Origin of the sequence: Sphingomonas sp. ABOLH (assembly GCF_003951715.1) — a bacterium.
GTDB lineage: Bacteria > Pseudomonadota > Alphaproteobacteria > Sphingomonadales > Sphingomonadaceae > Sphingomonas > Sphingomonas hankookensis_A.
Genome location: NZ_QQWV01000005.1, coordinates 1 through 57,027 on the forward strand (window position 1 = coordinate 1; position 57,027 = coordinate 57,027).

The window sequence follows — 57,027 nt, forward strand, 5'->3', positions numbered from 1 at the left end:
GGTCTGATCCGTCCAGACCCAGCAGTCTGCGCGACCGCAGGTGCCGCTTGCGGCAGAAAATCCTTGTCTAGCGCTCGGATACAGGCGATCTTCACCTCAAACGACACGCCACTTGGGGAATGCAGGACGAGACGATGCCGTAGTTGGCGGACATGCCGATCCGCTCCTCTGCCATACGGACGAAGCGGATGTAGAGATCGTCGAGCAGCTGCTTGCGGACGCCATAATCGCGGTAGAGCAGGCTGTCGCCGCGCTGCTTCATCTTCGGCCGGCCGAAAGCGTCGTGCTTCGGTTCGCCCTTCTTGTTCTTGTCGGGGACGAGCTCGATGCCCTTGTAGTGGGCCACCAGCTCTGCCTCCTCCGCCTGGGCCGCGCCGGTGAAGCGGTCGTATGGCGGGTTGCCGATCACCACGATGATGCGCGCGTCCCGCTTGATGCGCTGTGATGCGTCGAACTCCTCGCGCATCTCGGGAAAATTGAGCTTCACGTCGCCCTCGTCTCGCCAACCCGACAGCGCGTTGGTCAGAAAAACCGCGAGGCGTCGGTCCTCGGCCGGGCGCGCGCCGAGCTGGTCGAGAAGCAGATAGAGCTGGAGCTGCGCGATCGCGAAGGGCGCGGTCAGAATCTCGAACCCGATCACCCGTTCTTCGAAGGCTTTCGCCAGTTCGAGACCGATGGTGTCATCGTCCCCTTCGGATCGCAACTGATCGGCGATGCAGCGCGCCACCTCGAGAAGATAGGCGCCGGTTCCGCAGCAGGGATCGAGAACCACCACCTCGGGATCGGCCAGACCGCGCGCTCGCCCGAGTTCCGTCTTGAGCAGATGGTGAACGCGGCGGACCTGGTAGCGGACGATCTCAGGCGGCGTGTACCAGACGCCCAGCTCCTCCCGCAGCTTGGGGTCGAAGGCTTCGAGGAAGGGTTCGTAGAAGTAGGTTATGGCCGCAAGCGCGTCGCCATCATCATCGATCGTCGGGAACACCATTCGGGATCGGAATTGATCCCGGTCAATTCGGCCGAAGGTGATGATCGCGCGCTGCAAATGCGTTTCCAGTCCGAGATGCCGCATGCGCTTCGGATGCCGGATGTCGTGGAGTAGCGAGGCTAGAAACGGGATCGGCAGGTTGGCTTCGGCCGCTGCGATGTCGAACGTGCTATCCGCGTCCGCTTCCCGGTCCCATAGCACCCAAGCGGCGAACAGCGAGTAGAAGATCGCCTGCACGAGGGAGGATCGGAAGAACCGCGATCCCTTGTCATCGTCGATGTCGAACGCGAGACCGAGGGCCTGACGGTAGTCGTCCAGCAACGGCCTGATCGGCTGCAGATTGTCCGGGATCGCGTCCTTGGCGTCGCGTGCCTGACGAGCGAGAATTTTGGCGAGATCGGCAGGCGCGGCGATCGCGGCGTGGTCGGTCACCGCGACCGTGACGATATCGATCAGTCGCGCGACGGCCAATTCGTCGACGGCGGCCTTGCCTCCCGGAGCTGCATTCCACAGGTCGACCCGCATCTCGAGGTGGCGCTGCGCAGCGGGCACCGGCTTCGTCGGGTCACGATGGTATCCGGGCTTGCAGGTCAGCAGTCCGAATCCGCGCACGTTGCTGATGAGCACCACGCCGGTCTGAGCGAGGTAGCGGCCGATCTGATCGTTCTGCTCGGTGGAGATGGTCAGATCGTCGAGGGCCACGCCCGGCTTCTTGACCTCGCCGTAGACGCCCACGAACAGCGTCGAGTCGCCGAGGATGAAGTCGGGCATATCGCGACCGGCCTGTCTTGCCTCGGATGTGCCGGTCCGAACGTCGAACGGCAGACCCTCGCTTCGCAGAAGCGCGGCGAGCAGAACCTTGATATCGGGATAGAAGGTGGTTTCCGTGGTCGTCGGGAGCGACTGGAGTTTGCGGGTCTCGTCGCAGTAAGTCGCGACCGCCGTCAGCAGTTCGGGCTTCACGACCGCTTCCCCTTCGCGAGCGTCTGCGCGGCGTGTTCACCGCCGAGCTCGGTGCGGATCTGCTCCGCCGTGGGTATCTGCAGGCGGTCGACGCCGATCGCCACCATGCACTGGGCGAAGAACGGGGCCGTGAAGCGTCCCCGGGCGACCTTGTTGCGCAGGTTGGGGACGTTCTCGATCATCCCGAGCGACGCCAGCCTGACGACGAGCTGCTCGTAGGATATGCCGCGCAGCATCATCTCGGCGCGCAGCATGTTCTTCACCAGCCGTTCCCAGGCCGCTTCGTCGATGTGGGCGTCGTCTTCCATCCTGCGGTTCTAGGATGGTGGAGGCCACGTCCGCAAGCGAACCGAACAGCCGCGCTGATAGCGTCGAGGCTCGTGAACAGGACGTTGACCTCTTGCACGACGAAAGGCGCGATCAAACTTTCTGCGCCGTTGGCCTATGCGCAGGCTCGACAAAAATCATATACCTAAAACCCCGCACTTCGTCGAGATCCGAAGCGCCGCTTGTTCAGGACTAGTGGAAAAAGCTCAGCAGGGTGGAAATCAATGCAAATACTGTTAGAGCGCCGATCATCGTCGCCTCTAAATAGAAACGTGATCGACCCTTCGGCTTCACTGGCGTGTTCCGTCACTCAGGGCATCGACGCGCTTGGCCATGTCCATGAAGCGAGCGACTCCTGCTTCGTCTCCGGCCAATGCTAGCGCGCCGATCCGTTCTGCGATCCAAACGGGCGCGGCGGCGCCGTGGATGCGCAGCGCCAAGATCGCTTCGCTCCATCTTTCTTCTTCAGCCCTCATCTCGCGCCCACGGTGATCGGCGTGCAGTAGGGCGGCTGGATGGTGCAGCTGCATATCGTGCAGCCGCCTGTTCGATCGTGAGTTCTTCGAGCGGCACGTGCTGCCGGGTGGCGTAGAGGTTCCGAAGGATCAGGGCCAAATCGCTCTCGGTCAGCCCGGAGGCGTCGTCGACAATCACGTCGGCCGGTAAAGCTTCGCAGAATGCCGCAAGGCGATTGCAGGCCGCTCCAAGAGCGGGATCGGTCGAATCGTCGAAAGCTGCCATGCGAAGGTATCTATCTCCTGATCGGCTCGCAGGCGATCCCATCCCCGTCCCCGTCCATGTGAGCGCCGTATCCCGGTTGTCCCCGACGCAAGGGTGCTGCGCCCGCACGACGCGCTTCGCCGCAGTTGCGATAGCTCCAGCCGCTCGCCTGGTTCGGCACTGGAGGCTGGCGATTGCCGGGCCGGGTAATGACGCGACCGGCCGGCTTCCTGACCGCGGCAGTGGCGCTAGGACAATCTGTTGCAATGAACGCGAACTGATCCCAGTCGGCGCGATAGATCGCGTGCCCAGCTCGGATCTGCGCGCAAGATAGGTCGATCCCGTTAACCCGGACGCGAGCAAGCGTGCGATCATAAAGATCTCTGCCAATGCGCTCGATCGTCGCTGGCCCTCTGGCACGTTCCGCCAACGCGTTTTTAGAAGCGACTGGATCGCCCGGTGCGCAGTTGCGCCCCTCTTGGCAATGGCCTGGCATTTCTGGAGCGTCGATACCGAGCAGTCGGATACGCTCAGCGCCGCAACGAAGAGTATCGCCGTCGATGGCGATCAGGGCACATGTAAGGGCAACGATGGACATGCCGGTTTCGTTTCAGGCGGCGATGAAGAAACGCTTAACGGTTGCCCGTATACTTCAGGGCAAGCGGCTGGTTGAAGGAAAGGATCGCGAGAGCGTATGGTTCAGCGCCCATATGGGCTGTGGAGGGATACCATGCTGAAAACCGTATTGTTCGCGTTCTCGCTCGCCTCAATCGCTGCCGTTCCTGCATCCGCAGCGCCGTGCAAAGACGCCAAGGGGCGTTTCACGAAGTGCCCGCCGGCCGCCCCTACCAAGCCGGTGAAGTGTAAGGACGCCAAGGGCAAGTTCGCGAAGTGCGGCACGCCGGGCGCCAAGCCGATCAAGTGAGTTCAGAACGGTGCCGTCAGCGTGGCGGCACCGGACTGTCGGCTGCAAGCCTTCAGTGAGTAACGATGCAGCTCTCTTGGAATACCGCCGAATTGGATCAGGACCATACTAAGGCATAGTTGCGCTCCGTTCGCGCGATAACGACGTAGCGACAATGAGTACTGGGGAAGTTTCGGACATCGTATTTCGCCTGCGCGGCGAGTTGGACCGACTGGATGCGCTGGGTGAAAGCATGGCTGCAGCTCAGTTATCGCTCGCCATCGAAACGCTAGCGCAGAATGAGAACCGGGTCAGAGACGCATCAAGCCCAAGGTACGCAAACTGGATTGTCCCTGACGAGTGACAATTATGTGGTCATACACGTCGATGTTCAGTTCCTTCGCCAAGGCCATGATCCGCCGGGTCATTCGAACATCGGCGATGCTCGGCTCAGCGTTCCCGCTTGGATGGTTGTGGGCAAGAACGATCGCAGCGGCTCCGCACAGCAAGGCCTTCGATAAAACCTCACGGGGAAAGACCTCGACGGAATCATATGTGCCGGTGGTCAGCGTTTCGTCTGCGATCAGCTTGTTACCAGAGTCCATGTACAGAACCCGAAAATGCTCCACCGTTGAATGGCCGATCACGCAGCGCAGATAGTCGGCCAAAGTTTTCCAGTCGTGGATGGACTGACGGTCGGACACTCGCTCCTTCAATGCGGCAGTCATGAGAGCAGCGTGCGCCGCAATGGCCTTTGCCACCGGCGCGCCGATGAATACCGCTAAGCGCCAGGACGGCATGGAAAAAACGCCACCAAGACTTCCGTAAGTTTCAATCAGACGGGTTGCCGTGGGATGGCAGCCGACGACCGCTGCGAGCGCTGCAACCGCGTCCGCGTCTGGTGGCGATAGGTTGCCAGAAGTAGCACCAAGTGAATTGGATACGCCCACACTGCCGTCGCGAACCAGTAGAGCCAGCCGGTGATCGAGTGGTCGACCAGCGGCAGAACATGCCCTGCAACTTGCGTCAGGTGCAGCCCAGCCAGCCACATCGGCCAATACCGGCGGCTGTGAACCGCAATCCACAGCAGCACAAAAAGCAGAGCCGAATCGATTGCGAAGAGTGGCCAGGAAATGTCGGTGCCAGCCGATCCCGGAGCCTTCGCCGCAAACGCCGACGCCAAACCTGCGACCAGCAATGCGCCACCCGCCAGTCGAAGGTTTCGGTCGCCTCGGAGCAGCGCGTAAATGCATGATCCGAAGAACAGCGTTACGAAGACAGCGAACCTGACCATTCTCCATCGCAAACACTACCCAGCCAGACTGTCAAGAAAGCGCTATGCGGCCTGCGGGACGGGCTGGATCGGCGTGACGACCCGATCGACATGAGCGCTCGGACAGGGCCACCAGTCGCCATGGGCTTGGGGCGAAAAACCTTCGCGCTCTGCGAGCTTGCCCATCGCACCATGGAAACGCAGCAGTTCGGCGCGCTGGTCGCTGATGCCGCCGAGCATCTGCAGCAACCTGTCGATGTGCGGCTGGATGTCTGCCGCCGCCATGGTCTGTGGCCGAGTATCGAGAACGGACGCCATGGTCGAAGCAGCTCGCGCAAGGGCATTATCGATCGCGCGCTCCGTTGCGAGGATGTTACCTGCCACGGTGGTGATTGCGTCGCGGAAGTCGGACATAGCTTCTCCTTCGCAGGAAGATGCCCTGCGTTACGGTCTTGGTGGTGGTTGAATCAGGCCCTCAGAGAGACTGCCAAAGCGTCTTGGAGGCCCGGAGGGCGAACGCGAGGTTCGCGAGGATCATTGGGGCGGCAATCGCAATTGCGACGATCCAGAACAGCCGCATGGGTTTACTCAGGTCATTATCGGCGCCTCCTTCCAGATCGATGGGCCATCGCTGCTGCCGGGCTGAGTGCCAGTGACGCGAGAACGAGTCTCGCATCGGCTCTTGGGTCGGCAACGGATCGCCCGTCGTTGGAAGGGGCATTGGCTGGAAAAGGTCGGAGGTTGCTACCCCCTGCGATTGGCCCCACGCGCTGGGGGGTATCTGCCGGTCATACGCATCCAATATGGCAGCGCCCACCGGACGGCGGTTGGTGCCCAACCGAGCCAGTGCGTCCTTAATCCGGCTTGCCACGGCGTGATCGCTGACGCCTAACCGATCAGCAATCTCCTTGGTCGTCAGGCGCTGCTGCACGAGCCGCATAGTTTCAAGCTGCACTGGCGTCAGCCGGGCAACCTTCGCAGCGACTATCGATTCGGGGCTTTCGTCCATTTCGGTTGGTTCAAACAGGTTTGGTTAACGGGCAAGGGATTCGGAGAATGACACTTCAATCTGTGCGCAACGCGGCACGGGCAGGCGACTATCGCCTAGGAAGCGCGACAGCGCTGGCCAGCGTTTGGTGCCATAGGCGAGGGCCTTCGCCATATCGGACCTGGGCGACAGATGGCGAAGGGCGGCGTCGAGCACCTTGGGCAGGGCCTCGACCAAGCGGTCGGCTTTTCTCCTGACGGGTTGTGCATGGCACATCGGGCAGTTGGCCACGCACCTCGGCCTTGATGGCATAGAGTGCTCCGATCCGCTCGAGGATGTCGGTGTGCAGCGGTGTGGGCGACCGCTCGAAGGTCGAAGACCTTACGCCGGAAATGTGCCCAGCAGGCGACCTCGGTGACGCCGTTGCGGTAGGGCGACGGCGTGGCGGTGACCGCTTAGTCCGCCGGTCTACGGGCAGCAAAGTGCGCTTGACGCGGAGGTCGACGGAGGGGGAGGGGCACATTTGCTGGGCAGGGCGCGCGCGGACGGCGAGACCGTCGCCTAACGAGCGCGCTGGCTAGGGATCGCGCGGCTGTGACCCGGCGGTCAGGCGGTCGAACAGGCGCCTGCCCACGAAGCCGACGAGGCGGCCGAGGCGCTCGGCACCCGCCGCGAGCACGTCCTCGCTCGATGCGATGCCGTCGCGCAACAGCGCGAGTACGGCCCCGCGGTCGAGTGCGACCGGGAGCTCGGCTAGCGGCAGCGCATCGGTGGGAAGTCCCAACTCGAGCCTCGCCATCAGGCGATCCACCTCCTCGGCATTGGGACCCGACCCCATCACGATGGCGGCGATGCGGAAGACGGCGTCCAAGAGGTAGCGCGTCCCGTCCGCGAAGCCGCGCACATCCCCCGGACGGACCGCGACGAAGCCGTTGGCCGAATATCCCTCCTCGATCTCAGCAATCCCGACGCCGGCGATCCAGTCCGCGACGATCAGCGCCCGCTTGCAGCGAGCATAATAGGCTTTGTCGCTCTCCGCCCTCGTGCGGAGCAGATAAGACACGTCGCTGCCGAACCGATAGGACGCGGTGGACTGCCACTGCTGCTCGCCGTTCCTCAGCTGCGGGGTGTAGGCCTGGTCACGCTCGGGCAGAGCTTCGACCAGCGCGAGCATCTCCTCGGGCGACGGCGCCTGGTCCAGGCGGCGCAGCATCTCGACGAGCCGTATCGCGGACTGGAGCGACAGCGGCGATTCCCCGCACGCGCGGCCCAGCATCGACAGCCTGAGATCGCCGTCCTCCTCGTCGATCAGCCCGTCGCGGACCATACGCTCGACCAGGTCCTCGACGCGCATGGCCATGCCGGCGCGCCAGCCCGGATCGCGCAGCGACGCGAGGAACCCGCCGTAGGTGTTGGCGACGAGGTCGACGACCGCGCCGCGCGGGACCGTCCCCACCTGCGTCAGTAGCCGGAGCACCCACGTGCCGGGCCTGCGCTCGTCGAACGACGAGCGCATCGGCTCAGGGCTCCCCTCGACGTAGCGCCGGAAGAGCGCGTCCCGCTCGCCACCCGTCTCGGCGAGCGCGATCGCCTTGCCCTCGGCCTCGAAGCCCAGGCGCCCCGCGCGGCCGGCCATGTTGCGGAACTGCGCGACCGGATACGGCTTCGCCTTGGGCCCGGCGAACGCCGTCTCGCAGATCACGACCGTGGAGGCGGGCGTGTTGATGCCGGCGGCGACCCCGCTCGTCGCCACGAGGACGGACACGCCGCCCTCGCGCGAGCGGAACCCGCGCTCCACCGCGACGCGCTCGTCCCTTGTCAGGTCGGTGGTATGGAAGGCCACACCGCCCTCAAGCGTCTCGCGCAGCCGGGACGATGCGGACGACCCGTCCCCCTCGGGGAGCTCGGCGAGGACGGACGTCGCCGGCGGCAGGCCGAGTTCCGCCGCGAGATACTGCGCGCAGCCGGCCGAGGGGCCGCGGGCGCTGCGAAAGACGATCACCTTCTCGCCCTTGGCCACCAGCGACCGCAAGAGCGGTACGATGACGTCCTGCGACGACGGCTTCTGCCGACGCTGGACCACGGCGCCCCAGGGCAGGAGGGCTTCCACGCCCTCCGTGCCGTCCTCCCTGCAGAAGCGCCAGTCGCCAGAGCGACCGAGAACGCCCTGCGTGAGCGGGACGGGACGCTCCTCCGTCGCCAGCAGGCCGCAGTCCAGCCAGCACTCGAGCCGGTTGGTGTCCCCGATCACGGCACTCAGCGCGACCAGCTGAGGCGAGACGCCGCGCCGCCGCATCGCGAGCAGCTGGGTCAGCAGCAGCTCGACCGACATGCCCCGTCCCTCGTCGGTGAGGAACTGGGTCTCGTCGAGGACCACCAGACCAATTTGGTGGAGCAGGTGTGGGAAGCCCACGGACAGAGCCAGGAACTTCTCGTAGGTGAAGAAGGCAATGTCATACTTGCCGCGCAGGACGTCGCCGACCTGGTCCTGCCAGTCGCCGCTGCAGCGGACGACGCGGAGCCCGGCATCACCGCCGTAGACCGCCGAGAAGTCCTCGAACTTCTCGTTCACGAGCGCCTTGTAGGGCAGGAGGAACACCGCACGGCGGCCTTCCCCGACGGCGCGCATGGCGGCCAGCTCGCCGATGAAGGTCTTGCCCGCGCTGGTCGGCGCGACGACGAGCAGCGACGCGCCCGCGAGTACGCCGTGGTCGTTGACCGCCGACACTTGGAGCCGGTTCAACCCACCGGGGTAGCGCGCCCTCCACGCCCCGACGACCGCAGCCGGGATCCCGAACGCCTCCAGTCCGGTGATATCGCCGTCGGTCTTAATCGGCGCAAGTTCGGGGAAGAAGCTGTAGTAGTTCGCGCCACGCCGTCCCGGCGGGAGCGTCAGGCCGCCCTCGACCTGCCCGAACATCGTCGGCGTCTGGACGTAGCCGAGGCGGTCGGCTGCGGCCCGGACGGAGGCGGTCACGTCGGAAACCAGGGTCAGCACGTCGACCTCGCTTCCACTGTGGGCAAGAGCCTCGATCACGGCTCCGGTAAGAAGGCCGTGCCGACCGCGTGGATCCTCGAGGGCCGGCTCGTCCGGGGCCGACGCGGCGAGCAGCACGCGCCCACGTCCCGCCACAGTGCCCAGCGGCACGCCGACGTCCCGCATGCGGAGGCCGCCCTCGACCACCCGAGCCGGCGCGCCGCCGCTGAAGCAGCAGTCCAGTAGCAGAAACACCGCGCGGGCGCGGGAAGCCTGGAAGCGCTTCGCCAGCTCGGCCATGTCGAGCGTCGTCGCGGGAAGGTCGTCGATCCGGCTGTCGGCCAGCACGAGACGGTGGTCGGGCGTGCCATGGCCCGCAAAGCCGAGCAGGACGACGTCCTCCTCGGTCGCGGCACCAAGCGTGCGGTCCAGCGCATCGCGCACGGCTTCCAGCGTCGCGTCGCCGTCGACGAGAAGGTCCGCGTCCAGGCCCTCGACGGAGTCCGAGAACAGAGCCCACAGGCCCCGCGCGTCGCGGGCGGCACCGCTTAGGTCCCGGATCTCCGGATCGGCATACCTGTCTATGCCGAAGAAAGCCCCCCGTATCACGTCAGCCCCGGATGACCCGGACCGAGGCGATCCCGGGACGCTGCGCCTTCTCCAGAACTGTCTCGGCGAAGGTCTCGCGCGACGCGACCTGCTTCGAGCCCACCTTCTCGAACCAGACGCACCAGACCGCCGTGCCCTCGTGCGTGTAATGCTCGCCGGTGCTCTCAACCGTCATGACCGGACCGCCCGACTTAAGCTGAACCAGATCCCCCTTCTCAAATGGCATGTCCTTCTCCCTTCTCTCCGCCGTCTGTGCAGCGTGGCCGATATGGGAACGAAGCGCCTTGGTTGCGAGTCAGCTCGTCCCCCCAGTCCCAATGAGGGCAAGCGCCTCGCACAGGCACGCCTTCATGATTGCGAAACGCAGCATTAGACAGCCGGTAGTGTCGGTCAAAAGGCCGCTGACGGCCGCGAGTGGCCCGCCGGTGGCGACCACTGCAAGGGAACTGCATCTTGAACGATATCTTAAGCTATCTCGCCGCCCTGTTCTCCATCGTGATCGGGCTCGAGGACGCCAAAATCCTCCAGTGACTCAGGCGCCCCATCCTCGCGCTGTCCCGCGTCGTCGCCTACTGGCCGGCGCTGCTGTGACTGTTGACGCTCCTCGCGGTGCTCGCGCAAATCTGGTAGGCGACCATCGCAAATCGGGTGCGGGTGACGGCCTTTGTCATGCCCGTCCTATGGGGAGGCGCCCCGGTCCCGAAGAACCGGTTCGGGCGGTGCCAACCGAAGGAGAACGACGATGGTCAAGGGTGTAGGTACAGGAGCGCCTGCATCGGCCACTACGTCAGCGGCAGCCAAGGGTGCGCGAATCCGTCGACGGCCGTACGCGAGGCGCCAGGAACGAGCGGGACATCCGGCGCCCGCTACCGCAGCGCGATCAGCGGCTGCTACGTGACGACGAAACACGGCAAGGCCAGCCCCGGCACAACGGTGTGCGAGAAGTGAACGGGGTCGGGCCACCCGCCGAAGTGACCCGGCCACCGTCACGGCGCCGCGTCACGGACCGTTCCGATCCGCCGCTACGTGCACGCGCCAGGATTGGCCGTCGAGGGCAGGTCGGCGGAGATTGAAACCAGCGCGCCGTAGGGCTGCGCGACGCCCGCCCTGATCGCCGCCACGTTGGCCTTGAGTTGCGCATTGCGGGCGGCGGTGGACTTCGCGATCCGGTCCTGCCGCCCTGCGGCGTCCAGCGCCGCGCTGGACGCGCTGCAGTAGCCGATCAAGGCCGACTGCGCCACGCCTTCGGTGGTCGCCACGTCGACCTGCAGGCTGAGGTCGCCGGTCTCCTCGGCCACATCGGCCGCGCGGCGCGCATCGGAGTCGATGAGCGGCTTCACCGCCGCCTCGATCTTGGGCTGCATCCCGTTGAAGACCGTCGCGACGAAGGCCAGGCCCTCGTTGGTCGGCCGCGTCTCGACAACGGTGACGGTCAACGTCACGGGGACCGCGTCCGCGGCGCGCGACTGCATCGTCGGCGTTGTCGATCCCCCGGGCCCCGCCGGCGGGCCGGCGATCGCGCCGCCCGCGCCGGCGCCGCCTCCCCCGACCGGCCCGTCGGCGGGAGCGGCTGGGCCGGCCCCCTGACCCGCCGCCGCACCTGCCGCCTGACCGCCACCCGTCGGCGCGGGGGGAGCGTGGAACGTGCCGAACCAGGGGGCCTCGATCCCGTAACGTCCATCCGCGTCGGGCGCCCACTTGCTAGACACGCCGATGTGGCGATCGGCGACCACGACCGCGCTGCCCACCGGATCCGCGCCCGCGCGGTTGAACTTCACGGCGATGGAGAGGTCGCGCTCGCCGCTCGCGGCGCCATCAATGGACCTGGCGACGCGGACGAATAGCGGCGCGAAGGTGAGCGCCTTGCCGTTGCCGGACGCGCCGATCCGGAGCTCGACGTAGTGGTCGATCCGGTAGACCGGAGGCAGCCGCAGGTCGGCGAGGCGCCGACGCTGGTCGGCGGCGTTGCCCGGCAGACCGAGGAAGGAAGCCAGGTCGATCGGATCGACCGCCTTGCCGCCTGGTTGGAACGACCCGCGCACGACCACCACGCACTTCGGCGATTTCCCGGGGTCGAGCTGCAGGTTGCGCGTCGCGGTGCTGCTCGGCAGCGCACCGCCCTTGGCACCCTCGGTCAGCGCGGTCCCGAAGTTCTTCAGGAGCGTCGAGGCGACCCCGGTCAGTGCGGCCGCGACCAGGCCGCCGAACTCTTTGTCGGCCGGCTCGTGTACGCACTTGTCGCCGGTCGCGAAGACCATCGCCTGTCCGGGTGTCGCGTAGGTCAGGGGACGGAGGCCCGGCAGTCCCGATGCACACCCCGCGAGCGCCACGCACCCCGCAACCGCAAGACCGATCAACCTGATCATCGCCTACCCCCCTACGTGGGCCCGGGCCCACTCTATCAATGTGGCCACGTCGGCCACAACCTGCGCCGTCAGCCGGACACCCGTGTTGGCGCTCGGGTCGCCCTTCGCCGCCTCGGCGTGAACGGCGACCGCCCGCGGCGCGCCGCCCTCGACCGTGAAGACGGGCGCGCCGCTGTCGCCCTCGCGCGTGCTGACCGCGTATCCCAGCGAGGTCCCGGCCTCCGCCCGCACAGCCCCCACGCCGAAGCTGCAGCGCGCCGCGCCGTCGGAATAGGGCATGGAGTAGCCGGCCAGCGTGACGCCCGCATGGGCCGGCGGGAGCGCGCCGCCGATGGTGAAGACCCCAGGCATCGCCTTCCAGAGGACGAGCACACCGATGTCGAGCTCGCGGTGGTAGGCGAACGCCTTGATCCCGGTGGGCTGGACAGCCCCGTTTGTCCTCGCGTCGTAGCCAAGCCAGACCCCGCCCGCGTCGTAGGGGACGGAGGTCAGGTTGTGCCGGGCGGTCAGGATGACGTCTGGCTCGCAGAGGAAGCCGGTGCCGACCAGGACGAGGCTGCCGCCGCGGAAGAAGTTCAAGAGCGCCACGCCCCGCCACGGCGTGTCCGCCGGATCCGGCACGGTCGCCCGTTCCGGCGCTCCTGGCAGGATGGAGCGGGTGCCCACACGGCCCCGCCGCCGGCCGGGCACGGACGCATCGGGCGTTGTCCACGCACCCCCGTCCTGCACGACCGAATCGTCTGCCGCCACCGACTGCCCCCAATGGTGGTAATCGCAATGCGGGCAGTAGGCGCCGCACCGACCACGATGTCAATCACGGCGCCGGCGTGCGCGGAGGCCGATCTATTACCAGACCTACGCCACCATTGCGGATCGTAGGTTGGGCAACGGGATTAGCGGCCCCATATCGCACGTAACAAGCGACCAGGTCCGAGACGGAGGAATAGAATGGCGATCATCGGTGAGGTTCTCTTCATGCGCAGGGACGGCGGCAGCGTCAGCGACGTCGTTCGGCACGTGGAGGGTCAGATGCAGCAGCAGGTGGATGCATACGACGAGCGCAAGTTCGACGCCCAATCGGACGCGGAGGTGGTCGACGTGCTCGCGCGCGACCTGAGCGTCGAGCCGCTGTTGGTCGACTTCGAGAAGGGCGAGAAGAACGTCGAGGAGACGACCATCAGCGTCAGGGACGTGTTCGGCGACACGGGCTCCGTCCCGGGGCTGATCCTCACGAAGAAGTTCAGCTTCACGGGCGACGCCGACCTGTGGAATTTCGGCACCGGGCAGTGGGGCAGCATGATGCCCCGGGGCGAGATCTACGGCCGGACGCTCACCGTTGGCATGGAGGTCCGGGCGACCGACAGTGACGCGGCCGTGCAGCACATCACATCGACGGTTGAGCAGATCAAGCACTACCTCGAGCTGCAGAAGGCCGCGCTGGACCCGTTCAACGCGTCCCTGCCGTCGCAGCTGCTGCCGCTCATCGAGGCACGCCGCGCCCGCCGAGGCTCGGCGCAGAGCCTGCTCGACAAATTCTAGTGCCGCAGCGACGCCAATCCGTGGGGATTTACGCATGAGCCCGTTCCCAGAAACGCGGATTCGCCCGCTGTCCGAGGAGACGCTCGACGCCGTGATTGAGGCGGCGGGGGGCGTCAGGGCGCATCCCGACCAGGACACGAGGCACGAGCGGGGTGCCGACTACCTGCTCGGAAGAACCGTGATCGAGCTCAAGATCCTCGAGGACGAGGGCCTCGAGAAGCGCGAGCGTCAGCGCAGGCTGGCGGACCTCTTCGTCGCGCTCGATCCCGGACGACCCGTCGTGGTGCTCGACCGCGGATTGCTCGACGCGGCCGGACAGCGGCTATACGACCGCGCGCTTGAAGGTCCGATCCGCAAGGCGGTCGGCAAGGCGCGCCGGCAGCTCAAGTCTTCCCGGGCCGTCCACGCCGACGCGGACCGATCCGTCCTGCTGATTGTGAACAACGGCAACACCGCCCTCGACCAGGACGAGATCAAGCGCCTGGCGCAGCGGCGCGCGGGAAGCGACACAGCGGAGATCGACGGCGTGGTGGTCGCGGGATGCTACCAGCACGGCGACGGGTTCGAGAGCGTCTTCCTCTGGCCGATCGAATACGTCCCCATCCACGCGGATCGCCCCTTCCGCGAGTTCGACGCGCTGCGCGACGCGTTCCACGCCCACGCGGAACGCGAGATGACCGACCTCACGACGAGCGGCCCCGCACCGGACGCATCGAAGGGCGCGGTCCTCGACACCGGGTTCGAACTGGATGGCCGCCGCTTCGTGAAGCCCGCCCCGCCGATGGGTCGGGCCTCCGAATTCTACCCCGGCGGAAGGCCACGCGCCAATTCGACGGGCATCGACGTCTGCCCAACGGTCGCGCTCGTCATCCCGGACATCACCAGGTCCGACTGGGCACGCTTCCGCGCCGCGTTTCCAGCCGACCCCGGCCTCTTCGACACCTACGAGGGCTGGCTCCGCCACCGCGCACGGGCGGAAGCGGACGGCTCCCCCCTCAAGCCGATGGTCGCGATGCAGGTCCGATACGACGAATGGCTCGCCGACGGAGGCGGTAGCGTGCCTGTTGAGGGTATGGCGTCGGTGCGCCGTCACGCGACCTCTCTCTTCCATAAGGTGGTCATCGAGATCATCCACGGCGCCCGTGACGCCGACCGGACCAGCGTGTCCCCATCGCGCTACATCCTCGCGGTCACCGAGCTGATCGGCCAGGACATGGCGAACGACGTGTCGCACATCGTGCTCGTGACGACCCCGCCCGAAGGCCGACCCGACATTCAGCCCATCGTGGAGAACCTGCGCGTCTTCCACGAACACGCTGTGGCGCTCGCGGCCGCCTACGCGGTCAGGATGGGCATCGGCACGCTGCTCTGGCGCCAGGACAAGACATACGGGTGGACCTGAGCCCGATCCGGGCCGCCGATCCACTCAAGCGCGGCCTCGCGGCCCGAGGCAGTCACGCCGAGATGGGAAGCCGCGCTGGAGCTTCCCTCGACCTCACTCGCGGTCAGGTAGCCCCTGGCCCGCAGGCGGCGCACGATTGGATAGATCGTCCCCGTGCTGCTGGATAGGGACGCGGCGGGCGACCGGGCGAGGATCCTCATCATGTCGTGGGTCGTGACGGGCTGATGCTCCACGACCAGCGCCAGGACGTGCGACTCCAGGTCCGTCAGCCCCGATGTCCGTCACGACGCCGTGGAGGCCTTGGCGGCCGGATCGGATCCGCTGCGCCTGCGCTTTGTCGCACCGACCATCCGCGCAACTTGTGCAAACAGGGAGTGCATTCCGCAAGCACGACTTTGGCGACCCGGGCCGGCGAGCGGCTCGAGGGCCTCAGCGCTCGACGAGCCCGCTCTGGGTCGCCAAGCTCACGGCCGTCCGCAGCCTGTCGGGAGTGGGACGCGGCATGCGGTTGGAGCCGCCGCCCCTCGTCACGCGCCATCCGCCCGGTTCCAGCACGAGCCGCAGCCTCAGAATCCGCTTCGCGCCGGCGCGCGCGTCGGCCAGCCCACGCCCAACGGACCAGTAGGTATGCTGGGCGATGATCCACTGCTCGAAGATGTGATGAAGGAAGGCGAGCGGCGTCCTAGAGGCCAGCCTGTCGAGGTCGTCGCGCGCGCGTCGGAGCGGAAGCCGCTCCTGGCGGTGCGACCCGTCCTGCAGTTCCTCGGGCAGCGTCAACGCGACGGCGAGTGCGGAGATCGCCGCCCGCTCCAGGCCCGCGCGCGTGGCGAAGGTCGCCTCCAGACCCTCCATCGCTCCCACCGCCGACAGCTCTTCAGGCACGAGCGACATCAGCCACTCCATGGCCGTCCCGTCGGTCTTCCCCCCTGCGGCCCCCAGCATACGCGTCGCAAGGGCACCCGTATCCAGGATCCCGCCGCCAATCTCGCCAGTCATCCATTCGAAGAGCGACTCCAGCGCGAGCCGGAACGCCTGCCGGACCTGAACGCGGTGCCAGCACTGCGCTGCGGCCGCATCGCCCCCATCGCACATCGCCGCACGGGTGACCGACTCCTCCTGCTCCTCGTCGAACACCCCGGACAGCAGCTCGAACCCGCTCCTCCGCTGCGGGGACGCCAGACCGCCCATGAGCCGCTTGCGGAAGGCCGTCCTTTCCTCGTCGAGCACGTCGTCTATGTCCCAGTGCTCCGCCCACTCCTCGGCAGTGCCGCGCTTCAGCGTGCACTCCCCGCGGACGTTGAAGAGCCTGTGACCGAGCAACGGCGCGATGCGCGCCTCGAAGGCGTCGAGCATGCCGTCGGTCTTGGGACCTGGCACCCGGACGCCCGGCTGGTTGGCGTCGTCCACCAGCAGCCTCAGGGCCCTCAGGCCCGGGCCGTAGTTGATGGCGGCGGTGAGGGCGGTGGAGTTACGCCGCGCCTTCACGAACTCCTTCCAATCGTTGTCGCCGAAGGTGATGCGCGTAGCCTCGCCCCAGCGCGTCGCCACGACCTGCTTCCCCGGCAGCTCGAGGTCGCCCTGATCGTAGATCTGCAGCATGGACCAGGCGAACGCCACCTCTACCCGCGCGACGAAGTCCTCGTGCGCCGACACCGGCAGCTTCTCGCGTCGCTCCCGCGCCAGGTCGATGGTCCTACGCCACGCCCAGGTCACCAGCGTGAAGGGGCGGATGTGCCGGGCCACGTTGTTCAATCCCGGGAAGACCTCGTTCATCAAGTCGAAGTTTATCTGCCGCAGCCCCAAGGGGTCGACGCCGCCCACCCCGGTCCTTGCCGGTTCGACGACGAAGCAGTCCCGCGACTTCCGACCGAGTCGCTGCAGTTCGGCAAGTGCGTCCGCGCTCATGGGTTCCTCGCCAGGATGAAGCCGTGGCACCTGGTTTCGCACACGCCCTTCCGGGCGAGCTCGGACTTCAGATACGGCAGGAGGGTGATGTTGCAGGCGGGGCAGGCGGCCACCGGCCGGTCGACGAAGTGCACCCTGCGGCGGCCCGGCGCGGCGCACTGCCGCCGCAGCTCCTCCCATCCCTCGTGCAGCGGCAGCGCCGACAGGCCATCGAGCTTCCGACCCTCGAGCAGCGCCGCCTCCAGCGTGCGGACGTCGTCGTGAACCGTGCGCGTCGCGCGTATCGCGGCCAGGACGAACGCCATGTCCGCCTCCGGTGCCATCAACTCGGCGAAGCCCGGCAGGGCGAACTCGGGGTCGGGTTCCCGGTCGGGATCGATGCCCGCCGTCATCATGCGGGCCCGGGCCTCAGCGGCGTCGAGGAGGCTCCCAGCCGCAAGGTATGCCAGGCACCACGCGACCGTGTCCCGGGCCGTCTCGCCCAGGTTCATCCCACCCGCGACCGTCACCAGCCGCGCCACCAGGGCGTCGGTCGAAGGGTGGGACGTCGTCACGCAGACAAAGTGGGTCATCCGGATCACGTTGACGAGCTCGAAGTCGGTCTGGATCCGATCGACGAACTGGTTGAAGAACTGGGGGAACCTGACCCCGATCTTGTCCATCGCGCGGGCCGCCCTTATCCGGCGCGCCTTCTCGATCCGATCGCCCTCGTCCTCCTCGTCCTCGGTCACGCCGCCCGCGCGCGCGAAAGCCTGCAGGAGGCGCGCGACGAACTTCTGCCACGCTTGCTCGCTCGACACCTTGCCGCCGGTGCTCGCCTCGCCGTCGCCGCACGGCTCGCCGGCGTCGCCGCCGCGTCCCACCAGGTCGGGATCGACCAGAGGGTCGGGGCGCTCGTGCTGCGTCCCGTCCGTCTTGGCACGGAACCCGGTCGGGGTCCTCAGCGCCTCGGGGTTCTTCCTGAAGAACTCCATCACCGCGAGCACATCCTCCGGCGTCTGCATGTTCTTCATGATCGCGAGCATCGACGCCAGCGACTTGCCGGCCCGGCCCTTGACCGCCCCGAAGTCCGGCGCGGCGACGAACCCCTCGGCCACCTCGCCGTCGCCCACGAGCAGCAGTTGGACCCGCCCCTCCAGATCGAGATCCTCGTGATCGACCAGCTCGACCGGAATGAAGAAGCGGCCGGCTTCAATCCGCACCGGCCCGAGGTCGACCGGCCGCCGGTTGACTTCCATGGTCGCGGCGGCGGACGCGGACCGCCAGCGGGTGATAATCCTGCCAAGTATGCCGCCATCGGCATGCTCGGCCGTGAGCACGCCCCGGTCGGCGTCGCCCTCCTCGTCCTCGAGGAACGCCACCGGTTGCGGCGGGGCCTTTGCCGGCACAGACTTCCAACGCCCGCCCTTCGCCAGGTCGACGCGCAGCGCGCAGACCTCGACGTTCCGCATGGCCTCCCCACCACGGCTAAGGCCGGCCGCCGTTGCGTTCGCGCTCCCCGAAACCACGATCCGTCCCGCCACGCAGCCCACCTCGAACACCTTCGCGTGCAGCCCGCGCCGCGACACCCCGTCCGCCGCGAGCGCCTCGACCTCGACCGGGCGAACGGCCGGGGACCCCCGCGGCCAGTCCATCCCCCTGGGGGCGGGCACGCGGCACGGCGGGACATGCGCCGCGACCGCCTCGAGTCCTAGGTCCCGAGCCAAAGCCTCGACCGCACCCCGCTCCCAGTAGGGCGAGGCCATCGTCAAAGACCGGGCGCCTCCCAGGACCGAGGCGGCCGCCACGATCCGTCCGGCGATCGGCCCGTCTAGCGTGCTGAGGATCCGCAGCCCCCCTTCGTCCGTCCCTCCGGACGCCGCCGTCGCCAGCCGGCCTCCAAGCGACCGGCAGTGGTCGCGCGCGTAGTGTTCGCACGCCGAGCTGTCCGCCAGCGCCGTGAAGAAGCGCCCGAGGTCGGACAAGGCCGCTGCCCGCCCTTCTGCGTAGACGTGCTCGATGCACTCCAGGTTCGCCGACCAGCCCCCGAAGGTCATGTTGCCCGAACCGACCGTCGCATGAACGGCGTCGGCAGCCTCCAGCACCATGACTTTGGGATGGAAGCAGCCGTCGCGGACCGCGACGGGATGCACGATGTATTCGCGGCCGACCCTGACGGCACCGCGCTCGCGCAAGGCCATCCGGTAGCCCAGGGGGTCGGTCAGCACCGTAATCTCGGAGACGCCCTGGCGCATGAGGGCCTCGACCAGAACCGCTTCCGCGAACGACGCGCTGAGGGAATAGGTCGTGAACGTCGCCCGGCGCCACTCATGTGCCCCGATCAGGTCGAGCGCGGAGAAGCTCCTCATAGTCGTCAGCTTCCGCCCACGCGGACGCCACGGTGCCGGACACCTAACCGAAGAACCAGTATGCCGCGCCGGCGAGTGGTATTCACCGTCGAGCAGACCACGTTCGACCCGAAGCGCCGCTTGGCCTCCTCCGCGATGGAGCGGTTGAACGCCAGATACAGCCCGCGGCGGTCCGTCGACCGGGCGAGCAGCTGGGGCGTGGTAATCTTGCCCGTGCCAGCGCAGGCGTTGACCTTGAGGGCGCCTCCCTGGTCGAAAAGGCGCACCGCCTCCATCTGCTCCGACGTCGGTTCCATTGCGTGATCCTAGCGGCGGCCCGCCCATTTGGAAGGGTGCTGACGAGGTATTGCGGCGGAGCAGTACCGGATGGCCGCACCATCGGCTGAAAAAGGCGCCAGCGACCCACGCAATCAGCCTGCGTCCCCGGATTTCGCGACGGCCACTTCGCGCGCCATCATGTCCCAGAAGCTACGGAAGGTCGTCGCGCCGGGCTTCCAGCTGCTGAAGAACCGCGAGTCCAGTTTGCCGTTCCTCACGCGGGTGGGGTTCAGCATGAGGAACGCCGCATCGTCCTATGCGTCTGGCAGGTTGATGACCGGCGAAAGCTCGACGTCGTCAACCGTGCCACCGGGTCGTGGGCGCAAGCGGAAGCTTGACGGGCTACGGGGGAGGAGTTTCAGAAAGGACTGGCTCCCGCAGCACCAAGGCGTCCGCCCCGGCGCCCCACCAGAGCTGGGTCCTCCCGCCGCACCGAGGGGATAGGCTCAGGCAGTCGAGACGGCCTGCCAGACGAGCGCGCCGACCGGGGCGTTCGCCACGTCGTTGTGATCCTTCACGATCGCGTCCGACAGGACGTTGTTGACCTTGCTGCGGACGAGCGCGACCGGCGCGCCCCCGGCGACGTGCGCCACCGCTTCCCCGGGCTTCATGTGCTGGGCGCCGTTTGCGCCCATGCCGCCATGCAGGTCGTCCGGCCCGCCCATGAGCCGCTCCGCGCCGAAGGAACTGGCGATCGTGCCGCTCACGGTCGAGGCTAGCGCGTAGAAGAAGCCGACTGCGGAGTCACGATGCGTATGCGTAACCAGAACTGGCCCCGCGACAAGCCGATCCTCGATCACCTTGCGGAACGCGCCCGCCGTCCGGTTGCCGGCACCGAACCCCGTGCCTAGTCCGTTGTGCGAGTAGGCGGCCTGAAGGAGCGAAAGGGATTCAATCGGGAGATCACCGTCCCCGGCGGCGGCCGCCGTCACGAGCCGTCCCCCGAAACTGTGTCCGACGAGGTGGAGCCGGACGCCGCCGGGCAGCCGGGCGGCCAGCTCTCGCGACAACGCCGCGCCGACACTGCCTGCCCGTGCCTTCATCTCATAGTATGTCGCCTGGTTGAGCAGCCGTGCGACCGCCGCGGCGCCGCCTGAGCGGAGCCGGGCGAGCCGCTCTCGCACGCTATGGAACGAGGCCGCGCCCCCGGCCGACTCCGCAGGCTCCTCCGCACCCGCCTCGGCGGCGGAGAAGGACCCGCCGTCCCTCATATCCGCGACAAGCTCGCGGCCGGGATCTTCGAGCAATGCGGCGTGGTCGACCCGCACCTCGTCGCCATCGGCCTCGAGCAAAGCCGCACGCAGCCGCTCGACGAAGGCGTCGGCCTTGCCGCCGCCGCCGCGGGCGTCGACCGCAAGCGCCGCGAACGGCTGCGGATCGTCGATCCCGAACTCGTCGGCCAATGCGGCCGCGTATGCGCGAAGCTCGTCCGTCGGGAGGTCGACGTCGCCAATCGCGCTAGCGCCACCCTCTGCGCCCGCCCCGTCCCCGGGCAGCAGCGTGAGGTCGGGCCGGAAGCGGAACGCGGGCCAGTAGACCCCGACCGCGGCCCACTGCCGGCCGCCTGCAACGAGGTCGCCGCTGGCCGCGACGCGCACGTTGCGCAGGATGCCCTCGTATAGCGCATCGGCGTCAGCCTCGTCGTTCTTCCAACCGTGCGACAGGACGATCACGTCCGTCGTGCCGGCCGGCACGAGCTCAGTCGGACCGACCGTGAGCCGTCCGTCGGCCGCGAACCTGAGCGCAGTGAACGGGAAACCCGCCTTCTCGGCCATGATATGCTCCTTAGATCGACTGGATCGCGCGAAGGATGTCGAGCAACCCTGCACCCTGGAAATCGGCCTTGCGCCGCAGGTCGGTGCACGAAGACATCAGCACCTCCTTCACGGCAGCCGGCCGACCGATAAACTCACGCCGCACGGACAGGAGCGCTGCGACCGCGCCAGCCACATGGGGCGCGGCCATGCTGGTCCCGCTCTCCTCACGGAAGTAGGCGAACCCCGGCCGCACCTCTGCGCCGGCTTCGGCCAGCGCTTTGTTGAACTTCGCCGACAACAGCGCGGCGCAGGACAGGATGCGCTCACCGGGCGCGACCAGGTCCGGCTTGACCCGCCCATCGGCGGTCGGGCCCCGCGACGAGAAGTAGGAAATGCCATAGGTGTGCGGCGACTCCGCGTGCGTCGCGCCGACCGTGATGGCCTCGTCCGCGTTGCCGGGATCGTTGATCGACTGATCCATCCCAACCCGCTGGCGGTTCGTCCGTCCCTCCGTCTGCATGAGAACCGACCCGTCGTTCCAGGCGGCGGCGACAACGACGACGCCGCTGCGGGAGAGCCTGTTCACCACCTCGCACAGCGGACTGTGGCCTGCAGCCGACCACTCCGCTTCGAAGGGATACCCCAGGCTCAAGTTGACGCAGTGAATCCGCAGCGTGCGACCCGCCTCGTTGAGGTCGTAGACGTATTCCAGCGCCTCGATCAGGGCGCTGGAGTAGCCCTTCCCGGCATCGTCCAGGACCTTAAGGCTCACGATCTTGGCCTTTGGAGCCACCCCGCGCAGGTCGCTCTCCATCGGCATGTCGGACACGATGGTCGTCACCGAACCCGTCCCGTCCTTGACCTCGCCGACGCGGATCTTCGGCACGTCGGGCCCGGTGCGCCCCGCGACGATCCCGGCCACGTGCGTCCCGTGCCCGTAGCCATCGGTAAGCGCGCCAGATCCATTGCGGGTGAAGTCCCGGTGTTCGACCCCCGCCGGCAGGTCCTCCAGGTTGCGGCTGGCGGCGAAGTGGGGATGCGTCCTCTCGATACCGCTGTCGGCGACCGCCACGGCGATCCCAGCCCCGTCCGCACCGAAGAGAGACATGCACGCATCCGCCTTCACCGTGCGGACCGACCGGTCGAGGAACGGCGTCAGCGGCTGGTCGCGCCACATCCGCAGGACCGGAGAGACCACGCCTGCGACGGGCTCCTGGTAGAACTCGCGGATCTCTGATTCCGTAAGGTCGGCGAAGACGTAGCGACGGCCACCACGTCCCGGATCGAGACGATCGCCCATCTCGAGGCGCTCCAGCCTGGCGACGATCTCGGCGCGCGCCGCGTCGGCGCCCTGCGGATAATCCGGATTCACCTCGATGATGACTGGAGTTGTGGGTTCGACGTCGAGGTCATCCGACGCGGACCCGAAGGTCTCCATCCCCGGCGCGCCACGCCGCGGGGCCCTGCGGACAGGTGCCACCGGGCCCGGAGCGGTTGCCCGTCGCTCTTCCCGTTGCAGCCTGATCCGCTCGCGCTGCTCCTCGAGGTCGCGCAGGATCGCCGGATCGACGAGCGAGCGCGCCATTTCGTTCCTCAGCCTCTCCGGATCCCGATGGTCGCTCAAACCCGCCCCCTGCATCAACCGCTCCGGCACAATGGCCCTGCAGGACCTCCCCGGCAAGCGCGGGAATCAGCCAATTCCTAGCCAACCAACACCAAGATGGCGCCAAGAGGAACTGCGCGGAAGGATTGCATTGTGGCGGCGGCCGCCTGCGCCTAGTCTTGCCGCACAGGGAGGGACGAGGGGTGGCCTATCGGGACTTCGAGATCGAGATTGCGGCGCGTGACGGCCGTCACTTCGAGGTCGAGGTCACCTTCGAGGGCATGGACGAGACGATCCAGCGGCGCTTCGAAGTGGAGTTGCCGCCCTCATACCTAGACCTGCTGCCGCCGGAAGGGGAGGCGGGCCGGCAGGAGCTGCGCAACTGGCGGCGTGCCCCCACCGCGGACCAGCCCGACGAGCTCCCGTTCCTCATCGCCCGCATGGACAAGCTCAAGGACTACGGCACCCGCCTGTTCCAGACCATCCTGACGCCACAGTTAGAACAGGCTCTTGGCCATCTGTTCGAGATGGGGCGAGAGCAAGGAGGCGTCAGGATCCGCCTCGACCTCGAACGGGCGCCGGCCTTGGCGAAGGTGCCGTGGGAGGCAATGTTCCGCAAGGCGACGGACCAATGGTATGGGATCGACGAGAAGTCTCCCATGCTGCGCCGGATCAGCCTGGGCGGAAGGCAGAAGCCCCCGACCCCGATCACCGGCGAGGTGCGGCTTCTAATCGCCATCGCTGTCCCTCAGAAGGACCTCGACGCCGGGCGAGAAATCGCCAACATCGACGAGGAGATTCGCAAACGGACGAGCGGCAGGGGCGCGCCGATCAGCATACGACCGCTCCACGCGGCGACGCGCCAATCGTTCGAGGCCGCGCTCGCCGACTTCAAGCCTCACATTGTCCACTTCATCGGGCACGGCAGCTTTGGAACGCGGGACGGCGACCGGCGCGGGGTCGTCCACTTCGTCGATGAAAATAACCCTGAGGGCTACGACGCCGTCCCTTCGGACGACCTCCGCCAGCTGCTCGACAGCGACCCGCCGCTTCTCGTCGTGCTAAACACCTGCGAGGGCGGTCGTGCCGACGAGATCGACCGCTACGGCGGAACCGCGCAGAACATCATCCGCCGCTCCATCCCCTATGTGGTCGCGATGCAGTATTCGATCTCGGACGAGGCCGCGCTGGCGTTCTCCCGCTATTTCTACCAGCGGCTGCTAGAGGGTGCGCCGGTCGACGTCGCCGTCGCCCGGGGCCGGGCCGCGATCCGCAACCGCGCAAAGGAGGAATGCCAGGTCGAGCTGATCACCCCCGTGTTCTACAGCTCGGTCGACGCTCCCAGTCCACTCGTTGACGCAAGCGCCGCGACCATTGCCGCCCCGCCGGCGCCGCCCGCACCGCCGCTGCCGCCCGTCGCGGGGCAGTGGCCGAAGTGGAAGATGCTCGCCATCACCGCGGTCGTGGCAGTGATGACGGCAGCGGCCGCCATCGCCACGGTCCTGCTGTTCGGCAGGTCCGACCAAGTGACCGAGGTCCGGGGGACCGAAATAAGCGCGCCGGTCCAATCGGGGATACGGCCGTCACCCGGTCCCACGGACGATCCCAGCCCACGGCCCGCCGACCGGGGCCCTTCAAGCGGGGACCAAGCTTTGCCACAGGGCACGCCGTACGGGGCCACTGGCGGAACGAGCGGGACTGGTCGAGCCCCGGCCTCCGTTGGCGATAGTCCGATCTACAGCCCAAATAGCACGATTCGCCCGGTCGACGGCCAACAGGTCGACGACGGACCTTTCCCACCGGACCCTCAGCCCAGCCCGCCCGAGCTGCACCCTACGCCCGAGCCCATGCCGATCCCGCCCCCGTGGCCAGAGCCGCCGCCCATGCCGGCTCCGCCGCCCATTTCGGCGTCACCGGCTCCTTGGTGGAGTGGGTCCGCGATCGTCTTCTTCGATTTCGACAGCCGCGCGATCTCGCCCGACGCGGCGGCGCTGCTCGACGAAATCGCGTCGCAGATACTTGGAAGCGGAGTAAAACGCCTGCGCGTGGCGGGGTTCGCTGATCGCATGGGCACGGCCGCCGTCAACCTGCGGATGTCTAAGGCGCGCGCAGAGGCGGTCGCTGCCTTCCTTCATAAGAGGGGAGTGCCGGCGGACGCGATCAGGATAGAGGCCTACGGGGAGACGCGATTGCGTGTCGAGACGCCTGACGGCGTGCGGGAGATCCAGAACCGCCGCGTGGAGATCACCGCGGACGATCAAGAATGATCCCGATCGCCCGACCATGCGTTGATGGCGAGAGACGAATAGGAAAGCGCATGCGGGTCGGGGTTACCGGACATCAAAAAAGGGCTGGGATCGACTGGGATTGGACCCGGATCGCGATCGGCGACGAGCTCGCCGCCCTTACCCCGCCGATAGAGGGCTGGTCGGCGCTCGCGGTCGGTGCCGACCAGCTCTTCGCGCGCATCGTGCTGGAGCAAGGGGGAGCCATCGTTACGGTCGTCCCGGGCGAATGGTATGAGCAGTGCTTCGAAGGCGTCGGCCTCGCGGCCTACCGCGAGCTGCTGGCCGCGGGTCGCAACGTGACGCTCGACAACCCGAGAGGCGAGGACGCGTTCCTGGCGGCGGGCATCGCGGTCGCGGACGCGAGTGACCTCCTTGTTGCGGTCTGGGACGGCGAGGGCGCGCACGGCCGCGGCGGAACCGCCGACGTCGTCGAGCACGCGCTGCACCGGGGGACGCCGGTGCTGCACATCGACCCCATCCGCCGCGAGGTGCGCAGGCTCAGTGCCGAGGACGCCCGGAGCTGATGCGCACATCGGGCAGGAGGTCGACCACGAGCGAATTTCCTGCGGCGTCGGGGAACACGCACTCGAATGGATGGCGGGCATCGGTCCCGATCCTCGGTTCCCAGACCTTGGTGCGTGGCTGACGGTAGTTGAACAGAAGTCGGACGCCGTCGGACCGGCTGGCGATCATGCGGGCGACCGCGACCTCGTCGGGGTGGTCGAACTTCGTGCCGTCCGTCGATATCAGGAACTCGCGGCAGTCGATGGACGCGAGAAGCTCCCGGGTCACGTTCGCCTGGCTCCCGTGATGCGGCACCTTGAAGAGGTCCAGGGGCAGCGGGTGGCCACCGCCCGCCGCCTGCAAGCTGCGGGTGAGCACGTCGGGATGAGCGTCCGCTCCGAGCAGAACCCTGCGCCCGCCGTATTCCGCGAGGAGCGCGATGCTCGTCCCGTTCGCGACCGCCGTGTCGTTCTTGGTGCGCGTCGCGGCGAGCGCCTCGAGATCCATCCCCAGAGCCTCCAGACCATGCCGCGGCTTGTCGTCGGATCGGCCCTGCCCCGGTATCAGGCCGGCCTTGAGGCACGCCTTCTTCCATTCCGGGATCATCCGCTCGAGCTTACGCCGGTCGGGCGAGAGTACCGTCATGGACAGGCCGCCGGGGAGCGGCGGGAGCCGGCGAGGCGCCCTGTCGTCCTCGACCCGTATCGCCCGACCCCCGGCAATGGCGTTCCAGGGCAGCTGCGCGATCAGCGTGGTCAGGCGCTCACCCTGCGCCGGACCCATGCCCTCCAATCCCTCCTGGAGGTGGCGCCACCCGTTGAACCAGACGTCCGCTATCGCGATGCGGCCGGAAACAGCCTCCAGGAAGTCGAGCATGCCCTCGATGTGGTCGGCATCGACGTGCGTGACGACGAGCAGCTCCAGCTCGACTATTCCCCGCTCGAGCAGCTCGACTGCCAGCGCCTTTCCCGTCGAGGTGTGCCCCGCGTCCACTAGCACATGGGCGAGGGAATCCTCCGAGGGACCGTAGGACAGCAGTAGGCAGTCGCCCTCGCGGGCGGGGAACGCCTCGAGCCTGTAGACTGTCATCGCGCAACGCCTCCGATCGTCAGGGTCGTGAACACTTCCCGCATATCCAGCCGTGCCGCGACGTCGGCGACCATCGGGCGCACCTCGGCCACGACCGGGTCGTCGGCGAAGCGGAGCATCGCCTGCAGGAGCCAGTCGAAGCCGCGGCGGTAGTATGGCAGCCCGCGTCCCAGCGCCGTGCGGAGCGTGGCCAGCGCCTCCGCGGCGTCGGCCTCCGAGCGCGCCTGCATCAGCTGCAGACGGGCGAGCAGGATCGCGCCGTCCGGTATCCAGCCGAACCACCGCGAGAGGTTGCCGATCCAGGGATGCCAGGGCTCATCGACACCCGGGACGGCGGCGCCGAGCAGGGCGTAGCCAGCGGCGCAGGCCCCGAGGGGGCTCGCGCGCTTGCCATGCAGGAGGTCCTCGGCGGTCCTCCCGACCGAGTCCGCCAGGCCATCGTCCACGCGCAGCAGATCAACAGCGGAGAGGACCGAGCCCGAAGACAGATACGCCAGTAGTCCGGCGAAGCCCTCGTCCTCGATGAACACCCGCGTCCGGGCCGATTCTGCATCGCCCACCAGCAGGAGGGCAACGGGACTCTGCCAATCGTGCGCGCGCCAGGGGACCGGCAGGCAGTGGAACCTCGATCCGGTCACCGCATAGGTGCGGCTCCCCGGCTCGCCGATCACGCGCCACCTCAGCTCGTCATCGGGACCGGAGGGCTCGGGGAGGAGCGACGATGGACCGACCGTGCCGGCGAGCTTCCGCATGAGCCGTCCATCGGCGGCGGCAGCGGCCATCGCCCGCCAAAGGACCAGCGGATTCCCGTCGACCGCAGGGGTGGCGACGGTCTCGACGACCATCAGGCCGTCATGGGCCCGGGAGGGTCCGTCCGCGGCGCCCGAGTAGCGGCGGGTCAGCCTGGCGGCCGTGGCACCGGCCGCCCCCGGCGGACCCCGCCGCGGGCGGGTCGGCTTGGGCGGGGGGGCGGGGCTCGTACGGCGGCGGGGAGCCAGCTTGAACCTGACCGCGACGGGGACCCCCTCGGCAAGTTCCACCTCGCGGGTGTCCAGCAGCCCGTCCGGCGTCGCCAGCCGGATCTGCCAGAGTCCGGGCGCGAGGCCATCGACCGACCGCGCTCCGACCGAGGATACGGAAACCTTCCGCGGCGGTGTCCTGCCGCCATCCCCGATCCGCGAAACCTCGGCCACGAGGCCGATCGGCCGGGCGGCGCTCGGATCGCCGACCCTGGCGATCTCGATGCTAAGCGAGGCCATCGCGGGGGAACTCCACTATCCGGAAAGGGGGGCTGAGGGTTGCCGGCGCACTGCTCATGGTCCGCCCATCCGTGAAGCTGACGGACCAGCTGTAGCGGGCGCCGGCCGCCCTGTCGCTCCTGAAGCGGTCGCCGCGCCACGAGCACTCCGGGCTGTCAGCCCATGGGCTCGGCCAGTCGAGCACGGGCGCGCCTTCGGAATGGAGCGCCACTGCGGCGAGATCGTCGGGCGGTGACTCGCCCTCCTCGGTCCATGTCGGGTGAAGATAGAGCGGCACAACCGGGGGCTCCGCGAGACGCTGGAAGTCGAAGGAGGTCTGCTCACCGCTGGTCGGCACCTGGAGGCCCTTGTCGTCCTCGTCCGCGAACTCCTCCGCGAGGCCTGTCAGCGCGCGCTGCAGTCCGGTCGTCTCGACCCACCACTCGCCGCGGTTGTCGTTGGCGCCGAGGCCCCGGAGCCCCTTCAGGAGGTTCTCTGTGAAGAGGCTGGGCCTCCCGGGCCGGCCAAACGCGGGCGCACCTGACGTCGTCGCGAAGTAGACCGACTGCCGGAGCCCCACGGTGAACGGCGTGCGCACCGCCATCACCGGGTCGGGCTGCGCCGCATAGTCCGCCATGAGGTTGGGCGAGTGGACGCGGCACGCATCCACGAAGAAGAGCTGGCGCGTGGCCGCGCACGAACGCATCGCCTCCTTCATCCCCTCGAAAGAAACCGAATGCTCGAAGGGCTGCATGGGCTCCGAGCCGAAGTCGCGCGGCAGCATCGCGAGCTCGAAGCCGCGGCCGACCCCGTGCCCGCAGAAGAAGAACAGGGCCAGGTTGCCGGGATTCGAATCACACCTCACCCGCCAGGCCCGTATCGCCCGCTTCAAGGCCGCCTGATCGGGGAGCTCAACACCCTTGAAGACCGTTCCGTCGGGGCGGACGTAGTCCCGGTCCCCGGTCGCGTCCGAGAGCAGCAGGTCAACCGTCGCGAGCGATGCCGCGGGGTCCGCGTGGCTCGAGACGAGCCAGTCGGCGATGGCGCGCGCGGACGCCGGAGGTGACGACAGCTGGCCCATTCCCTCCGCCAGCCTTGGGTCGGCGGCTTCGGCCCCTCCGAGGAGCCACGGATACCCGCCGACGCCGATCACGACCGCGTGCGTGGCGGGAGTGCCCTCCGCGACGTTCTCGTAGATCAGGGTCAAGCGGCCCCCACCATCCTCCCAGCGGGCATCCACCAGCGGATGCCCCATATTGCGATTCAGAGCATGGAGGGAGTGCGCCGTCAACTTGCGGCGCCACGGGCTCGGCCGGCCCCGTCCGACGCCTTCCGAGGCGTCTCCCGCCGGGAGGAGTCCCCCCATCTGGCGTTTGACAGGAGAGTCTCCGACGCTCTAGGCTGCGGATCGCGGACCAAGAGGGGGAAACGGCGAGCGCCGGACCCATCGCGGGACGCATGCGTTCGGTTAGCCTAGTCGTAGACCACTCGTGAACACATATCAGGATAAGATGCCGCCCGCCGCCTTGGCGAGCGGCCTCGCTCCGAGGAACAATGCCCAAGCCTAAGTTCAAGACCGCGCCCAATGCCTTCGCCGACCTCGACACGGCCGCCTTCACGCGCGCCTACGTGGAGTGGCTGAACCAGGGTGGCCGCGCGCAGGTCGAGGCTGCCATGGAACCCGTGCGCCGCGACGTCCGCGTGCTCACGCGGTCCCTCGAGGTCCGTCCGGAGATGCTCAGCGAAGCCGTGACCTACTGACGCAGTAGACGCCGGGGGGGCGATGGCAGACGACAAGAGCGGCGGGTCACCCGTCGTCCATCCATATAGTCCCGACAAACTCGCAGACCTGCTCGTCGAGGCGAGCGCTCGCTCCGAGGGCGAGCGGGAAAACCGCTTCGTCCGGCGCAAGCATCACTTGTCCTACCTCCAGGAATACCTCCGGACTCTCGCCTGCGCCTCGATAATCGTCGAGCCGGGCTATGTGGACCGCGACTTCCTAGAGGACTTCTCGGCCTATCACGTCCGCAGCTTCCACCCATACGCGAGGCTGTGCACCAGGCTGCACTTCCTCAAGACGCCGCTGACGCAGGACCAGCTGACCAAGGCGATGTTGCGCAAGGAGGGCGCTCCGAACCTGCAGAACTCATACTTGGGCTTTGTGGTCCTCAGGCCGCTGCCCCTCACCGTCATCGGCCGCACCTGCCTGCGGACGTATCCCGCCACCGGGCAGAAGCAGCGCATATTCCCGACGCTCTACCGTCAGGAGATTGACCTCTACGGGATGCGGCTCCACGTCGAGTCCGTGGCCTTCCAAGAGCAGGACCGGGACGTGGCCGCCTGCGCGACGAGCGCCCTCTGGTCGGTGCTCCAGTGCACCGGCCGCAAGTTCCAGCACGCTATACCCTCACCGGTCGCCATCACGGGAACAGCGGCCGCAACGGGCGGCTACGACGAGCGGATGCTGCCAGCCGTAGCCGGCCTCACCATCCGACAGATCGCGGACACCCTTCGCTACGTCGGGCTGGAGCCGCACCTCATACCCCTGGAGAAGCACAAGGAGGAAGGTGGGACGGAGGTCGGGCCATCAGGAATCGAGGGCACCTCTCCGGATGCCGACGAAGTTTCCAGCGGGGCCGCCCCGCGGACGGCCGCTTCCCGGACAGACGCGATCGAGCGGACGAGGCTGGAGTTCAAGGCTGCGGTGGCCGCCTACCTGCGCGCAGGCATCCCGTGCCTCCTGCTGATGCGCGTCACGGAGGCGACGGGCCGTGAGCCGGAACGCGACGTCAACCATGCCGTCGCAGTCACCGGATACCGTCTCGGCCGGGGGCCGGCGACCGGCTACGGCGAGAGCGGCGTGATGCTGGACGCGTCCAGGATCGACAAGATCTTCGTCCACGACGACCAGGTCGGCCCCTTCGCGAAGATGAAGTTCGCCGAGGACGGAACGCTCGACGTCTCGTGGCCGATCGGCGGCGGTCAACTCGGCCAGACGCTGGCGCGGAGCCACACCCTCGTGGTTCCACTTAACCACAAGATTCGTGTCCCGTTCGCGACGGTGCTCAAGCTAACGCTCGAGATAGGCCGCCGGCTGGACGGCGCACTCGAGAGCTTCCCTGGCTCGGGGGAACTCCTCGGGGAGCAGCCGGTTAGCTGGGACATACAGCTCTCGTCGCTCAGGGACCTTCGGAAGGAGATCGCTGAGAGTGATCTCGCGGATGGCGAAAAGAAACGCCTCCTCGAGAGCCGGATGCCGAAGCACCTGTGGCGGATCATCGCGACGATCAAGGACGGCGCCGTGCTCGAGCTCCTGCTCGACGCCACAGACCTCGTCCAAGGCGAGATGCTGGTCGACACGGTGGTTTACGCGTCGCAGGCCGCGATCCTGTTCGGCACCATCTTCTCGAACGCCGACCACCGCTTCGACACCTCACCGGCGCACCGCCGGATACGGCGCGCCTTGGCAGCGCTGGCCCTGCGCGCGCCCGCATCCCCGAGCAAGAGATAGGTCCAAACCGGATCTTCTCCCCGCATTGCGTTTCGCAATCGCGGGCCATAGCCTCGGCGCCGCATCGACTCGGTCGAGCACTGCAATGGGGGTGGGATTGGCGAAAAAGCGCGTATTCATCAGCTTCGACTACGATCACGACTCCTTCCTGAAGGAGGCGATGGTCGGCCAGGCCAAGCTGCCCGACAGCCCGTTCGAGCTCGCAGACTGGTCGATCAAGGAGCACATCGACGGCAACTGGAAAGCCAAGGCGACGACCCGGATCCGGTCGGTCGACATGGTGGCCGTCCTCTGTGGCCTGAACACCGACACGGCGGTCGGCGTCAGCGCCGAGGTCAAGATCGCCCAGGATGAGGGCAAGCCCTACTTCCTGCTGGCCGGCTACAAGGACAAGGTGAACGTGAAGCCCACGGCGGCCAAGGCTTCCGACAAGCTATACAAATGGACCTGGGAGAACCTGAAGAGCCTGATCGAAGGCAACCGCTGAGGTGAAGCGCGCGCTGGTCGTCGGCATCGACGCCTACCCGAACGACCCGCTGACTGGCTGCGTCAACGACGCGGTCGCCATGGGCACGGTGCTGGCGACGGCGGGCAACGGCGATCCCAACTTCTCGGTCAGGTCACTGACCAGCCAGGACCACGAGGTCACCGCCGCGGTCCTAAACGAGGCTGTGGAGGAGCTGTTCGCCGGCGACGCCGAGACGATCGTCCTCTACTTCGCCGGCCACGGCATCATCAACCGCGAGACCAACACCGGGCACATCGTGGCGCAGGACGGCCGCAAGGGGGGCTGGGGGATGTCGCTCACCGACATCCTCGGCCTCGCCAACCGGGCCTACCCGAGGATCAAGTCGAGCGTGATCATTCTCGACAGCTGCCACTCCGGCTTCGCCGGGGAGGTGGCCGCGCTGGCACGGGAGGACGTTTCCGTCATCGGCACCGGCGTCACGATCCTCACCGCGAGCCACCGGGAGGGCACCGCCGCGGACGGGGTGAAGCACGGCCTCTTCACCGAGATCGTCCTCGACGGTCTCCGGGGTGCCGCATCGGACGTGCTGGGCAACATCACGCCCGCCGCGCTCTACTCGCTCGTCGACCAGACGCTGGGGCCATGGGGCGGTCAGCGGCCGATCTACAAGGCGAACGTCCAGACATTCGTGACGCTGCGACAGGTCGAGCCCCGTGTCCCGAAGGAGTTCCTGAGACGGCTGCCCAACCTCTTCCCGGACGAAACCTCGGAATTCCAGCTCGATCCGTCCTACGAACCCGCGCGGGACAACGTCCCGCCCGAAATAAAGGCGATCCCGGTGAACGAGGCGCACGTGGCGATCTTCAAGGGCCTGCAGGCGTGCAATCGCAACGGCCTCGTCGTGCCGGTCGGGACGGAGCACATGTATTACGCCGCGATCGAATCCAGGAGCTGCCGGCTCACGGCGATCGGCGCGCACTATAGGAAACTGGCCGAGGAACGGCGCTTTTAGGGGAACGGCGATGCGGAAATACGTGATCCTGCGGCGTCAGCCGACCACGAGGGGCGGCAACAAGCGCGGGATCGAGACCTTCGGGGTTGGCCATTCGTCAGGCGGCCAGACCAAGCAGTTCGCCTACGAGCGGCTCACCGATAGGGCCGCCGCGTCCATCGCCGCCGAGCCGGAGGTCCAGGCCATCGCACCGGCTATGCCGACGAAGCTCATCAGGCCGCTCAAGGCGGCCGGCTCAGGAGGCCGGGACGTCTGGGGCCTGGACGCCGTCGGCGCGCGCGCGTCCGGCTTCACCGGCAAGGGCGTTACCGTCGCGATCCTGGACACGGGCATCGACGCGACCCACCCCGCCTTCGCCGGCGTCGACATCGAGCAGCGCGACTTCAGCGGCGACGGGGACGGCGACCGCGAAGGCCACGGCACGCATTGCGCCGGCACGATCCTCGGCCGGGACGTTGACGGCACACGGATTGGCGTCGCGTCCGGCGTGGAGCGGGCGCTGATCGGGAAGGTCCTGGGTGACCGGGGGGGCGGCGACTCCGAGATGATCGTGGAGGGCATCCAGTGGGCGCTCTCGCGCGGCGCGAACATCATATCGATGTCGCTGGGGTTCGACTTCCCCGGCATGGTGAAGGACTGGACCGACGACAACTGGCCGGTGGACCTCGCGACCTCGAACGCGCTTGAGGCCTATCGCGTGAACCTGAGGGTGTTCGACGAACTGATGGGCCTCACGAAGGCGCGTGGCGGCCTCGGTGGCGGCGCGCTCATCGTTGCGGCTTCAGGCAACGAGAGCCAGCGCCAGCAGCATCCGGACTGGCGTATTGCCGCGTCGCTCCCCGCAGCAGCCGACGACGTCGTGTCTGTCGCTGCGGTCGGCCGGCACGGCGAGCACCTCGGCGTGGCGGACTTCTCGAACAGTATGGCGCTGATAAGCGGCCCAGGCGTCGACATCCTGTCGGCCAAGGCCGGTGGTGGGCTCGAATCCCTCAGCGGAACGAGCATGGCGTGCCCGCACGTCGCAGGCGTGTCGGCGCTATGGTGGGAAGCCATCAAGCGGGGTGGGCGAATCCCCACCCCGATCAACGTGAAGGCCGAGCTCATCTCGAAGGCGCGACGCGACGTCTTCGGGGACGCGTCCGCGGAGATCGACGTGGGACAGGGGCTGGTTACCGCGCCGTAGCCGGCGCCTTCGCGGCGATCGCGCCACAACCTCCCGAGATCGTGCCAGCTGCCGCCGGCACCGGCGATGCGCGATCGGATGCCCAAATCACGGGGCCACGCTTCGTCGATCGAGATCAACCGGCGCTGGATCGGCCGGCGCCCAGTGCAGGAGCCCGGCACGGTGCAGTCCGATCAATACAAGCGCGAGTTCGCCCAGTTCGTGAAAGACATCCGCAAGGTCCATTCGAACATCGCGAAAGAGGATGAGGCCGCGAGGAGGGCGCGCAAGGCGATGGTGCAGATCTTCGCGACCGGCGCCATCGCAGCCGCCCAGTCCGTCGGGCACGCCGTGGGGCAGGCCAAGGCCATCATCGCAATCGCTCTTGCAGACGAGCCCGACGCACTCGTCGTCGCCGCAGCCGATGGTGTTGATCCAGATACATTGAAACTCGTGAAGCCCCTCATCGAGGGCACTATCACGCGCCAGCTTAACAACATCTACGAGTTTGACGACTGGTTGCAGGGCAGCTGCACGGGCAACGCCTCCAACCGCGACATGGCGCGGGCCGTCTACGCTGGCGACGATCTCGCAAGCGAGCTATCCGACGAGGAGGACGAGGAGCACATCAAACCGCTGATGCCGGCCGAGCACCGCAGGTTGCGCGTCAAGCTCGGGCTGCTGCCGGGCAAGATAGCCGAGGACGAGCTGCCGCGCGCGCCTGTCCATCGAGCTCGCCCGGTACACCGTGCTGCGCGTCGACGAGGTCGCGAAGGTGTCGCGCCGAAAGATCATTGCGCTATGGCCAGACCCCGACCGGCAGATGGGAACGCGCGCGGTGAAGGTCACGCTCACGAAGCGGCTCAAGCCGCGCGTCGTCCGGATTCCGAATGCACTTGTCGAATAAAAGCACCCTTTGGCTTGCATGGCATGTCGGTGCCACGGAACGCCGGGCCGATGTTTCATCCTCGCGCGCGAAATGGCTCGGCTCTAGGTTGGCGGACCAACTGGACACGCTTCGGAGATAGTCGTGGATGATGATTACGTTTCGCCGCTGAAGGTCGAGATCGATGAGAATGGCCGGCGCACGCTGAGTCTGGTGAGGGCACCCGGAGCCTCTGCGCCGCTTGATGGTGATCTGCGGGAGAATGATGATGCAGCGAGCTTCTACCGTGCGGTGGCGGCGCGCCTCGCGCTCTTCGCCGTCACTGGTGTGAAGTTCACATATCAGGACTCCAACTCTTAGCCTCAATACGGTTGCACGATTGGCGATCCAGCCCCGTGCCAATGACCCGCTAGATCCGCATCGCTAGGGGTGGGCTGACCGTCTACAGTTCATGCCCACCCCGTAGTGTCCGTAGTCCGCTAATTCATGTTCTCACATGGGAATCGGCTGGCAGGTTCGGAAGGCCTGGCCGCCCCTCGCCAGCCAGAAGCCGGCTACCAGCTCCGCGAAGCGCATCTTCTGTTCCTCCGTCGCCCCCAATGTCACCATCATGAGCGAGAATGGCGTGGCTTGCGCGTTGCCGGACGAGTCGAGAAATCTGATCCGCCCTTTCAGCAGGAAGATATCTGCGACTGGACTCAGTTCATCATGAAACCACGCCGAATCGGTTCGCACCGGAACGAGGCAGACCACTGTTGCCACATGGCCAGCCACCCACTCCGCGTGGGCGCGCCGCAGCCACTTGAGCAGTTCGCTGAATGGAGGGTTCACGAACGCGAGCCTGCCGGACCACGTGTCCACCAACCCGTCTCCGCCTTCGCTCAATAGGATGCGGCGGCGGGCGACAACCGGGCTGAGGACGTGGCCGCAGGGGTCTATGTCGACCTCACCGAAAGCGGCGTAGACGCTCTCCATGAAGTCACCTGGCGTGAATCGGCTGTCGCGATCCTGCTTGTCGGCCTGTCCCCAATAGGACCGTTCGGGCGCCCTTCGCCTGGCCTGTGGTGCGAGGACGGCGAGCAGCTGAAGCAGGCTGGCGACCGAGCCGCGGCCATTTTCCAGGCTGGAGACAGTCCCGCGCGCCAATCCCGCTAGGGATGCCGTTTTGTCCAACGAGAACGATCTTGCCCGGCGACGCGAACGCAGCTGCTCGGCCAGTGTCGTTCCGGGCCCGAGTCCGGCCAGTCGGAAGTCGAGCGCATCCATCGCGCGGATTAGGTTCTTCACCGACCCGACACCGTTCTCAAGCCTCTTCACGGTTTGCGCATCGACTCCGATCCGGTCCGCCAACGTCGTTTGCGACCAGCCTGCCGATCGCCTGGCCGCCTTCAAATTAATGATCAAAATATGACCTCAGTTGGTATCACTTCTTAAGCGAGAAGTCGGCGCAGTAGCGCGGTGTGTATGTCAAACGCGAGCGCTGCGCTTCTCGCAGACGAAGACTGTCTGGATGGAAGTCCGACGCGCCTCGATTAAGAAGCGATATGGACAGCAAGTATTCCATCCAGGAAAACGACTGGGCCGGCTGGCTCGAGGTGCCGACATCGGCACCGGGGTGGGCTGCCAGCCCGGTGATGATCACCGGCGTCTTTCCGCTGAAGACGGGTCAGGGACGGCTGTCGCTCGACTTCATCCAGCCGCTCTCACCTGGAGGAGGTCTGAACCGCCCCGGGTTTGTCGGAGGCCCCAACTCCTGAGAGGAAGGGGCTATGACGAGCAAGACGACCGACAAGTTTTCGCCTGAGGGTTGTGGGCGGTGCGGATGGTGCTTGACCAGGAGAAGGCTCATTCGTCGCGTTGGGCCCCGGTGGTTTCGATTGCGGTTAAGATCGGATGCGCGGGGCAGACGCTGCACGAGTGGGTGAAGAAGGCCGAGGTCGACAGCGGCATGCGGGCCGGGGTGGCAAGCGATGTTGCCGACCGGATGAAGTCGCTGGAGCGGGAAAACCGCGAGCTGCGCCAGGCTAACAAGATCCTGCGTAAGGTGTCGGCGTATTTTGCGATGGCGGAACTCGACCGACGAGCGAGGTGATGGTGTCTTTCATCGACGCACACCGTGAGGTGTACGGGGTCGAGCCAATCTGCCGGGTTCGTCCGATCGCTCCGTCCACCTATCATGCTCACACAGCCAGGAAGATTGAGCCGACCAGACGGTCGGCTCCGTCTCGGCTCGACGATGCGCTGGGGCCGGAGGGGTGCCGCGTGTTCGAGGAAAACTTCCGCGTCTACGGCGTGCGCAAGGTCTGGCGGCAGCTGCGGCGCGAAGGGTTCGACGTCGCCCGTTGCATTGTTGCCCGACTGATGCGGACGATGGGCCTGGCTGGCGTGATCTGCGGCAAGCCGGTGCGCACCACTGTCAGCGACAAGGCCGCACCGTGTCCGCTCGACCGGGTGAACCGACATCTCCGCGCGCCAGTACCGAACATGCTGTGGGTGTCGGACTTCACCTATGTCGCGACCTAGGCTGGGTTCGCCTACGTGGCGTTCGTCATCGACGCCTACGCCCGCCGAATCGTTGGCTGGCGCGCGAGTCGGAGCGCACACGCTAGCTTCGTCCTGGATGCGCACGAGCAGGCTCTGCACGATCACCGGCCAGTCTATCGTGGCGGCCTAGTTTGCCATAGCGACCGCGGGTCGCAACACGTATCCATCAAATACACCGAGCGCCTGGCAGAAGAGGAGATCGAACCGTCGGTCGGCAGCGGCGGCGACAGCTAGAACAACGCTTTGGCAGAAACCATTAACGGCATCTACAAGGCCGAAGTAATCCATCGCCGTGGGCCGTGGCGCGGCTTCGAGGCGGTCGAGTACGCCATTCTGGAATGGGCAGACTGGTTCAATCATCGCCGGCTGCTCGAGCCTATCGGCAACATACCACCCGCCGAAGCCGAAGAGCAATACTATGCTGCCGCGACCATCGTCGATATGGCGGCGTGACTTACATCCAACGGCGTCCGGCAAACCTGGCGCCGTTCACCCAAGCCAAGCTGATATCCGCAATTCGAGGCCAATATGTTCGTCCAAAAGTGATGCTACGCTGGGTGGGGTGGATACGCACATCAAGCCGTTCGGCTACCTCGAACTAGCAGTCTGCAATGGTCAACACGTCTATCATGATAGCGCGTATAGTAAGTCGCAATCGTAATTTGTAATTTATCTTACAGATTCATGTTCGATAAATTAACATTTAAAATAACATAATGTGAAGAGGTGTTTTATGGGAAACTTAGACCTGGTAAGTCCAACTTTCGATACGCTTAGACAGCCTATACATGAATCATCAGGCTTAACCCCAATGTCTGGAAGTCCATATCTCGTAAATATGGATTGGTTTTGCTCATATTTGGGTTTTAACAATCATAGAAAAGAATTAATAGAGATATTTTTAGGTTATATCGATAATTTGAAAATCTTTGAAATAAAGCCTACCTTCGCGTTGATTGGAGGGAGCTTTGTATCCGATAAATCTGAACCTAAAGACATTGATGGCGTGATTGCTTATACCGGATCTGAAAAATCAGATTTCAAAGGAATAAAGGAAATAGTTAACAGAAAGAACATTTTTTTAGATATAAGATTGGTTCCAGAAGATACAGGTGGAATTTATCTTACGAAAATACTTTGTTATTACCACGAATTATATAGTAGGAATAGGATGAAAGGTAGAACAAGTTGCGTTCTGATTGATATATCTGAATTGTCTTATGCTTCGAACAAATAGATATGATGGAAACTAGTTGATTGGGGTTTGACCCATTGATGTGACCATCGCATTCTGTTTCAGGCTCCGCAAGGAGACGAGAATGAGCGACCTGTTTTGGCTTGCGGATGACCAGATTGGCCGATTCCGGCCGTTCTTTCTGAGGGTTATGGCAAGCGTCCGGTGAATGATCGCAGCGTGGTGAGAGGCATAGTGTTCGTCAACCGCAACTGGCCGCGTCGGTGGGATGCGCACAAGGATCATAGTATGGACAAGAAGCTGTATATCCGATGGAACCGTTATTAGGCCAAGGCAAGCGTGTTCAGGTGGATGCTGGAAAGGCTGGCTGCAGTGGGCGGCGAGCGGAAGACCTTATATGATCGATGTCCACTATCTGAGGCCGCACTGCACACCATGATAGGTGGCTTGGGATCTGGACGGCGGGGATGAGTAGGTTGCGGATCTTGCAGCGACCATGATGGCCGTGAGCAGGAGGCAAGATGAGCAAGCGCCCGCGCCAGTAGCACAGCTCGGCGTTCAAGGCGAAGGTGGCACTAACCGCCGTGCGGGCCGGGAAGACGCTGGCCGAACTGGCACAACAGTATGACGGTCACCCGAACCTCATCAACCAGTGGCGGGTAAGGCTGCTGAAAGGTGCCGCGGACGTGTTTGGGGCAAAGCCCCTGCGGCCGATTCCGCGGTCGAAGTGACGGTGCTGCAAGCCAAGATCGGCGAGTTGCCGCGGGCGAACGATTTTTTGCCGGTGCGCTCGGGAAGGCCGGTCTGTTGCAGAGCGCAGCCGATGATCGACCGTGGTCATGCGCTGCCGTTGGTTGACCAGGCGCGACAGCTCGGCATCAGCCGCGACAGCATCTACTATCTGGCGCACGCCATGCCGGACGCCGACCTGACCGTCATGTCGCGGATTGACGAATCGCACCTGCTCTGCCCGTTCGCGGGCAGCCGGATGCTGCGCGACCAACTCCTGCAGGAAGGGATCAAGGTGGGCCAGTTGCATGCCGCGACGCTGAGAAAGCGGAAGGGACTGGAGGTGCTCTACCGCCGCCCCAACACGTCGAAATCAGCACCGGGCACAAGGTCTACCCGTACCTGCTTGGCAAGGGTCGCTGGCGCGACAACGTGTTCAATGAGCACCTCTGGCGCTCGGTGAAATAGGAGGAGGTCTACCTCAACGCTTACGCATCGGTGCCCTACGCCCCGCGAGCGTCAGCCGTCATCTGGCGTTCTATTACGCCGTCAGGCGCTACTCCGCGCTTGGCGGACGCACGCCCGACCGGATATACTTCGCAGAGCCGCTTCTCCCAGCGACAGGATCTAGGGTCAGGACTCGTTGATCACAGCCAGAAGATGACGGTGGCGGCGAGAGCGATGGCCGAGAAGAAGGCGGTGGGGCAGCGATCGTAGCGGGTGGCGACGCGGCGCCAGTCTTTCAGACGGCCGAACATCATCTCGATGCGGCTGCGTCGTCGGTAGCGCTTGTCGTATCTGATTGGCTCATTGCGGGATTTTCGGCCTCGGATACAGGCCTGGATGCCTTTGGCATGCAGGGCGTCCCTGAACCAGTCTGCATCATAGCCGCGGTCACCAAGCAGCCACTGTGCTTTTGGCAGATCATCGAGCAGCGCTGCCGCGCCAGTGTAGTCGCTGACCTGGCCTGCTGTCATGAAGAAGCTCAGCGGGCGTCCGTTCGCGTCGGCGACCGCATGGAGCTTGGTGTTCATGCCGCCTTTCGTTCGCCCAATCAGGCAGCCGAGATTCCCATTTTAACCCGCAGGCTGGATGCCGTGCGGTGCACTTTCAGGTAAGTCGCGTCGATCATAACCGTCTTCGGCTCGGCGTCCGCCGCTGCCAAGCCCTCCATCATCCGCGTGAACACGCCTGCCTCACCCCAGCGCTTCCAACGGTTATACAACGTCTTGTACGGGCCGTAGTCCTTGGGTGCATCTCGCCAGCGCAGCCCGTTGCGATTGACGAACACGATACCGCTCAGCACCCGACGATCGTCCACGCGCGGCTTACCATGGCTCTTGGGAAAGAACGGCCGAAGCCGTTCCATCTGATCGTCCGTCAGCCAAAACAGGTCGCTCATTCCAGTCTCCTCTCGGAGCCTGAATCAGATCGCGCGCCTCACATCAATGGGTCCTGACCCTAATAGCGGCAATCCACTTATCCAAGCCGCGAGCTTGTGCAGGCAAACCGAGCCACCTTTCTCCATCTGTTCCTCGGTCAGCGAAAACAGGTGGCTTATCTCAGTCACCTCACGGAGCCCGAACCAGATTGCCCACCTCAATTGGACCGGCTCTGTCCCTGACGGGACACCCCAAAAAATAACAGCATGAACATTGCTTTATAACTGGCAAAAATTCTAAATTCCGCCAAAATGCCAACTTACTGTAACATTTCGCGTGCTAGAAACTGACTTAACCTTGACCAGCAATAGAGGCTCTTGATGCGACAGCTTACCGAGATCGAAATCGAGTTCGTTTCTGGAGGAACATATATCCCGGGCTATGGCTGGGTAATTGATGGTTCCGGCAGCGGGGGTGGTTCTGGCGGCAGCGGTTCTGGCTATCCTGGTATGGGTGGATCCGGTGGTTGGGGCGGTTCCGGGGGCTCTGGCGGCAGTCAGGATCATGCAGGCCAGTCGGCGCCAACGGATGATTGCGCTGCAAGCAATGTTAACAAGGACATCGTCGACAAATCAGAAAGTTATAAATATGAATATAACGGATTTGTCTATCGCGATCAGGATGGAGTCATACGCTCGTCGCAAGTTCTGACAAGTCGCCAGCCTACTACCGTAAGTGGCTTTACCTATGCTGATTATGGTGTGCCACCGGGGGCAGTTATTCTTGGTTCTGTCCACAATCATCCGACGCATACGTTGCAGAATCCCAATGACCCGAATAGCGCAGCTTATCCGGTTCCGGAATGGTCCCACGACGCCCAATCACAGCCTTCATGGCATGATATGCAAAATATGAAGAACGAAGCTGAGAGACAGAGAGATGCTGGGATTCAAGGTTGGCAAAATTATACAACATATATTTCATTTAATGGAGCGGTGAAAGAATTTAAGTATTCAGATCAGGACTGGTCGAAGCACCCTGCCGAAAATCCCGGCCAAGCTACATATGCAAAAGAATCTAATTATACACCCTGTAATTGAATGAGTGTTGTATGATTGAGAAATTTGTATCTCTTGCTCTTGCTGTCTCGCAAGTTGGAAGTGGGCATCAGGATGCATTGATGCCGCCGGAAATTTTCGAACCTCCTGAAGCTCAAGGTATTTCTGCGAAGTATGTGGTAAACTGCGGCAGTAGTCACATATTGATTGATTACGCTTCTTCGAAAACCTATTTTCGTTTGAAAAAAATGAACATAGGGAATAGGAAGGTAAGTAATCTAGAGATAGCGCAGCTCAACAGCTGGCTATCTGATCTTCGCGGCAGCTCTTTTGTAAGAGTCTTTTGTGGGGCGGATGGTGCTGATTTCGTATTCAAAGAGCTATTCACTCGGGATAGCAATCCATTTAGGTCGGTCGAAGTGATATACAAGAATGGGAAATTTTCTCTTCTCAAGTCAGCAAAATAGTTAAATTAGATATGACTGGCATGGTCGGCAAAAGTAAGCCTCAACTAGAATTTTACTTTATCATAAAGTATTATTTTAGCAAAGCAGTCCAATGGATATAACGTAGACGAGCCTGAAATTCATCTGTTGGCATTGCAGTTGCGTTCTTGATTAAAAAAGATGCTCGCGTCGAGCGGCGGTTTGATGTTCGCGTCGCCAGCATGGCCAAGCGATAACGTGACGAGGCTCGATGCGCCGCTGTGCGAGCCTGATGACGATACGGCGGAGTTCCTGGGCGCACCGGCGGATCAGCTCCGTGGTCCCGTCCAGGCTCTTTTTTTGGGGGGGCATGGATGGCCGCCAGTATCGCGAAGGCCAGCATGACGAGCGAGGCGTGCCGGTGCTGGCCATGCCAGGAGCGGGTCTCATGTGGGTCGAGGCCGAGTTCGTTCTTAGCGGTCGCGAAGCTGTCGTCGATGGCCCACCGATGCCCTTCCACTACAACAAGGGTTTCAATGGTCGTGTCGGCGGGCACCTGGTGGTGAATAAGGCAAGGTCATCACCGGCGACGTGGCGGCGGATCAACAGGCCTTTCGTCCATGTCCCGACTGCGCCATCGACATGTTCGTCGGCTTCGAGGTCGGCGAGTTCGAAATAGGCCCTGAGTCATGGAGGCGTTCGCCCTCGGTGCCTGACCCGCCGACAGATGCTACCAAGCAACAGATTAAGGTCGTTTACGATCTGCGCGGCGATGCCCGCGACGACCGGCTTGTCGCCCCCCGAGCCGAAGCGATGGTCGTCCTTCACGGCCAGCACATAACCCCTTCGATAGGCTCAGGACACGCTTGCCGGCACGGCGCAGCACCTGCTTGATGTCGCCGACGCCGTAGACCGCATCCGCCACGACCAGGCAAACGGCACATCGGCCGCGATCACGCGTTCGATCATCTTCACCGCCAACGCCGGCTTGGTTGAAAGCGCCGTACCCTCCGGCACACGCGCGGCCACCAAGCGTACCGGATCAGCGGCTCAGGTCTTGGGCAGATAGAGCGCACAGCCAACGAAAGCGTGGCCCTTGGCCTAAACATAAGTGGCGAACACGCCGACCTGGCAGCTGATCACCTAGCCGGCCGATCCGGCATATTGGCGCCCCGCGCCGCATGACGCCTTGCCCTGCTTCAAAAACCCGGTGTCGTCGACGACGAGCACCGCATCATTAGCGCCTAGGTGCTCAAGCGCATAGCCGCGCGCGATGTCGCGCAAGGCATCCGCATTCGACTGCCCGCGTCCCAGGATTGCCTGCTGCCGCCATGGTCCTGCATCGCCGGCGGCCTCGGCGCGCATACACCCCGTCTTGCAGCGCCCGTCGCTCAGCAGGCCATCCAGAAAACTGTTCGCTGACACCGCGACACGCGCCTGGCCTAATATGGGCTGCGTCTTCGCCCTTACCTCGCGCAGCGATGATGCCCACAACTCCAGCGTCGCCTCGATCATTGCTCCCGTCACCACGACCTACCCGTTATGATGACCCTTTAATTTAAAACACAATTAAAACGCAGATGTAACGCAAAACACTAGGCGCTGCTTAAGTCTGCTGGCTCGGAGGTTGCGGGACGCTCAGCTGAATCGTTGTGGCCGGAGCCTCATTGTCGCCCCCTGCCGGCGGGGCGGCATTAACCACGAGCGGCTGCCGCTCCATCTCGCGCACCTGCCCTCCGGCTACGATCATGACCCGCGATGCCGCATGGACGGCCAAAGGCCGGTGCGCGCTTAATACTCGTGTAGCGTCCATCTCACGCACTGTGCCGATCACTGCGGCTTCGGTCGCAGGATCGAGGTTGGCGGTGCCCTCGTCCATGAACAACGCGACTGGATCGCAGTAGAGCGCGCGCGCCAGCATGATTCGCTGCCGCTGACCACCTGATAGGGTCGATCCCATGTCCCCGACGAGCGACTCGAACTCGAGTGGCATTCGTCTTATCTCATCGATGATGGCTGCCCTTCTGCAACACTCCTCCACCTTCGTCATGTCTATCTCGGGATCAAAGAACGACACGTTCTCGGCCAAGGATCCGGCGAAGAGTTGATCCTCCTGCATCACCGAGCCCATGCGCGCTCTCCAAGTCCGATTACCTAACTTGCCTAAGGGCTTGCCGTCGATGAGGACCATGCCTGAAGTGGGTTCGAGCAGCCCCATCATGATCTTCATCAATGTGGTCTTGCCGCCTCCCGACGGGCCGACGAGTGCGATCATTTCGCCCCGAGCGACGTGGAGATTAACGCCCTTCAGAATGTCTGCGTCCCCATGACCATAGCGGAAGCTGACGTTGCGCAGCTCGATCTCACCATGGATCGGCGTCTCAAGCATGCCGGATGCCGTCGTTGGCTCCGGTTTAGAGAGGGCTATGTCGGCGATCCGCCCGAGGTGCACGTCGAGCAGGCGGTACAACAGACCCTGCTCGACCAAGCGGTTCGCCGCATCGAGGAACTGGGACTTGTATGCTTGGAAGGCGAAGATCATGCCGACGCTGAAGCCGCCCGATATGGCCATGCTGACGGCCACGTAGACGAACACGACACGCTCAATGGCCAGTACGCCGCTTGATGCGGCGGTGAACAGGGCGGTGACGCGGCCTAAGCGCATCTGCGCGTTGATGGCTGCGGCCTTAAGCGACTGCCAAATTCGCTGTCGGTTCGTCTCCTGTCCAAAGGCCTTAAGTGTTGCCGCGCCCCTGACCGATTCGATGAAGGCTGTGTTCTCCCGCGCATTTGCGGCTATCGAGTCCGCATTGACGCGCTTCATTGCGCCGAAGGACGCCAGCTTAAGGAGCACGAAGGCGATCCAGGCTCCGACCGCTATAGCAGCCAGCTTGGGCGAGTAGACGAACATGAGGCCAAGCGTGATGAATGCCATCGCGCCGTCGATCACCGCAGAAACCATTCCCTCGCTGACGAAGCTCGAAATTGGTTGGGTCGAGCCAAAGCGCGAGATCACGTCACCTACGTGCCTCTTCTCGAACCATGCCAGTGGCAGGCTGAGCAGGTGGCGGTAAAGATTGTCGATGATTTGGAAGGAGAAGGCGTTGGTCATGTTCAGGAGGGCCACCGATCGGAGCCAGCTTGTCAGCAGGTTAATCGCGGCGAGCCCGCCGAAGCCGATCGCCAGCATTTTCAGCAGCTGCTCGTCAGATGCGGGGAGGACGTTGTCGATCGCGAGCTGAAGGTAGAAGGGCGATGCGAGCGCGATGAGCTGAAGTATGCCGGAAAGGAGAAGCACGCCCGCCAGCGTGCCGCCTATACCGGTCACGCTAGACCAGAGTTGACTGATCCTCAGCGCTGGCCGTTCCCTTTGAGGGCGGAAGGTCGTGGCCTTCGATACTTCGAGAAAGACTCCGGTAAAATGACGGGAGAAATCAACCTCTCCGTAGCTTATCGCCCCGCGTGCCGGATCGTGGACGTGAAATCTGGCCCCTCGAATGCCGTTCGTTACGCGCGTAAGGACCACGAAATGGCTGAGGTTCCAGTGCAAGATGGCGGGCAGGCGGATTTCACGCAGATCGGACAGTTCACCGCGAAGCGCCCGGCACGAGAGGCCCACGTATTCAGCGATGCGGATGAGCGACTTAAGCGTCGCGCCCCTCATGCTAACGCCAAAGTGGCGGCGTAGCATCGGCAGGTCGGTCCGGAAGCCGTGATGCCCAGCGATCATCGCGACGCAGGCAAGACCGCACTCACTTGCCTCCGCCTGTCGGATCAGCGGCGTACGGCGTGCACCTCCGAAATCCAAAAGATCGACTACGCTCACGATCAGCGATCCCTACGCATGACGGCCCTGATTGGCTCCAAGAGCCAGTCGAGAAAGCTGCGGCGTTCGAGGACGATGTTAGCGGACAGCGTCATGCCGGGCTGGAGAGGCACCTGCTCGCCGAAGGCGGTTACTGTCTGGCTGTCCGGTCGCACCCTTACTCGATAGACAGCCTCTTCGGTGCGTAACGGTGCCGCGATCTCGCGCGGATCGAGAGCGATCCTCGATATCTCGCTTATCGTGCCGCGCTGACTGCCGAAGCGCTCGAACGGGAATGCGTCGTAAAGGAGTCGGACCTCTTGTCCCGATCGGACGAGTCCGATAGCGCGGCTTGGCGCATAGAGATCAACGTGAACCACCGCATCCTCTGGCATCAGCGTCATCAAAGGCACGCTTCCGTCAACGACCTTGCCTATCGCGGTTTGGATCGCAGTGACAATGCCGTCGTTCGCGGCCGTGAGGACGTAAGTCCGTCCGCCGCGCAGCTGCGAGCTTTGCAGACGAAGACCCTCGACCGTCGATCGCGCGCTGGCGATCTGGCCTTCCATCTCCGCTCGCAGCTGGCGCATCTGCTTGTTCGCGCGGAGTGCTTCCGCGGCCAATGAAGTGTTTTGCTGCAATAGCCGGCTGAGTGCCTGTCGCGCCGAGATAAGCTCGATGCGGCGGCGATCAATTTCCACCTGAGGGACGAAGCCTCGTTCGGCGATGGGTGAGATGCGTTTGATCGCCACCTCGAGTGATTGGACGAGTTCGCGCTGGAGTGCGATCTGTTTGGCGAGATCAATCTGCTGTCTAGTGCTGCCGTCGACAACGGCTTGGAGCGTAGCGCGTTCGCCCGACGCCCTCGTCCGAGCGATGCTCATCTGGCTCAGAGCCAACTCATGCTGCGCAGCGAGGGCGGTCAGCCCTTCTTCGGAAACCGTCGAGCCCTGCGCATATTCTTGCTCTAGCTGGACAACGGCGAGCGTCTGCCCCTTTGTAACCCGCTGACCGTCCCTCACCTCGAGCGCCCGGACGATGCCGGGACGGAGAGCGACGACCTTGGCCGATGGCGCATCGGTCTCGACGATCCCCTTGGCCGCTTCGATGCGAGAGTACCGACCAAGACCGATCCAGGCGGCCGACGAAACGACGAGCACGGCTAAGAGTATGATGACCAGATGCGCTTTCAGCGGCCGGGTCAGCAGCACTTCGCCTTGAAGGCGGGTCCTGCGAGCTTCCATCACCTCATTGCGGAACAGATCAGATGCCGCGGCGTCGTTCATCGGGCTGGCGCCTTTGTAATTCTTGAAAGGCTGGATACTTGGTTGACGCTCCATGATAGCGTAGCCTGAACCGCGACCATGAGCTTGCGTGCCAAGTCGGTTCGTCGGACGAACCTTCGGCGCCAATCGGCCGGATCGCAAAGCCGTTCCTCTAGGTCGCCATCATCGACCGCGGACGGGTATCGGAGCGTCTTAGCATACGCAGCGCTCACGACGACGCGCAAGCCACACACGCTCAGCATCTCTCTGTCTCCTTGGAAAATGAAGAGGTCGAGTAGCATATGCTATGCGAGATCGAAAAATCGGGTTCCGAAAGCGGTTCTGCGACGAATGGCAAGCAGTTGACGCCAGTAAGTCCGGTTAACATCGGAGCACCCAATGCGCCGTAAAGACAGGAGCGATCTTCGCAGCCTTCCCCTTTCAGCCAGAATGGTGAGCAGGCGTTTTCGCCTATTCAAGAGCGTTTTGGCCGGGAGAATAATTTGAATAATTCATTGACCATTTGGGGGCTGCCTCCTCGGACTCGTGCAACAAGACGGGTTATCAATTGAGAATTAGCAAACCCAAATATCACATTCCCCAATTGATGTAGCTTCGGCTGTCTAGCCAAGTCAATCTTCGTCCAAGGCGATGTTAATAAGTCGCTGTCGTTGGCGTCGTGATGATGGTATTATCGTTCAATTTTGCAATGCTTTCCAGTGTAATGTGAAGTCCTAGTTTAACTACCAATTCGTTACTTAACTCGACCACAAGCGCCCCGGCGAGACGGGTGATGATGTTCTCTTTGGGGGGGCATTGATGGAAAGGCTCAGCCCGCCAACCATGTCACTTCCGCATTTTGAAGACAGCTTTCCCATAACATGTTCTCAAAGCCTTTCCTCAAAATGGGCGCGAAGCGTCTCCGCTTCATAGGAAAGTTGAGTCCGTTTGCACAGCTGGTCGTGTCCTCCACAGGCACGATGCCCGTCGGAATGCACGAGGCCGGTGCCAACCGTCAGCAGTGATGCTGACCCCAGTACCGTTGCAAGAGAATGACGGTGCCGCTTCTCACCATGGCGCATTACACTTCGTCCCCTCTTGGCGATACGCACTAGGCGGCGGTTCACATGCCTTTGGCGTTCCCATCCGACGTACAGCGCGTGGCCGATCCGTCGAACAGCACATAGCCTTCGGACAATCAACCGTGTGGTGATCCGACGGTACGCACGAGCGCATCGTGTGCCTGCCGCGCCGTAGCCGGCGAACAAGGCTGACCTCGTCGGTAGATGCCGTCTGCCTCTCGGGGAGCGACTCCTACCACCCGCAAACGCGGCCCCTTCGGCGCACCTGGCTGGACCATCGCCATCCCGGGCCTGGGTCGGCGTGCAGCGGAATGTCTCGCCGACGGCGACCCCCTGTGCTGCCCCGAGCAGGGCAAGCATCATCACCGAGGCGGCAAAGGGATGGCAATCTTTCACACCTCTTCTGTCCGTGCCGGACGCATGTTCGTGAGCCCATGCTCGGGCAATACGTGTCCGTCGAATTCCTATTCGACGGCGCGAATGACGAAAACGTTGAGGTCGGTGTTCGGTCCCGATTTCGCGAGGTGAGATCGGACGAGGGCGTCGTTGACCTTGTTAACGGTCACGATCCATCTCATGTCGTTGTCCATGCCCTCACATCGCCGACGAAGATAATTCACGCGAAGAGGCCCCTTCAGCGAGACATCCGCATCGCGTCGACGGTGACAATCTCACCTCCGAGAAGCCTTTCCGCGTTCACATGCATGGGTGAGGAACGAACTCAAGTCCTCGGCCGGCGCCGTCTCCGCCTTGTAGACCACGCTTCGGCCGATTTTCTCTGACGATACGAGCCCTGCGCGCTCGAGAATCGCAAGGTGCGCGCTCATGGTGTTGGGCGCCGTGCCGATGGCGGTCGCGATGTCGCTGGATGCCATACCCTCAGGAAGCGCCTCGACAAGCGCACGGAAAGCCGCAAAGCGGCTCGCCTGCGCCAAGGCGCTCATGATCTGGAAGGCACGCATATTTTCCACTCCTACCGTTCTATGCTGGCTTCGCCTCGCAGCAAAGACTCCCGGCAAATATCGTTGATACACCGCTAACGCTACAATAATTCGCGAAGTATTGCATTATTCCGTATCGGCCCTATTTTGGGTTGGTCGGCGCTCGTCGCCAGTGCCGACGTAACCCTGTCGGCGACGATGGAGTGACACATGGACGCGATTGTCGCCGAGCTAACTGACGCCAGCTGGAACCAGGGTAGCCGGCCGTCGAACAACGATGCCGAAGAGCCTGCACACGTTGGCGCGCTGTTCCCCGATCCCCTCGACGAGGACGGCGCGGCGGACGAGATAGTTATCACCACGCGCCGAGCGATTGGACGCGTGGCCTTGGTGGCGACGGAGACCGCCACCCGTTTTCAGCGCGAGGCGGTAGAGCACGATCCGATGACCTGGATGTTCGCGCCCCGCGCGGTGTTCGATGGCGCGGCGGCGGTCGACGCTTGCCTCAACCGTGACGCCTGCATGCGCGGCATCCTGCTTCACGGCCTCGGCCTGGGCATGGATGCGGATCGCTCGTCGATGGACGCGCTGCTCGCCAATGACGACGACGACGGGTTCAATGAGCACGATTTTCCCCGTCTTTACGCCAACAGTTTCTCTGGGCGCGGCAAGCCGATCCGGGGGCGGTCCACCCGGGCGGCGCGGGTGCGCCTCTATACCGCTACCATCGTTGACACTCGCGACAACCGGATGACGCAGGTCTTCCACGCCAGCCTCGCTCGCGACGCCACCGAGGTCCGGACCCGCCTCGCGGGACGGTTTGGTCCCGATGTCGCCGAGCTGGCCGACATCCGCCAAGGGATACACGTCGCCTCGCCGCCGGTGATCGCGCTTGTGCCGGCGCCCGTCATTGAGCTCATCCGGCAGATGGAGCGCGACTGCGCCAAGCCGAGCGCCCGGACCTTCGCGGTGGACATTGAGATGGGCATCTAGGCGTGACCGGTCGATGGTGACCGAGTGACCACACCTCTCAGGGTGGACTGAAGCGCCTCCGCTCTGATGGCGCCCCCACCCTGTGCCGGCGGGCGTCTCTTTGGAGTTACATATGGACATGATGGTAGAGGCCGGTCGCGGGAGCGCGACCGGCGCCGGGGACGTGCGCGTCCTGTATCCGCTCCGGCTGCACGAGGGGTCGACCGGCGACGGTGCCGGCCGCGGCCCGCACATCGGTGTGGCGATCGACGTCGAGACCACGGGTCTCGACGTGAATACCGGCAAGGTGATCGAACTCGCCATCCGGCGGTTTCGCTACGATGCCAAGGGCGTCATCACCGACATCGACGAGGCGTTCGAGTGGCGCGAGGATCCGGGCGAGCCGCTTCAGCCGGACATTTCCGCACTCACCGGGCTGACGGACGCCGACTTGGCCGGTCGCGAGATCGACGATGACGATGCGACCCGGCTGCTTCGATCGGCTAGCTTCGTCGTCGCCCACAATTCGTCGTTCGACCGTGCTTGGGTCGAACGTCGGCTGCCCGGTGCCGCGGGCCTGAACTGGTGCTGCTCGATGCGGCAGGTGGACTGGCGCAAGCGCGGCTTCGACGGCCGCGTCTTGGGATATCTCCTGCTTCAGCGCGGCTACTATCACTGTGGACATCGCGCGTCGGCGGACGTGGACGCGCTCATTCAGATGCTGCGTCACGAGGACGCCGCCGGGCAGACCGCCCTGTCCGAGATGATCAAGACTGGCTCGAAGCCGACGTGGATCGTGCGGGCGCGCGGCGCGCATTTTGATCTCAAGGACCAGTTGCGAGCCCGCGGCTACCGGTGGGACGCTGCTGACGACCGTAAGGTCTGGTGGCGTGAAGTCGCAGATGACCAGCTCGTTCAGGAGCAGTTCTGGCTTGCGGCCAACGTCTACGCCGCGGAAGCCCGCCCGCAGAAGATCTGTCCGGAGGTGGTGCGCGTGACCCCGCGCACGCGCTTCCTCTGACCGCCGACGCGGTCGTCATCCCGAAGGAGAACATAAGCATGGCTAGGAAGAAGACTGCGGAGTCGCGCGCCCGGAAGTCTACCACTTTCTATACCGTCGCCCAGCCTCTGACGCCTGCGCTGGAGGCGACCATTGCACCCGCGTGGGGATCGGCTCGCGCGCTTGCGAGAATGCTGGGGACCGGCGGCGAGGTGGCTCGTGAGGAGGGCGTCACCCGCATCACGGGCCGCACTTACGCGACCTCCACAGGGACCGTGCCGGCAGCGGAAATCTATTTCGTTAATGGCGCCAAGCCGCGCGACGATCCTCGATGGTTGGGTGAGGCCGACAAGCTCAGCTGGATCGATCCGGCCACCGGATACGAGTGCATAATGTTGCGTGACAGCGGGGAAGGATTCCTGAGCGGATACGTAGGCGTGCCTGAGGCTCACCCGCTCTTCGGTTGGGATCACGATGCCGTGCCGACGGAGCTCGGTATCGATGTCCACGGCGGACTAACCTATTCACGGATCTGCGACGATGGTCCTTCGCCGCAACGCCGTCTCATCGTCGAGGCTAAACGGATTTGCCATGTCGTCGTCGGTGTGATCCCCTTGCTGCAGGCCACGGAGCACCGGGCGGGAGACGGGCATTGGTGGTTCGGCTTCCGCTGCAATCACGTCTACGACGTGGTGCCAGGCAGCGTTCGGGATCGCCAGCGCTTCATGGGCGCGGAGACCGCCGCCGAGTACCGGGACGACGGCTACGTCGTGCGGGAGGTGCGGAACCTCGCAGCTCAGCTGAGGGCGATTGCCGACGGCAAGCCGGTGCCTGAGCGGGAAGGCCCACCCCTTCCTGCCGTCGGCCTTGATCCGCAGCGGGGTGGGCGGTGAGCGCGCGCGACAGCCACCGGGCGGGGGAGCTGCCGTGGGGCTGGTGGCTCCGCTCGCGCGACGGCGCACTTGAGGACGAGGACGGTCGCAGGTGGAAGTCCGTGCGGGAAGCCTTCTGGCAGGGCGAGCTTGGCTTCGCAGACGTCCATTTCGCGGAGGAGCAGCACGAGTTGCTGCTGCGCGTCCTCTCGTCGAAGGATGCTGGCAGGTTCGGGCGGGTAGAGAGCCAGCATGACATCTTTGGCGGCGACCTGACGTTCCGTCGCTTCTATCTTTGCTGGTTGGCGTCGATCGGCATGCTCGGTAAGGCCGAGGGCGTTTTCAACAGGAACGATCCCTTCAGCGTCGGTCTCAGTCCGGCGGGGAGGTCGGCTCTGATGATGCTTCGTGCCACTAGGAATCCGGCATGGGAACCGCTGCCGATGACCGAGGTGATCGACGCCGTCATCGAATCGGATCGGGGCGATGCCGAACGCGCGCGCGATGATGCGCTGCAAACCTTCGAAGCATCGATCGGCCTTCGCCGTCATGTGTTCGCCCGAGAGCGGATCGGGGCATCGCACCTGATAACCCTGACGAGCATGGAGGCCGGAACCGGCGCACGAATGCCGGTGCGTCGCGTGACCTGGTCCATTTCATTCTCCGAGCCGGCCTCGCGGGATCACCTGTATGCCTGGCTCGCCGCCCGGATTGGTCGGTGGGACGACTGGGGGCAAATGGCGTATCGGAAGGGGGCGGACGTGTTCAGTCAGCACCTCCTCAGCCTGTCAGTGGCGTCGCAGATCGACGGTGAGACCCGGTGAGTGAGCTCGAACAGGCGACTATCCGGGAAATCGCCGGCAAGCGCGCCCGGGAAGAGGCGGCGATGCTCGACCGCATGCTTGAGCAGCTTCGCCTGGCCTCGTTCAGATCCTATTTGACCGCCACCGTCGTCTCGATGTCCGTTCTCGTGCCGGAAGTCTTGGAACTGGCGAAATCGGGGGTGGTGGACGCAATGCAGCGCCTCCGTCCCGGCCACATCTGGCCATCCGTCACCGCCCGTGAGGCGGAGTACGGTCGAACGGGAACGGCGACGAACCGGATGGTCAAAGCGGGAAGGCACTTGTCCAGGCGCCCGGCGCCGTTGATCGGCGATGCGATCATTTCGGAGGGCGTCTTCGGTCCGGTCGTGGAGGTGAAGGTGTTCGGCGGGTCGTTGGATATCGTGCTCCGCGGAGACGGCTTCTGGCTGTCGACCATGGACGGGGTCGGATACCTGATGGTCCACCAGGCGCTGCCCGCCACCGTTGTTGCGGCTCTTCCCGGACGCCCACTGTCGGATGTGCTTGACCATGCGCTGCTGCAGGGGCGCGGCTTTGTCATCTCGAACGCCGCTCAGGCGGGCGGCGGGTCGTCGCTGGCCTTCGACGTCGGCCGGTTGCCGCTCGATGTGCCGTGGAGACCATAGCCGGCACGAAGTCGGGAAAACAAACCCACTTCGGTAGCGCCGTCTTAATCGGCGGCTGTCATCGCAGTTTAGGAAGGGAGAATAGCATGTCGGAAGCTAAGGGCATGACGCGGCTAGCGCGAGCCAGGATCATTCGCGACCAAGTTGTCGAGATCGGTCACACCCGGGGGCGCTGGGCGAGCCTTGACCTAGACGACGGCCGCACCGCCCGTGTCTGGGAGATTGACGGAGACGGATGGACCGCATCCATCACCACCCGCTTCTCCGGCCTGCCGCGGAAAGTCGTCGCCAGGGACTACGACGAGGCAGTGCTGCTTCAGCTCGCCCCGCCGAAGTCGGACGATCTGCTAGTTGACGTCTACCATCCAGAGGCGGGGAAGGTGCTGTCACTTGGTCAGACCGGCGATGTGGACACGCTGATCGGGATGCAAGCTGGGCCGTGGGAAGCGTCCTTTGGGCTTCCGGCTCGCGATTGGTCGCCAGCCATTGCGCGTCGCCTGGAACGCCTAAAATCGAACGGTCGGGCGCGGTTCGCATCCTGAGGCAACCGATCGAGCCTGCCGAACTTAATCGCCAAGTTACGGAGCAAGCAATGCACATCGACCTGAAACGGCTGGGGGCCGAGCGCGATATCGACTCGTTCGCACGGGCGCCGATCGAACTCATGGAATCTTTAGAGCTCAACGCCGGAGCGTTGCGCGACTCGTCCTTGGCAGATCCGGAAATCACGAAGCAGGTCGGGGCTGCGCTCTCACGCGTCACCGCCTTTTCCATCACACCCCGTATGCGCCAGCTTCTGGCGATCATGAATTGGGTGCCTATGGATCCTGGGACAGATAATCTTTGGATCCTGGACGAGCCCGTCAGTTTGCCGCCGCACGCGAACGCCCTAGTCGCGGATGCGACGGCAAACTCCTATGCGGAGGGGATGACCGTGCTGTTCGGGCCGGATGACGGATCTTTCGCTGGCGGCGGCTGGCTGATCGAAGATGACGGCGACTCGTCGGTGGCGGGACTCCGCGCCAAGGTGAGGCTGATTGCGGAACGACGTTGGGTCGCCGCGTCCATCATAGCGCGCCACTGTCCGGCAACACACCTCGATCACTGGATCCGGAAGGACGTCGAGCGCATCAACGCAGGGCGTTTTCGCTGCGGTCTGCCCCTCCTCATGGTGCCTTCAATAAAGACAATCCAACGCTGGGGTCGCGACTTCGCCGCGGTCCACGCTCACCGCGCTGGAATTGGCAAACAGTGGCGGAACTACCGCTTCGACTAGACAATGGCAGGTCGCTCTGGCGACGATGGCATACTGCCTCGCTGAACGGGTTGCCCTAGCAGCGAGGCGTTCTTGTTTCGTGTGGATGTGCAGTACTCACATCTCGATGTCGGCACGGATTACCGTCATCCACCGCAGGAAAGGGAGCGCATTTCACTCAACCGCTCAACTGCAAACTAGCGCGACGGTTTGTGAAATCTGACAGGTCGCTGGATGCCCCGTGAGGATTCGAACCTCAATTAACGGAGTCAGAGTCCGTGGTCTTACCTTTAGACGACAGGGCAGCACCGCAGCGAGGGCGGTCCGATAGGCCGGCTGTTTTGCCATGTCAACGCCGAATCGTTCGATTCGTCGCAATGCCTTGTCGCGGACGGCGGGCTTCGCTAGGTTGATGGCCAAGCACCGAGCGGCGTTCGGCCGTGACGGATAGAACATAAGTGAGTGACGGCATGGGGGATCTCTCCGCCCGGTTGCCGCACCGGGGGGCGCGTGGCGCTCCTCGAAAGGCAGCCTCTTCGCCGGCGCGGCCGCGCTGGCCGGGTGCGCGTCATTACGCCGCGCTCGACCTTGGCACCAACAACTGCCGGCTGCTGATCGCCCGGCCGCAGGGCGACGGCTTTGCCGTGGTCGATGCGTTTTCGCGCATCGTCCGGCTGGGCGAGGGGCTGGCCGCTACCGGCCGCCTGTCCGACGCGGCGATGGATCGGACCGTCGCCGCGCTGAAAATCTGCGCCGAGAAGCTCAAGCGCCGCGACGTGACGCTCGCCCGATCGGTCGCGACCGAGGCATGCCGCCGCGCCAGCAACGGTCCGGCCTTTGTCGAACGGGTGCTGGAGGAAACCGGCATCCACCTCGACATCATCACGGCGGAGGAGGAGGCGCGCCTCGCGGTGCTCGGCTGCCATGCCTTGCTCGAACCGGGGGACGGGCCGGCTTTGGTGTTCGACATCGGCGGTGGATCGACCGAGCTGGTGCTGCTCGACGCATCGGGCCCGGTGCCGCGCGTGCTCGACTGGCATTCCGCACCCTGGGGCGTGGTGTCGCTGACCGAGAGCCTGGGCGCGGGCAAGGAAGCACCGATGGCGTCGGGCGCCTATGCCCGGATGCGCGCCTGCGTGACCGAAAGCTTCGCACCGTTCGCCAAGCGGCTGCCGCAGACGACCGAGCCGCGCCGGCTGCTCGGCACCAGCGGGACGGTGACGACGCTCGCCAGCGTGCATCTCGGCCTCGCATCCTATGACCGCTCGCAGATCGACGGGCTGATCGTGCCGGCCGAATCGATGCTGGCGGTCAGCCAGCGGCTGGCCGGCATGAGCCTGGCCGAACGCGGCACGGTGCCGTGCATCGGCAGCGAACGCGCCGATCTGGTGGTCGCGGGTTGCGCGATCCTCGAAACGATTCTGGCGCTCTGGCCCGCCGAGCGGCTAGGGGTCGCCGACCGTGGGATTCGCGAAGGAATCCTGCGCCGATTGATGGCAGGAACCCGATGACCCGCGGAAGCCCCCCCGGACGCCAACGTGTACGCACCGCCCGCTCGCGCTCGGCCCAGTCGACGCGCTGGCTGGAGCGTCAGCTCAACGACCCCTATGTGAAGAAAGCACGCGCGGAAGGCTATCGCAGCCGCGCGGCGTACAAGCTGATCGAGCTGGACGAACGCTTCAAGCTGCTGCGCGGCGTCAAGCGCGTCGTCGACCTCGGCATCGCGCCGGGCGGCTGGACCCAGGTCGTGCGCAAGGTGCGGCCGGAATGCACCGTGGTCGGCATCGACCTGTTGCCGGTCGATCCAATCGATGGCGTGACGATCCTGCAGATGGACTTCCTCGCCGATCATGCGCCCGACCGCCTGCGCGAGGAATTGGGCGGCGAGGCG

53 protein-coding genes, 1 tRNA gene, 4 pseudogenes and 1 other annotated feature (1 of these 59 only partly in view) are annotated in these 57,027 nt (G+C 64.9%); of the genes and pseudogenes, 27 read left to right on the top strand and 31 right to left on the bottom strand.

The features are described 5' to 3' along the window. Positions 1-91: 91 nt before the first annotated feature. The 5 genes from CA237_RS03515 to CA237_RS20190 all read right to left on the bottom strand — a co-directional run bounded on the left by CA237_RS03515 (position 92) and on the right by CA237_RS20190 (position 3,593). On the bottom strand, positions 92-1,948 hold the full coding sequence (locus tag CA237_RS03515; RefSeq protein WP_126012851.1) for an N-6 DNA methylase: 1,857 nt from the start codon (positions 1,946-1,948) through the stop codon (positions 92-94). Then, on the bottom strand, positions 1,945-2,256 hold the full coding sequence (locus CA237_RS03520; protein ID WP_206432943.1) for a DUF6471 domain-containing protein: 312 nt from the start codon (positions 2,254-2,256) through the stop codon (positions 1,945-1,947). The genes CA237_RS03515 and CA237_RS03520 overlap by 4 nt, the downstream gene beginning before the upstream one ends. A 309-nt stretch (positions 2,257-2,565) precedes the next feature. Continuing rightward, positions 2,566-2,715, bottom strand: a complete 150-nt coding sequence (locus CA237_RS03525; protein WP_241215424.1) for a hypothetical protein — start codon at positions 2,713-2,715, stop codon at positions 2,566-2,568. Positions 2,716-2,740: 25 nt separating this feature from the next. Beyond that, entirely contained in the window at positions 2,741-3,016 is a 276-nt protein-coding gene (locus CA237_RS03530; RefSeq protein WP_126012857.1) for a hypothetical protein, read from the bottom strand. 10 nt (positions 3,017-3,026) lie between these two features. Beyond that, positions 3,027-3,593: a thermonuclease family protein gene (locus CA237_RS20190; RefSeq protein WP_346773492.1), complete on the bottom strand. Its 567-nt coding sequence runs from the start codon at positions 3,591-3,593 to the stop codon at positions 3,027-3,029. Positions 3,594-3,725: 132 nt separating this feature from the next. On the opposite strand from CA237_RS20190, the gene CA237_RS03545 reads away from it, so the two are divergent. Next, on the top strand, positions 3,726-3,920 hold the full coding sequence (locus tag CA237_RS03545; RefSeq protein ID WP_126012860.1) for a hypothetical protein: 195 nt from the start codon (positions 3,726-3,728) through the stop codon (positions 3,918-3,920). A 290-nt stretch (positions 3,921-4,210) separates the two neighbouring features. Here CA237_RS03545 and radC read toward each other — a convergent pair whose 3' ends face one another. The 10 genes and pseudogenes from radC to CA237_RS03590 all read right to left on the bottom strand — a co-directional run bounded on the left by radC (position 4,211) and on the right by CA237_RS03590 (position 12,862). Further along, entirely contained in the window at positions 4,211-4,699 is a 489-nt protein-coding gene (radC, locus tag CA237_RS19550; protein WP_241215425.1) for a DNA repair protein RadC, read from the bottom strand. A 35-nt stretch (positions 4,700-4,734) separates the two neighbouring features. Next, positions 4,735-5,193, bottom strand: coding sequence for a hypothetical protein (locus tag CA237_RS19555; RefSeq protein WP_164523819.1), 459 nt, complete (start codon positions 5,191-5,193; stop codon positions 4,735-4,737). 42 nt (positions 5,194-5,235) lie between these two features. After that, a complete protein-coding gene (locus tag CA237_RS03555) occupies positions 5,236-5,586 on the bottom strand; it encodes a hypothetical protein (protein WP_126012866.1) in 351 nt (116 codons plus the stop codon). A gap of 61 nt (positions 5,587-5,647) precedes the next feature. After that, complete coding sequence (locus tag CA237_RS03560; protein ID WP_126012869.1) at positions 5,648-6,181, bottom strand: sigma factor-like helix-turn-helix DNA-binding protein; 534 nt, start codon at positions 6,179-6,181, stop codon at positions 5,648-5,650. 24 nt (positions 6,182-6,205) lie between these two features. Then, entirely contained in the window at positions 6,206-6,397 is a 192-nt protein-coding gene (locus tag CA237_RS19975) for an IS66 family transposase (protein WP_241215426.1), read from the bottom strand. Between the two features lie 37 nt (positions 6,398-6,434). Then, positions 6,435-6,582: pseudogene (locus CA237_RS19980) on the bottom strand (transposase); the annotation flags it as partial. Between the two features lie 155 nt (positions 6,583-6,737). Then, positions 6,738-9,746 (bottom strand): DEAD/DEAH box helicase, encoded by a 3,009-nt coding sequence (locus CA237_RS03570; protein WP_126012872.1) that lies wholly within the window; start codon positions 9,744-9,746, stop codon positions 6,738-6,740. A gap of 1 nt (position 9,747) precedes the next feature. After that, positions 9,748-9,972 carry a DUF2158 domain-containing protein gene (locus CA237_RS03575; protein WP_126012875.1) on the bottom strand — a complete coding sequence of 75 codons (225 nt, stop codon included), beginning with the start codon at positions 9,970-9,972 and terminating at the stop codon, positions 9,748-9,750. 796 nt (positions 9,973-10,768) lie between these two features. Beyond that, positions 10,769-12,112, bottom strand: a complete 1,344-nt coding sequence (locus CA237_RS19560) for a hypothetical protein (RefSeq protein WP_164523821.1) — start codon at positions 12,110-12,112, stop codon at positions 10,769-10,771. Between the two features lie 3 nt (positions 12,113-12,115). Further along, positions 12,116-12,862 (bottom strand): trypsin-like peptidase domain-containing protein, encoded by a 747-nt coding sequence (locus CA237_RS03590; protein WP_126012884.1) that lies wholly within the window; start codon positions 12,860-12,862, stop codon positions 12,116-12,118. A 198-nt stretch (positions 12,863-13,060) separates the two neighbouring features. Between CA237_RS03590 and CA237_RS03595 the strand changes: the two genes are divergently transcribed. Beyond that, the gene (locus CA237_RS03595; RefSeq protein WP_126012887.1) at positions 13,061-13,651 is read left to right on the top strand and encodes a hypothetical protein; all 591 of its coding nucleotides are present in this window, start codon (positions 13,061-13,063) and stop codon (positions 13,649-13,651) included. Between the two features lie 34 nt (positions 13,652-13,685). Beyond that, positions 13,686-15,053 (top strand): hypothetical protein, encoded by a 1,368-nt coding sequence (locus CA237_RS03600; RefSeq protein ID WP_126012890.1) that lies wholly within the window; start codon positions 13,686-13,688, stop codon positions 15,051-15,053. A gap of 429 nt (positions 15,054-15,482) precedes the next feature. Here CA237_RS03600 and CA237_RS03610 read toward each other — a convergent pair whose 3' ends face one another. From CA237_RS03610 to CA237_RS03635, 6 genes are all read right to left on the bottom strand, one after another. After that, the gene (locus CA237_RS03610) at positions 15,483-16,958 is read right to left on the bottom strand and encodes a septum formation inhibitor-activating ATPase (protein WP_126012896.1); all 1,476 of its coding nucleotides are present in this window, start codon (positions 16,956-16,958) and stop codon (positions 15,483-15,485) included. Then, complete coding sequence (locus CA237_RS03615) at positions 16,955-19,306, bottom strand: hypothetical protein (RefSeq protein ID WP_126012899.1); 2,352 nt, start codon at positions 19,304-19,306, stop codon at positions 16,955-16,957. The genes CA237_RS03610 and CA237_RS03615 overlap by 4 nt, the downstream gene beginning before the upstream one ends. A gap of 5 nt (positions 19,307-19,311) precedes the next feature. Continuing rightward, positions 19,312-19,602 (bottom strand): hypothetical protein, encoded by a 291-nt coding sequence (locus tag CA237_RS03620; protein WP_126012902.1) that lies wholly within the window; start codon positions 19,600-19,602, stop codon positions 19,312-19,314. 114 nt (positions 19,603-19,716) lie between these two features. Continuing rightward, positions 19,717-19,860 carry a hypothetical protein gene (locus tag CA237_RS19565; RefSeq protein ID WP_164523822.1) on the bottom strand — a complete coding sequence of 48 codons (144 nt, stop codon included), beginning with the start codon at positions 19,858-19,860 and terminating at the stop codon, positions 19,717-19,719. Between the two features lie 210 nt (positions 19,861-20,070). After that, positions 20,071-21,399: a hypothetical protein gene (locus CA237_RS03630; protein WP_126012908.1), complete on the bottom strand. Its 1,329-nt coding sequence runs from the start codon at positions 21,397-21,399 to the stop codon at positions 20,071-20,073. Between the two features lie 10 nt (positions 21,400-21,409). Then, complete coding sequence (locus CA237_RS03635) at positions 21,410-22,966, bottom strand: S8 family serine peptidase (protein ID WP_164523823.1); 1,557 nt, start codon at positions 22,964-22,966, stop codon at positions 21,410-21,412. Between the two features lie 221 nt (positions 22,967-23,187). On the opposite strand from CA237_RS03635, the gene CA237_RS03640 reads away from it, so the two are divergent. After that, positions 23,188-25,251: a CHAT domain-containing protein gene (locus CA237_RS03640; RefSeq protein WP_126012914.1), complete on the top strand. Its 2,064-nt coding sequence runs from the start codon at positions 23,188-23,190 to the stop codon at positions 25,249-25,251. 50 nt (positions 25,252-25,301) lie between these two features. Then, positions 25,302-25,796: a hypothetical protein gene (locus CA237_RS03645; RefSeq protein ID WP_126012917.1), complete on the top strand. Its 495-nt coding sequence runs from the start codon at positions 25,302-25,304 to the stop codon at positions 25,794-25,796. On the opposite strand, the gene CA237_RS03650 is transcribed toward CA237_RS03645, so the two are convergent. Genes CA237_RS03650 through CA237_RS03660 form a run of 3 tightly spaced genes read right to left on the bottom strand, consistent with a single transcriptional unit; the run spans position 25,771 to position 29,310 of the window. After that, positions 25,771-26,865 (bottom strand): MBL fold metallo-hydrolase, encoded by a 1,095-nt coding sequence (locus CA237_RS03650; protein WP_126012920.1) that lies wholly within the window; start codon positions 26,863-26,865, stop codon positions 25,771-25,773. The genes CA237_RS03645 and CA237_RS03650 overlap by 26 nt on opposite strands. Further along, the gene (locus CA237_RS03655) at positions 26,862-28,124 is read right to left on the bottom strand and encodes a hypothetical protein (protein ID WP_126012923.1); all 1,263 of its coding nucleotides are present in this window, start codon (positions 28,122-28,124) and stop codon (positions 26,862-26,864) included. Before CA237_RS03655 ends, CA237_RS03650 begins: the two co-directional genes overlap by 4 nt. After that, the gene (locus tag CA237_RS03660; RefSeq protein WP_164523824.1) at positions 28,111-29,310 is read right to left on the bottom strand and encodes a caspase family protein; all 1,200 of its coding nucleotides are present in this window, start codon (positions 29,308-29,310) and stop codon (positions 28,111-28,113) included. The genes CA237_RS03655 and CA237_RS03660 overlap by 14 nt, the downstream gene beginning before the upstream one ends. Positions 29,311-29,657: 347 nt before the next feature. On the opposite strand from CA237_RS03660, the gene CA237_RS03665 reads away from it, so the two are divergent. From CA237_RS03665 to CA237_RS03695, 7 genes are all read left to right on the top strand, one after another. Next, entirely contained in the window at positions 29,658-29,864 is a 207-nt protein-coding gene (locus tag CA237_RS03665; RefSeq protein ID WP_126012929.1) for a hypothetical protein, read from the top strand. 22 nt (positions 29,865-29,886) lie between these two features. After that, positions 29,887-31,614 carry a hypothetical protein gene (locus CA237_RS03670; protein WP_126012932.1) on the top strand — a complete coding sequence of 576 codons (1,728 nt, stop codon included), beginning with the start codon at positions 29,887-29,889 and terminating at the stop codon, positions 31,612-31,614. Positions 31,615-31,711: 97 nt separating this feature from the next. Continuing rightward, positions 31,712-32,101 carry a hypothetical protein gene (locus CA237_RS03675; RefSeq protein ID WP_206432944.1) on the top strand — a complete coding sequence of 130 codons (390 nt, stop codon included), beginning with the start codon at positions 31,712-31,714 and terminating at the stop codon, positions 32,099-32,101. 1 nt (position 32,102) lies between these two features. Then, positions 32,103-33,095, top strand: coding sequence for a caspase family protein (locus tag CA237_RS03680; protein WP_126012935.1), 993 nt, complete (start codon positions 32,103-32,105; stop codon positions 33,093-33,095). A gap of 10 nt (positions 33,096-33,105) precedes the next feature. Then, the gene (locus CA237_RS03685; protein ID WP_126012938.1) at positions 33,106-34,278 is read left to right on the top strand and encodes a S8 family serine peptidase; all 1,173 of its coding nucleotides are present in this window, start codon (positions 33,106-33,108) and stop codon (positions 34,276-34,278) included. A gap of 66 nt (positions 34,279-34,344) precedes the next feature. Beyond that, the gene (locus CA237_RS03690) at positions 34,345-35,295 is read left to right on the top strand and encodes a hypothetical protein (RefSeq protein ID WP_126012941.1); all 951 of its coding nucleotides are present in this window, start codon (positions 34,345-34,347) and stop codon (positions 35,293-35,295) included. Further along, on the top strand, positions 35,288-35,503 hold the full coding sequence (locus tag CA237_RS03695) for a hypothetical protein (RefSeq protein ID WP_126012944.1): 216 nt from the start codon (positions 35,288-35,290) through the stop codon (positions 35,501-35,503). The genes CA237_RS03690 and CA237_RS03695 overlap by 8 nt, the downstream gene beginning before the upstream one ends. 132 nt (positions 35,504-35,635) lie before the next feature. Here the strand turns inward: CA237_RS03695 and CA237_RS03700 are convergent, their stop codons facing one another. Next, positions 35,636-36,547: a DNA N-6-adenine-methyltransferase gene (locus CA237_RS03700; protein WP_126012947.1), complete on the bottom strand. Its 912-nt coding sequence runs from the start codon at positions 36,545-36,547 to the stop codon at positions 35,636-35,638. A gap of 140 nt (positions 36,548-36,687) precedes the next feature. Here CA237_RS03700 and CA237_RS03705 point away from each other — a divergent pair, with 140 nt between their 5' ends. The 4 genes and pseudogenes from CA237_RS03705 (at position 36,688) to CA237_RS03720 (ending at position 40,258) form a co-directional block, all read left to right on the top strand. Further along, positions 36,688-36,900, top strand: a complete 213-nt coding sequence (locus tag CA237_RS03705) for a hypothetical protein (protein ID WP_126012950.1) — start codon at positions 36,688-36,690, stop codon at positions 36,898-36,900. Positions 36,901-36,912: 12 nt separating this feature from the next. Beyond that, positions 36,913-38,140: pseudogene (locus CA237_RS03710) on the top strand (IS3 family transposase). Next, positions 37,193-37,309: a sequence feature (AL1L pseudoknot), on the top strand. Its footprint overlaps the pseudogene before it by 117 nt. Positions 38,141-38,420: 280 nt before the next feature. Then, entirely contained in the window at positions 38,421-38,924 is a 504-nt protein-coding gene (locus CA237_RS03715) for a hypothetical protein (protein ID WP_126012953.1), read from the top strand. Between the two features lie 527 nt (positions 38,925-39,451). Beyond that, positions 39,452-40,258: pseudogene (locus tag CA237_RS03720) on the top strand (hypothetical protein). On the opposite strand, the gene CA237_RS03725 reads toward CA237_RS03720, so the two are convergent. After that, a protein-coding gene (locus CA237_RS03725) for an IS5 family transposase (RefSeq protein WP_126012956.1) occupies positions 40,259-41,013 on the bottom strand; the annotation gives its coding sequence in 2 pieces (ribosomal slippage) (positions 40,259-40,686 and positions 40,686-41,013; 756 coding nt in all). A 360-nt stretch (positions 41,014-41,373) separates the two neighbouring features. On the opposite strand from CA237_RS03725, the gene CA237_RS03730 reads away from it, so the two are divergent. Then, positions 41,374-42,093: a hypothetical protein gene (locus tag CA237_RS03730; protein ID WP_126012959.1), complete on the top strand. Its 720-nt coding sequence runs from the start codon at positions 41,374-41,376 to the stop codon at positions 42,091-42,093. Between the two features lie 11 nt (positions 42,094-42,104). Continuing rightward, positions 42,105-42,518 (top strand): hypothetical protein, encoded by a 414-nt coding sequence (locus CA237_RS03735; protein WP_126012962.1) that lies wholly within the window; start codon positions 42,105-42,107, stop codon positions 42,516-42,518. A 340-nt stretch (positions 42,519-42,858) separates the two neighbouring features. Here CA237_RS03735 and CA237_RS03740 read toward each other — a convergent pair. The 4 genes and pseudogenes from CA237_RS03740 to CA237_RS03755 form a co-directional block, all read right to left on the bottom strand. Continuing rightward, positions 42,859-43,991, bottom strand: a pseudogene (locus CA237_RS03740) (IS701 family transposase); the annotation flags it as partial. Positions 43,992-44,082: 91 nt separating this feature from the next. After that, complete coding sequence (locus tag CA237_RS03745; protein WP_126012965.1) at positions 44,083-46,302, bottom strand: peptidase domain-containing ABC transporter; 2,220 nt, start codon at positions 46,300-46,302, stop codon at positions 44,083-44,085. Positions 46,303-46,304: 2 nt separating this feature from the next. Beyond that, positions 46,305-47,567, bottom strand: coding sequence for an HlyD family efflux transporter periplasmic adaptor subunit (locus tag CA237_RS03750; RefSeq protein WP_164523826.1), 1,263 nt, complete (start codon positions 47,565-47,567; stop codon positions 46,305-46,307). A 1,732-nt stretch (positions 47,568-49,299) separates the two neighbouring features. Continuing rightward, entirely contained in the window at positions 49,300-49,590 is a 291-nt protein-coding gene (locus tag CA237_RS03755) for a metalloregulator ArsR/SmtB family transcription factor (protein WP_126012971.1), read from the bottom strand. A gap of 189 nt (positions 49,591-49,779) precedes the next feature. Here CA237_RS03755 and CA237_RS03760 point away from each other — a divergent pair, with 189 nt between their 5' ends. The 7 genes from CA237_RS03760 (at position 49,780) to CA237_RS03790 (ending at position 55,157) form a co-directional block, all read left to right on the top strand. Further along, positions 49,780-50,562 (top strand): hypothetical protein, encoded by a 783-nt coding sequence (locus CA237_RS03760; protein ID WP_241215427.1) that lies wholly within the window; start codon positions 49,780-49,782, stop codon positions 50,560-50,562. A gap of 112 nt (positions 50,563-50,674) precedes the next feature. Next, positions 50,675-51,562, top strand: coding sequence for a 3'-5' exonuclease (locus CA237_RS03765; RefSeq protein ID WP_241215428.1), 888 nt, complete (start codon positions 50,675-50,677; stop codon positions 51,560-51,562). 38 nt (positions 51,563-51,600) lie between these two features. Next, the gene (locus CA237_RS03770) at positions 51,601-52,434 is read left to right on the top strand and encodes a hypothetical protein (protein WP_126012974.1); all 834 of its coding nucleotides are present in this window, start codon (positions 51,601-51,603) and stop codon (positions 52,432-52,434) included. Continuing rightward, a complete protein-coding gene (locus CA237_RS03775) occupies positions 52,431-53,237 on the top strand; it encodes a hypothetical protein (RefSeq protein WP_126012978.1) in 807 nt (268 codons plus the stop codon). The genes CA237_RS03770 and CA237_RS03775 overlap by 4 nt, the downstream gene beginning before the upstream one ends. After that, complete coding sequence (locus tag CA237_RS03780) at positions 53,234-53,881, top strand: hypothetical protein (RefSeq protein ID WP_126012981.1); 648 nt, start codon at positions 53,234-53,236, stop codon at positions 53,879-53,881. Before CA237_RS03775 ends, CA237_RS03780 begins: the two co-directional genes overlap by 4 nt. An 86-nt stretch (positions 53,882-53,967) precedes the next feature. Then, positions 53,968-54,423, top strand: coding sequence for a hypothetical protein (locus CA237_RS03785; RefSeq protein WP_126012984.1), 456 nt, complete (start codon positions 53,968-53,970; stop codon positions 54,421-54,423). Positions 54,424-54,473: 50 nt separating this feature from the next. Beyond that, positions 54,474-55,157 (top strand): hypothetical protein, encoded by a 684-nt coding sequence (locus CA237_RS03790; protein ID WP_126012987.1) that lies wholly within the window; start codon positions 54,474-54,476, stop codon positions 55,155-55,157. 210 nt (positions 55,158-55,367) lie between these two features. Here the strand turns inward: CA237_RS03790 and CA237_RS03795 are convergent. Further along, positions 55,368-55,441 (bottom strand) — tRNA-Gln (locus CA237_RS03795). A gap of 165 nt (positions 55,442-55,606) precedes the next feature. Between CA237_RS03795 and CA237_RS03800 the strand changes: the two genes are divergently transcribed. After that, positions 55,607-56,647 (top strand): Ppx/GppA phosphatase family protein, encoded by a 1,041-nt coding sequence (locus CA237_RS03800; RefSeq protein ID WP_066693830.1) that lies wholly within the window; start codon positions 55,607-55,609, stop codon positions 56,645-56,647. Further along, positions 56,644-57,027, top strand: partial view of an RlmE family RNA methyltransferase gene (locus tag CA237_RS03805; RefSeq protein ID WP_066693824.1) — the 5' portion only. 318 nt of this gene lie beyond the right edge of the window; the window shows 384 of its 702 coding nt (coding positions 1-384); its start codon is at positions 56,644-56,646; its stop codon lies off the right edge, out of view. The genes CA237_RS03800 and CA237_RS03805 overlap by 4 nt, the downstream gene beginning before the upstream one ends.

Bases quoted from the DNA above. Each gene is read 5' to 3' on its own strand.
- CA237_RS03520 (WP_206432943.1), bottom strand. From the start codon at position 2,256: ATGGAAGACGACGCCCACATCGACGAAGCGGCCTGGGAACGGCTGGTG.
- CA237_RS03530 (WP_126012857.1), bottom strand. From the start codon at position 3,016: ATGGCAGCTTTCGACGATTCGACCGATCCCGCTCTTGGAGCGGCCTGC.
- CA237_RS20190 (WP_346773492.1), bottom strand. From the start codon at position 3,593: ATGTCCATCGTTGCCCTTACATGTGCCCTGATCGCCATCGACGGCGAT.
- CA237_RS03545 (WP_126012860.1), top strand. From the start codon at position 3,726: ATGCTGAAAACCGTATTGTTCGCGTTCTCGCTCGCCTCAATCGCTGCC.
- radC (WP_241215425.1), bottom strand. From the start codon at position 4,699: ATGCCGTCCTGGCGCTTAGCGGTATTCATCGGCGCGCCGGTGGCAAAG.
- CA237_RS19555 (WP_164523819.1), bottom strand. From the start codon at position 5,193: ATGGTCAGGTTCGCTGTCTTCGTAACGCTGTTCTTCGGATCATGCATT.
- CA237_RS03555 (WP_126012866.1), bottom strand. From the start codon at position 5,586: ATGTCCGACTTCCGCGACGCAATCACCACCGTGGCAGGTAACATCCTC.
- CA237_RS03560 (WP_126012869.1), bottom strand. From the start codon at position 6,181: ATGGACGAAAGCCCCGAATCGATAGTCGCTGCGAAGGTTGCCCGGCTG.
- CA237_RS03575 (WP_126012875.1), bottom strand. From the start codon at position 9,972: ATGCCATTTGAGAAGGGGGATCTGGTTCAGCTTAAGTCGGGCGGTCCG.
- CA237_RS19560 (WP_164523821.1), bottom strand. From the start codon at position 12,112: ATGATCAGGTTGATCGGTCTTGCGGTTGCGGGGTGCGTGGCGCTCGCG.
- CA237_RS03595 (WP_126012887.1), top strand. From the start codon at position 13,061: ATGGCGATCATCGGTGAGGTTCTCTTCATGCGCAGGGACGGCGGCAGC.
- CA237_RS03600 (WP_126012890.1), top strand. From the start codon at position 13,686: ATGAGCCCGTTCCCAGAAACGCGGATTCGCCCGCTGTCCGAGGAGACG.
- CA237_RS03610 (WP_126012896.1), bottom strand. From the start codon at position 16,958: ATGAGCGCGGACGCACTTGCCGAACTGCAGCGACTCGGTCGGAAGTCG.
- CA237_RS03615 (WP_126012899.1), bottom strand. From the start codon at position 19,306: ATGAGGAGCTTCTCCGCGCTCGACCTGATCGGGGCACATGAGTGGCGC.
- CA237_RS03620 (WP_126012902.1), bottom strand. From the start codon at position 19,602: ATGGAACCGACGTCGGAGCAGATGGAGGCGGTGCGCCTTTTCGACCAG.
- CA237_RS19565 (WP_164523822.1), bottom strand. From the start codon at position 19,860: ATGCTGAACCCCACCCGCGTGAGGAACGGCAAACTGGACTCGCGGTTC.
- CA237_RS03630 (WP_126012908.1), bottom strand. From the start codon at position 21,399: ATGGCCGAGAAGGCGGGTTTCCCGTTCACTGCGCTCAGGTTCGCGGCC.
- CA237_RS03635 (WP_164523823.1), bottom strand. From the start codon at position 22,966: ATGGCGCGCTCGCTCGTCGATCCGGCGATCCTGCGCGACCTCGAGGAG.
- CA237_RS03645 (WP_126012917.1), top strand. From the start codon at position 25,302: ATGCGGGTCGGGGTTACCGGACATCAAAAAAGGGCTGGGATCGACTGG.
- CA237_RS03650 (WP_126012920.1), bottom strand. From the start codon at position 26,865: ATGACAGTCTACAGGCTCGAGGCGTTCCCCGCCCGCGAGGGCGACTGC.
- CA237_RS03655 (WP_126012923.1), bottom strand. From the start codon at position 28,124: ATGGCCTCGCTTAGCATCGAGATCGCCAGGGTCGGCGATCCGAGCGCC.
- CA237_RS03665 (WP_126012929.1), top strand. From the start codon at position 29,658: ATGCCCAAGCCTAAGTTCAAGACCGCGCCCAATGCCTTCGCCGACCTC.
- CA237_RS03670 (WP_126012932.1), top strand. From the start codon at position 29,887: ATGGCAGACGACAAGAGCGGCGGGTCACCCGTCGTCCATCCATATAGT.
- CA237_RS03685 (WP_126012938.1), top strand. From the start codon at position 33,106: ATGCGGAAATACGTGATCCTGCGGCGTCAGCCGACCACGAGGGGCGGC.
- CA237_RS03690 (WP_126012941.1), top strand. From the start codon at position 34,345: ATGCGCGATCGGATGCCCAAATCACGGGGCCACGCTTCGTCGATCGAG.
- CA237_RS03705 (WP_126012950.1), top strand. From the start codon at position 36,688: ATGGACAGCAAGTATTCCATCCAGGAAAACGACTGGGCCGGCTGGCTC.
- CA237_RS03715 (WP_126012953.1), top strand. From the start codon at position 38,421: ATGGGAAACTTAGACCTGGTAAGTCCAACTTTCGATACGCTTAGACAG.
- CA237_RS03730 (WP_126012959.1), top strand. From the start codon at position 41,374: ATGCGACAGCTTACCGAGATCGAAATCGAGTTCGTTTCTGGAGGAACA.
- CA237_RS03735 (WP_126012962.1), top strand. From the start codon at position 42,105: ATGATTGAGAAATTTGTATCTCTTGCTCTTGCTGTCTCGCAAGTTGGA.
- CA237_RS03750 (WP_164523826.1), bottom strand. From the start codon at position 47,567: ATGAACGACGCCGCGGCATCTGATCTGTTCCGCAATGAGGTGATGGAA.
- CA237_RS03755 (WP_126012971.1), bottom strand. From the start codon at position 49,590: ATGCGTGCCTTCCAGATCATGAGCGCCTTGGCGCAGGCGAGCCGCTTT.
- CA237_RS03760 (WP_241215427.1), top strand. From the start codon at position 49,780: ATGGACGCGATTGTCGCCGAGCTAACTGACGCCAGCTGGAACCAGGGT.
- CA237_RS03765 (WP_241215428.1), top strand. From the start codon at position 50,675: ATGGACATGATGGTAGAGGCCGGTCGCGGGAGCGCGACCGGCGCCGGG.
- CA237_RS03770 (WP_126012974.1), top strand. From the start codon at position 51,601: ATGGCTAGGAAGAAGACTGCGGAGTCGCGCGCCCGGAAGTCTACCACT.
- CA237_RS03785 (WP_126012984.1), top strand. From the start codon at position 53,968: ATGTCGGAAGCTAAGGGCATGACGCGGCTAGCGCGAGCCAGGATCATT.
- CA237_RS03790 (WP_126012987.1), top strand. From the start codon at position 54,474: ATGCACATCGACCTGAAACGGCTGGGGGCCGAGCGCGATATCGACTCG.
- CA237_RS03800 (WP_066693830.1), top strand. From the start codon at position 55,607: ATGGGGGATCTCTCCGCCCGGTTGCCGCACCGGGGGGCGCGTGGCGCT.